At 40.7% G+C, this 57,671-nt stretch carries 51 protein-coding genes and 1 pseudogene (2 of these 52 only partly in view); 45 read left to right on the top strand and 7 right to left on the bottom strand.

The features are described from left to right. The 5 genes from MB09_RS06540 to MB09_RS06520 form a co-directional block, all read left to right on the top strand. Positions 1-1,777, top strand: the 3' portion of a protein-coding gene (locus MB09_RS06540; protein ID WP_045080077.1) for a cation-translocating P-type ATPase. Its footprint begins 746 nt before the window's first position; the window shows 1,777 of its 2,523 coding nt (coding positions 747-2,523); its start codon lies off the left edge, out of view; the stop codon is at positions 1,775-1,777. A 101-nt stretch (positions 1,778-1,878) separates the two neighbouring features. Beyond that, positions 1,879-2,457: an outer membrane beta-barrel protein gene (locus MB09_RS06535; RefSeq protein ID WP_045080076.1), complete on the top strand. Its 579-nt coding sequence runs from the start codon at positions 1,879-1,881 to the stop codon at positions 2,455-2,457. Positions 2,458-2,482: 25 nt separating this feature from the next. After that, on the top strand, positions 2,483-3,571 hold the full coding sequence (locus MB09_RS06530) for a DUF6544 family protein (protein WP_045080075.1): 1,089 nt from the start codon (positions 2,483-2,485) through the stop codon (positions 3,569-3,571). A 4-nt stretch (positions 3,572-3,575) separates the two neighbouring features. Beyond that, a complete protein-coding gene (locus MB09_RS06525) occupies positions 3,576-3,920 on the top strand; it encodes a hypothetical protein (protein WP_045080074.1) in 345 nt (114 codons plus the stop codon). A gap of 82 nt (positions 3,921-4,002) precedes the next feature. After that, positions 4,003-4,767, top strand: a complete 765-nt coding sequence (locus MB09_RS06520) for an exodeoxyribonuclease III (protein WP_045080073.1) — start codon at positions 4,003-4,005, stop codon at positions 4,765-4,767. Here the strand turns inward: MB09_RS06520 and MB09_RS06515 are convergent, their stop codons facing one another. Then, positions 4,768-5,538, bottom strand: coding sequence for a patatin-like phospholipase family protein (locus MB09_RS06515; protein ID WP_045080072.1), 771 nt, complete (start codon positions 5,536-5,538; stop codon positions 4,768-4,770). It lies immediately after the preceding gene. Between the two features lie 206 nt (positions 5,539-5,744). Between MB09_RS06515 and MB09_RS06510 the strand changes: the two genes are divergently transcribed. The 9 genes from MB09_RS06510 (at position 5,745) to MB09_RS06470 (ending at position 13,728) form a co-directional block, all read left to right on the top strand. After that, on the top strand, positions 5,745-6,527 hold the full coding sequence (locus MB09_RS06510) for an MlaE family ABC transporter permease (protein ID WP_045080071.1): 783 nt from the start codon (positions 5,745-5,747) through the stop codon (positions 6,525-6,527). Next, positions 6,528-7,277 carry an ABC transporter ATP-binding protein gene (locus tag MB09_RS06505; protein WP_045080070.1) on the top strand — a complete coding sequence of 250 codons (750 nt, stop codon included), beginning with the start codon at positions 6,528-6,530 and terminating at the stop codon, positions 7,275-7,277. Positions 7,278-7,282: 5 nt separating this feature from the next. Next, positions 7,283-8,269: an MlaD family protein gene (locus MB09_RS06500; RefSeq protein WP_045080069.1), complete on the top strand. Its 987-nt coding sequence runs from the start codon at positions 7,283-7,285 to the stop codon at positions 8,267-8,269. Between the two features lie 55 nt (positions 8,270-8,324). Continuing rightward, the gene (locus tag MB09_RS06495) at positions 8,325-8,957 is read left to right on the top strand and encodes a Crp/Fnr family transcriptional regulator (protein ID WP_045080190.1); all 633 of its coding nucleotides are present in this window, start codon (positions 8,325-8,327) and stop codon (positions 8,955-8,957) included. A gap of 116 nt (positions 8,958-9,073) precedes the next feature. After that, the gene (locus MB09_RS06490; protein ID WP_045080068.1) at positions 9,074-10,099 is read left to right on the top strand and encodes a c-type heme family protein; all 1,026 of its coding nucleotides are present in this window, start codon (positions 9,074-9,076) and stop codon (positions 10,097-10,099) included. Positions 10,100-10,102: 3 nt separating this feature from the next. Then, the gene (locus tag MB09_RS06485; RefSeq protein ID WP_045080067.1) at positions 10,103-10,684 is read left to right on the top strand and encodes a methyltransferase; all 582 of its coding nucleotides are present in this window, start codon (positions 10,103-10,105) and stop codon (positions 10,682-10,684) included. A 75-nt stretch (positions 10,685-10,759) separates the two neighbouring features. Further along, positions 10,760-11,572: a sulfite exporter TauE/SafE family protein gene (locus MB09_RS06480; RefSeq protein ID WP_045080066.1), complete on the top strand. Its 813-nt coding sequence runs from the start codon at positions 10,760-10,762 to the stop codon at positions 11,570-11,572. A gap of 81 nt (positions 11,573-11,653) precedes the next feature. Further along, the gene (locus MB09_RS06475; protein WP_045080065.1) at positions 11,654-12,316 is read left to right on the top strand and encodes a peroxiredoxin; all 663 of its coding nucleotides are present in this window, start codon (positions 11,654-11,656) and stop codon (positions 12,314-12,316) included. Between the two features lie 71 nt (positions 12,317-12,387). After that, complete coding sequence (locus MB09_RS06470) at positions 12,388-13,728, top strand: MBL fold metallo-hydrolase (protein WP_045080064.1); 1,341 nt, start codon at positions 12,388-12,390, stop codon at positions 13,726-13,728. On the opposite strand, the gene upp is transcribed toward MB09_RS06470, so the two are convergent. Beyond that, a complete protein-coding gene (upp, locus tag MB09_RS06465; protein ID WP_045080063.1) occupies positions 13,729-14,382 on the bottom strand; it encodes a uracil phosphoribosyltransferase in 654 nt (217 codons plus the stop codon). Between the two features lie 161 nt (positions 14,383-14,543). Between upp and MB09_RS06460 the strand changes: the two genes are divergently transcribed. The 30 genes from MB09_RS06460 to MB09_RS06315 all read left to right on the top strand — a co-directional run bounded on the left by MB09_RS06460 (position 14,544) and on the right by MB09_RS06315 (position 53,533). Further along, entirely contained in the window at positions 14,544-15,878 is a 1,335-nt protein-coding gene (locus tag MB09_RS06460) for a cytochrome ubiquinol oxidase subunit I (RefSeq protein WP_045080062.1), read from the top strand. Between the two features lie 2 nt (positions 15,879-15,880). Then, positions 15,881-16,957 (top strand): cytochrome d ubiquinol oxidase subunit II, encoded by a 1,077-nt coding sequence (cydB, locus tag MB09_RS06455; RefSeq protein ID WP_045080061.1) that lies wholly within the window; start codon positions 15,881-15,883, stop codon positions 16,955-16,957. Between the two features lie 23 nt (positions 16,958-16,980). Next, positions 16,981-17,283, top strand: coding sequence for a hypothetical protein (locus tag MB09_RS06450; protein ID WP_045080060.1), 303 nt, complete (start codon positions 16,981-16,983; stop codon positions 17,281-17,283). A 154-nt stretch (positions 17,284-17,437) separates the two neighbouring features. Beyond that, entirely contained in the window at positions 17,438-18,895 is a 1,458-nt protein-coding gene (locus tag MB09_RS06445) for an NAD(P)/FAD-dependent oxidoreductase (RefSeq protein ID WP_045080059.1), read from the top strand. Positions 18,896-18,983: 88 nt separating this feature from the next. Next, a complete protein-coding gene (locus MB09_RS16145; protein WP_165586682.1) occupies positions 18,984-19,124 on the top strand; it encodes a hypothetical protein in 141 nt (46 codons plus the stop codon). Between the two features lie 53 nt (positions 19,125-19,177). Further along, complete coding sequence (locus MB09_RS06440) at positions 19,178-19,576, top strand: hypothetical protein (RefSeq protein WP_045080058.1); 399 nt, start codon at positions 19,178-19,180, stop codon at positions 19,574-19,576. A gap of 142 nt (positions 19,577-19,718) precedes the next feature. Continuing rightward, positions 19,719-24,050: a CusA/CzcA family heavy metal efflux RND transporter gene (locus MB09_RS06435; RefSeq protein ID WP_045080057.1), complete on the top strand. Its 4,332-nt coding sequence runs from the start codon at positions 19,719-19,721 to the stop codon at positions 24,048-24,050. A gap of 10 nt (positions 24,051-24,060) precedes the next feature. After that, positions 24,061-25,221, top strand: coding sequence for an efflux RND transporter periplasmic adaptor subunit (locus MB09_RS06430; protein WP_045080056.1), 1,161 nt, complete (start codon positions 24,061-24,063; stop codon positions 25,219-25,221). A gap of 483 nt (positions 25,222-25,704) precedes the next feature. Beyond that, positions 25,705-26,271, top strand: a complete 567-nt coding sequence (locus tag MB09_RS06425) for a cupin domain-containing protein (protein WP_045080055.1) — start codon at positions 25,705-25,707, stop codon at positions 26,269-26,271. A gap of 177 nt (positions 26,272-26,448) precedes the next feature. Further along, the gene (locus MB09_RS06420; RefSeq protein ID WP_045080054.1) at positions 26,449-27,000 is read left to right on the top strand and encodes a dihydrofolate reductase family protein; all 552 of its coding nucleotides are present in this window, start codon (positions 26,449-26,451) and stop codon (positions 26,998-27,000) included. 402 nt (positions 27,001-27,402) lie between these two features. Next, positions 27,403-27,960: a DUF7010 family protein gene (locus MB09_RS06415; protein WP_045080053.1), complete on the top strand. Its 558-nt coding sequence runs from the start codon at positions 27,403-27,405 to the stop codon at positions 27,958-27,960. A 3-nt stretch (positions 27,961-27,963) separates the two neighbouring features. After that, positions 27,964-28,422 (top strand): SRPBCC domain-containing protein, encoded by a 459-nt coding sequence (locus MB09_RS06410; protein WP_045080052.1) that lies wholly within the window; start codon positions 27,964-27,966, stop codon positions 28,420-28,422. 495 nt (positions 28,423-28,917) lie between these two features. Next, entirely contained in the window at positions 28,918-29,316 is a 399-nt protein-coding gene (locus tag MB09_RS06400) for an HU family DNA-binding protein (RefSeq protein ID WP_045080050.1), read from the top strand. Between the two features lie 343 nt (positions 29,317-29,659). Next, on the top strand, positions 29,660-32,743 hold the full coding sequence (gene hsdR / locus MB09_RS06395; RefSeq protein WP_407637641.1) for a type I restriction-modification system endonuclease: 3,084 nt from the start codon (positions 29,660-29,662) through the stop codon (positions 32,741-32,743). A 233-nt stretch (positions 32,744-32,976) separates the two neighbouring features. Then, a complete protein-coding gene (locus tag MB09_RS06390) occupies positions 32,977-34,437 on the top strand; it encodes a class I SAM-dependent DNA methyltransferase (protein WP_045080048.1) in 1,461 nt (486 codons plus the stop codon). Then, on the top strand, positions 34,437-35,927 hold the full coding sequence (locus tag MB09_RS06385; RefSeq protein ID WP_052671309.1) for a restriction endonuclease subunit S: 1,491 nt from the start codon (positions 34,437-34,439) through the stop codon (positions 35,925-35,927). Before MB09_RS06390 ends, MB09_RS06385 begins: the two co-directional genes overlap by 1 nt. A gap of 6 nt (positions 35,928-35,933) precedes the next feature. Continuing rightward, entirely contained in the window at positions 35,934-37,481 is a 1,548-nt protein-coding gene (locus MB09_RS06380; protein WP_045080047.1) for an AAA family ATPase, read from the top strand. Between the two features lie 157 nt (positions 37,482-37,638). Then, positions 37,639-38,157, top strand: coding sequence for a hypothetical protein (locus MB09_RS15445; protein ID WP_052671308.1), 519 nt, complete (start codon positions 37,639-37,641; stop codon positions 38,155-38,157). Between the two features lie 103 nt (positions 38,158-38,260). After that, positions 38,261-40,960: an McrB family protein gene (locus MB09_RS16275; RefSeq protein ID WP_052671307.1), complete on the top strand. Its 2,700-nt coding sequence runs from the start codon at positions 38,261-38,263 to the stop codon at positions 40,958-40,960. Continuing rightward, positions 40,953-42,203 carry an McrC family protein gene (locus tag MB09_RS06365; protein ID WP_045080186.1) on the top strand — a complete coding sequence of 417 codons (1,251 nt, stop codon included), beginning with the start codon at positions 40,953-40,955 and terminating at the stop codon, positions 42,201-42,203. Before MB09_RS16275 ends, MB09_RS06365 begins: the two co-directional genes overlap by 8 nt. Before the next feature lie 2 nt (positions 42,204-42,205). Further along, positions 42,206-43,132: a competence protein CoiA gene (locus MB09_RS15435; RefSeq protein ID WP_052671305.1), complete on the top strand. Its 927-nt coding sequence runs from the start codon at positions 42,206-42,208 to the stop codon at positions 43,130-43,132. 747 nt (positions 43,133-43,879) lie between these two features. Further along, a complete protein-coding gene (locus tag MB09_RS06355) occupies positions 43,880-44,464 on the top strand; it encodes a hypothetical protein (RefSeq protein WP_045080046.1) in 585 nt (194 codons plus the stop codon). Between the two features lie 348 nt (positions 44,465-44,812). Next, positions 44,813-45,202, top strand: a complete 390-nt coding sequence (locus MB09_RS06350; protein WP_045080045.1) for a DUF302 domain-containing protein — start codon at positions 44,813-44,815, stop codon at positions 45,200-45,202. Positions 45,203-45,492: 290 nt separating this feature from the next. Further along, positions 45,493-46,797 carry a TolC family protein gene (locus MB09_RS06345; RefSeq protein WP_045080044.1) on the top strand — a complete coding sequence of 435 codons (1,305 nt, stop codon included), beginning with the start codon at positions 45,493-45,495 and terminating at the stop codon, positions 46,795-46,797. Between the two features lie 155 nt (positions 46,798-46,952). Then, a complete protein-coding gene (locus tag MB09_RS06340) occupies positions 46,953-48,032 on the top strand; it encodes an efflux RND transporter periplasmic adaptor subunit (RefSeq protein WP_045080043.1) in 1,080 nt (359 codons plus the stop codon). Between the two features lie 2 nt (positions 48,033-48,034). After that, positions 48,035-51,247, top strand: coding sequence for an efflux RND transporter permease subunit (locus MB09_RS06335; protein WP_045080042.1), 3,213 nt, complete (start codon positions 48,035-48,037; stop codon positions 51,245-51,247). Between the two features lie 294 nt (positions 51,248-51,541). Then, entirely contained in the window at positions 51,542-51,850 is a 309-nt protein-coding gene (locus tag MB09_RS06330) for a hypothetical protein (protein WP_045080041.1), read from the top strand. A gap of 160 nt (positions 51,851-52,010) precedes the next feature. Further along, the gene (locus MB09_RS06325) at positions 52,011-52,217 is read left to right on the top strand and encodes a YgaP family membrane protein (protein ID WP_045080040.1); all 207 of its coding nucleotides are present in this window, start codon (positions 52,011-52,013) and stop codon (positions 52,215-52,217) included. Positions 52,218-52,386: 169 nt separating this feature from the next. Then, positions 52,387-52,686, top strand: a complete 300-nt coding sequence (gene hpf, locus MB09_RS06320) for a ribosome hibernation-promoting factor, HPF/YfiA family (RefSeq protein WP_045080184.1) — start codon at positions 52,387-52,389, stop codon at positions 52,684-52,686. 10 nt (positions 52,687-52,696) lie between these two features. Next, the gene (locus tag MB09_RS06315; protein ID WP_045080039.1) at positions 52,697-53,533 is read left to right on the top strand and encodes a universal stress protein; all 837 of its coding nucleotides are present in this window, start codon (positions 52,697-52,699) and stop codon (positions 53,531-53,533) included. A gap of 79 nt (positions 53,534-53,612) precedes the next feature. On the opposite strand, the gene deoD is transcribed toward MB09_RS06315, so the two are convergent. The 5 genes from deoD to MB09_RS06290 all read right to left on the bottom strand — a co-directional run bounded on the left by deoD (position 53,613) and on the right by MB09_RS06290 (position 56,729). Continuing rightward, on the bottom strand, positions 53,613-54,314 hold the full coding sequence (deoD, locus tag MB09_RS06310) for a purine-nucleoside phosphorylase (protein WP_045080038.1): 702 nt from the start codon (positions 54,312-54,314) through the stop codon (positions 53,613-53,615). Next, positions 54,298-54,969 carry a deoxyribose-phosphate aldolase gene (gene deoC, locus MB09_RS06305; RefSeq protein WP_045080037.1) on the bottom strand — a complete coding sequence of 224 codons (672 nt, stop codon included), beginning with the start codon at positions 54,967-54,969 and terminating at the stop codon, positions 54,298-54,300. Before deoC ends, deoD begins: the two co-directional genes overlap by 17 nt. Next, a complete protein-coding gene (gene trxA, locus MB09_RS06300) occupies positions 54,969-55,271 on the bottom strand; it encodes a thioredoxin (RefSeq protein WP_045080036.1) in 303 nt (100 codons plus the stop codon). Before trxA ends, deoC begins: the two co-directional genes overlap by 1 nt. A 118-nt stretch (positions 55,272-55,389) precedes the next feature. Next, complete coding sequence (locus MB09_RS06295; protein WP_045080035.1) at positions 55,390-56,253, bottom strand: RsiV family protein; 864 nt, start codon at positions 56,251-56,253, stop codon at positions 55,390-55,392. 71 nt (positions 56,254-56,324) lie between these two features. Continuing rightward, the gene (locus MB09_RS06290) at positions 56,325-56,729 is read right to left on the bottom strand and encodes a hypothetical protein (RefSeq protein ID WP_045080034.1); all 405 of its coding nucleotides are present in this window, start codon (positions 56,727-56,729) and stop codon (positions 56,325-56,327) included. 113 nt (positions 56,730-56,842) lie between these two features. Here MB09_RS06290 and MB09_RS06285 point away from each other — a divergent pair. After that, positions 56,843-57,671, top strand: a pseudogene (locus tag MB09_RS06285) (ATP-binding protein); it runs 407 nt beyond the window's last position.

Here is a 57,671-nt window from a genome sequence, read left to right as displayed (position 1 = left end):
GTTAAAGGCGCTTACCCTTGCCATGAGCATCTTACCCGAGGAAATCCCGGTTGCCTTTACCACCTTTATGGCCATTGGCGCGTGGCGGCTGATGAATATGGGCGTAATCGTAAAACAGATGAAAACCGTGGAATCCCTGGGTAGTGCCACGATAATCTGTGTGGATAAGACGGGAACGATTACGGAGAACAAAATGCGGCTCGATAAAATTTTCACGCTGGAGACCGATAAGGTCACTTCGGTAAGAGAAGAGCTTTCCGCCAGTGAAAAGGAACTTATAATCACCGCCATGTGGGCCAGCGAGCCCATTCCTTTTGACACTATGGAGCAATCGCTTCACAGTTTTTATGAAAGGATTGCTGAAAACGATGAAAGACCCAATTTCAAAATGGTCCACGAATATCCTCTGGGAGGCAAACCCACGATGATGACCCATATTTTTGAAAATGACAGAGGCGATAGAATCATCGCTGCCAAAGGCGCGCCCGAAGCTTTGATGGCGGTGTCAAATTTAAGTGATAGTGAAAAGGAAATTTTAAAAAAGACAATAACGGATCTGGCAGCCCAGGGTTATCGGGTTTTGGGTGTGGGTATTTCAAAATTTGAAGGAACTGACTGGCCAAAAAAGCAACAGCATTTCAAGTTTGAATTTAAGGGGCTCGTCGCTTTTTACGATCCGCCGAAAGGGAATATTTCAAAAGTATTCCAGGATTTTTACAATGCGGGCATTGCGGTTAAAATTATCACTGGCGATATTGCCGAAACCACTGCGGCCATTGCCAAAAAGGTAAATTTCAGGGGCTTTGGGGAAGTTATTTCAGGCGATGACCTTGTAGACCTGAACGGTTCGGAACTGGCAAGAATCACTTCGGAAAAAAATATTTTCGCGCGGATGTTTCCCGAAGCGAAACTTAAAATAATCAACGCCCTGAAAGCACAGGGCCACATTGTGGCGATGACGGGCGATGGCGTAAACGACGGCCCGGCGCTAAAAGCCGCAAATATCGGGGTGGCAATGGGGAAGAAGGGCACCGAAATAGCCAAACAATCCGCCTCGCTTATCCTTGTGGACGACGACCTTTCCAAAATGGTGGAGGCCGTGGCGATGGGCAGAAAAATCTATTCCAACCTAAAAAAGGCCATTCAGTATATCATTTCCATCCACATTCCTATCATCCTTACCGTTTTTATCCCTTTGGTCTTGGGCTGGGTCTATCCCAATATCTTCACGCCCGTACACGTTATTTTGTTGGAATTGATAATGGGCCCAACCTGCTCGATAGTTTATGAAAACGAACCGCTGGAAAAGGATTCCATGCTCCAAAAACCACGGCCTTTTTCCAGCACCTTTTTTAATTGGAGCGAACTTTTCACCAGTATTATCCAAGGATTGGCGATTACGGCCGGCGTACTTGCGGTATATCAAATTGCTGTAGGCAATGGCGCAAATGAAGCGATAACCCGAACTATGGTATATACCGCGCTCATAACCGCAAACATTGTGCTGACCTTTGTAAACCGCTCTTTTATCTACTCCATCTTTACCACATTCAAATATAAAAACAACTTGGTGCCAATCATAGTGGGCATTACCGTGGGCATTACCCTGTTGCTCCTTTTTGTACCGCCCTTCACTAAGTTTTTTCAATTTGAAAGACTTGATATAAACCAGCTCGGCATCAGTGTTGGGATCGGGATGTTGAGTGTGTTGTGGTTTGAAATCGTGAAATGGTGGAAACGCAAACAAATTTCAAAAACAGCTATTTCCTCTTCTTAATCAGATTTAAGTTATTGATAAACAATAATTAACTGATTTTTGTCATAGTAAAAAACTGCTTTCCAATGTAAATTTGAGTGTTTCACGAAAACGTAAACATTATGAAAAAGTTCAATTTTTTGTTTGTTGCCACCATGCTGCTGTTTTCAATTGGCGCGGAAGCACAGGAAAAATGGTCGTTGGAATTCAGGCCTGGACTTAATTTTCCCACTGGTGACGTGGGCAATACCGACACTAAAATTGGCTTTGGTTTCGAACTTACGGGAGCCTATAAAATTATGCCCCATTTAGCAGCTTATGGGGGTTGGGGCTTAAACGAGTTTAAAGGTGAGGATAGTTTTTTATTGGAGGATATTACCTTAAAGGAAATGGGATACACATTCGGTTTTCAAATCATAAAACCTATCGGCACTTCCGCATTTTCTTACTTGGCAAGGGCTGGAGCGGTTTACAATCATATAGAAATTGAAAATAACAGTGGCAGTATTGCCGCCGACACTGGCCACGGATTTGGTTGGCAAATTGCTGCAGGAGTAGATTATGAGTTTGCCCCCAACCTCGCACTGCGCCCCATGCTTCGCTACCGTTCGCTTTCTAGGGATATAACGATTGAAAATACTTCAACTGAATTAAAACTGAATTATATCTCATTTGGAATTGGTTTGGCTTGGGATTTTTAAGACTGAACTCACAAAAGCATTTTAAATGAAAATTGCATTCTTCATTCTTCTTTTACTCCACGGCCTTATTCATTTAATGGGCTTTTTAAAGGCTTTTGACTTCGCCGAAATTCCACAATTGTCACAAAATTTCTCAAAACCGCAAGGTCTTTTATGGCTCGCGGTCGCTTTGACTTTTATAACGATAGGAATTCTATTTCTGTTGAAAAACAATCTTTGGTTTTGGATTGCTATAGCCGCTGTAGTAGTATCTCAGGTTTTGATTATTGTGAATTGGCAGGACGCCAAATTTGGTACTATCGCCAATTTGATCGTTCTTATTGTAGCCCTTCTGACAATGGCGAACTGGAATTTTGAATGGGAATTTAAAAAAGAAGTTTCCCAATCTTTTGAAAGCGTGAACATTTCCGAAGAAATAATCTCTGAAGCCGATATTGCCCAGCTTCCTATTCTGGTTCAGAACTACCTGAAATACGTCGGTGCAATCGGTAAACCTAAAATAAAAACTGCAAGAGCTATTTTTAAAGGGGAAATGCGGGAAAAGGGAAAGGATTGGTTCGCGTTCACTTCGGAACAGTATAATTTTTTTGAAGATCCCACGCGCTTGTTTTTTATGAAAGCCAATTTCAAAGGCTTGCCCACCCAGGGTTACCATCGGTATAAAGAGGGAAAGGCATCGATGCTCATAAAACTGCTGTCCGTTTTTCCTGTGGTAAATATCGCGGAACCCGAAATGTTCAAGACCGAGACCGTCACTTTTTTTAACGATATGTGCCTTTTTGCGCCAGCAGCCTTGATTGACAAACGTATCGAGTGGCACACCTTGGATAATAATTCGGTAAAGGCTGTTTTCCATAATGGAGAAGTTTCAGTATCGGCGATTTTGAAATTCGACGAGAGTGGGCGATTGATCAATTTTATTTCGGAAGACAGGGTGGATGTGAATTCCAACCAAAACGTCCCGTTTTCAACCCCGGTTACCGAATACGGTACGGTCAATGGCTATAAACTGCCCGTTGCTGCCGATGCCGTTTGGCACTTTCCCGATGGCGATTTTGTTTACGGAAAATTCTATTTACAGGATGTTCAGTATAATTTGAAAATTTCAGATTAGGAAAATGGCCTATTCAAAAAACAAGAAACTGCTGTTTATAAAAAGCCTCCACACGGTTGTTTGGCTGTTTTTTAATGTGGTGATTTTCTATCTTTTATACGCCGCCATCGCCAATAAAATTGACAAATGGGTCTGGATCTGCATAGCCATTGTTTTGTTGGAAGGCTTGGTTTTGCTGGCTTTTAGAATGTTTTGTCCGCTTACGATTATTGCCCGAAAGTACTCTGACTCCTCCAAGGCCAACTTCGATATTTTCCTTCCCAATTGGTTGGCGAAATACAATAAATTGATTTATACTACCATTTTTGGTATTGCGGTGATTATTGTAATTTATAGATGTGTCGCTTAAGTTGTGCAATTGCGAATATTTCACAGGTATATAATTGCAATTTCTCTCCACCTTTCAGATATTTACAAAAAGAACAGATGCTATGAAAATAATCTCGTGGAACATCAACGGCGTAAGGGCGATAACCAAAAAGGATTTCTTTGGGGATTTTTCAAAAATGGATCCAGATATTATCTGCTTTCAGGAAACCAAGGCCCAGGATGACGAGGTAAAAACGGCTTTGTCCAAAATCACCCACTATCACCAATATTACAATTCGGCAGAGCGGAAAGGCTATTCTGGTGTTGCGGTCTTGAGCAAAAAGGAACCCTTGGCAGTTACGTACGATATGGGCGTTGCGGAACACGACAACGAAGGCCGGGTAATCTGTTTGGAATTTGAGACCTTCTTTTTGGTCAATGTATATGTTCCCAATTCTGGGCAACAACTGGAAAGGCTGGATTATAGAAAGACTTGGGATGACGACTTCCGAAGCTATCTTATAAATTTGAAAAAATCAAAGCCTGTAATTCTTTGCGGCGATTTAAATGTTGCCCACCGCCCCATTGACCTTAAAAATGACAAGGCCAATTACAACAAAACGGCCGGTTATACCCAAATTGAAATTGACGGAATGGACAATTTGCTCAACGCAGGTTTTGTGGATACCTATCGGCATTTCCATCCGGATAGCGTAGCCTACACCTACTGGAGCTATCGGTTTAAGGCTCGGGAGCGCAATAGTGGGTGGCGCATAGATTATTTTTTGGTAAGTGAACCCTTGCTCGAAAAAATAAAAAATGTAGCAATATTATCGGAATATTATGGCTCCGACCACTGCCCAATCCAACTTGAAATTGAATTGTAGTCAATTCTTAAATAGGTTTTCGTTTTCCTTTAAAGCGGTCATCGCTTCAGAATACCCCATTTCAAAAATAGCATCCGTATTGCTCATACCGAATATGGCAAAGCCTCCCACATCTTTGGGCGCAATAACCAAATCGCATTCGGGGAATTTTCTTATAGAATCTGAAACCGCCCTGATTTTAAGTGCCCTATCGGCAACATTATAGGAATGATTCAAATCCTTGATGCTGATTTTCTGTAGGGAGTTGATATACACCCCAATAATTGTATCGCAGTGTTGCTTTAGCGGCTCCACGGGAAAGTTATTCAGTATTCCCCCATCTATATAGTACGAACCATTAATCTCGGTTGGGGTAAAAACACCCGGAAAGGAAGCGGAAGCTATAACCGGTTTTATAAGCTGCCCTTTGCTGAAAATTTTTAAATTTCCCGAAATCACATTGGTCGCGGTTATAAAGAGCGATTTTTCAAGGGCGTCAAAATTATCCCTCGGAAAAAACACCTTTAGGTCGTCATAAAACTTTTCGGTATCCAAAAACCCCGGTTTGGTGAAAGCAAATCTTTTGGTGGTAAAAATTGAAACGGTTTTAAAGAATTTTAATATTTCAGACCAATGGACCCCCGCCGAATACAGCGCTCCCACAATGGCGCCCACACTGGTGCCCGAAACGTGGGTGGGTGAAATGCCGTGCTCCTCCAATGCCTTTAATACCCCGATATGCGCGGCGCCCCTTGCTCCGCCACCGGAAAGGACTAAACCAAGATTCGTCATTGTTCTAAATTTTGATAACAAATTTGTAAAAATTAAAGCAAATAAACCCTGACCAAAGTCATAATCGAGCTCAAAATTGATAGTTAAATTTGGATGGTATCTGTTTGCTAAGAATAAGATTTTGAATCTGTTAATTAAATTTATTGCTGATGTTTGTCATAGTTATTCCCTATCCTTAGGATTATCTTTGGGTTTCCCTGTTGTATATGAAAAAAGAAAACTCCCTTATAACCCGCACAAAATCGTTTTTCGCCGAAATTGGCGATATGACCTTATTTGCCGGCCGTTTTTTTCGGGAATTGTTCAGTCCGCCATTTGAATTTAGGGAATTGATACGTCAATGCTACAATATGGGCATCCGCTCCCTGTTTTTGGTAATGGTGACGGGTTTTATTTTGGGCTTGGTCTTTACGCTTCAATCGCGGCCCACTTTGACCGATCTTGGCGCGGCCTCGTGGATGCCATCCATGATCAGTATTTCCATAGTGCGGGAAATCGGCCCGGTAATAATCGCCTTGATCTGCGCGGGAAGGATTGGCTCCGGAATAGGTGCGGAACTCGGCTCCATGCGTGTAACCGAGCAGATAGACGCTATGGAGGTCTCGGGCACCAATCCGTTCAAATATTTGGTGGTTACCAGAATATTGGCGGTTACCTTAATGTTGCCCTTGCTCGTAATTGCGGGAGATACCGTCGCATTATTCGGATCTGCGATAATTGAGAATTTAAAGGGAGATGTTTCCTATACGCTTTATTTTAATAAGGTTTTTGACGCCTTAAGCTTTAGCGATGTGCTTCCCGCAACCGTCAAGACCGTATTCTTTGGCTTTGCCATCGGCCTGATGGGTACCTACAAAGGCTACAATTGTTCCAAAGGTACCGTGGGGGTAGGGGAAGCCTCAAATTCAGCGGTAGTTTATTCCTCAATGTTATTATTTATAATAGATTTTATTGCCGTATTTGTTTCGGATATATTTTTTGAAGTTTAAATGAAAAAAGAAAACCAAACACCAGTCCTTGAGTTAAAAGATATCCATAAGAGCTTTGGCGAAAACCATGTGCTCAAAGGTTTCAATCTTCAACTTTTTAAAGGGGAAAACCTGGTGATTATGGGCAAGTCTGGATCGGGGAAATCGGTTATGGTCAAGTGTATTGTGGGCTTGATCCAGCCCGATAGTGGAAGCATTACCATTAACGGTCACGACATCATCACCATGGGCCAAAGGGAATTGGATTTTCTGCGGACTCAAATCGGTTTCCTCTTTCAGGGCAGTGCTTTGTACGACTCAATGACCGTTCGGGAAAACTTGGAGTTTCCGTTACGAAGACACAAAGATAAAATTGAGGATTTTAAAAGTACGGAACAATCCGTACAAGATGCGCTAAAAAGCGTGGGACTGCTGCACACCATCGATTTGATGCCTTCCGAACTTTCCGGCGGAATGCAACGTAGGGTAGCACTGGCACGGGCGCTAATTTTAAAACCCAAAATAATAATGTACGATGAGCCCACAACGGGCTTGGACCCCATTACGGCAAACGAGATTATCCAGCTTATGCGAAGCATCCAAAAAGAGTATAACACCTCCTCCCTCATTATCACCCACGATGTGGATTGCGCAAGGGTAATATCGAATAGAATAATATTATTGGTAGATGGAATCAACTATGCCGAGGGTACTTATGATGAACTGTCAAATTCCAGCGATCCCCAAACCCGGGCATTCTTTAAAAACTAAAAATTATGGCTAAATCAACTTCCCAAAAAATAAAAGTCGGTCTTTTCGTAGTGGTGGGCACCGCCATTCTTATTGCGGCGCTTTATTCCATCGGCAACCGACAGCATATTTTCAGCAAAAACATTGCGCTCTACGCTACCTTTGGGAACGTAAATGGTTTGATTATAGGCAACAACGTGCGTTACTCCGGTATAAACGTGGGCACCGTAAGCAAGATTGAAATGATCGAGGAGGGAAGCATCACCATCCAAATGATGATTGAGGAAAAAACGGCAAGATTCATTAAAACCGATGCTATTGCTTCCATCGGTTCCGATGGCTTGGTGGGAAGCATGGTCGTGAACATTATTCCAGGGAAAGTTGCCAGTGCCAAACCCGTAATTTCCGGCGATACCATCCAGTCTTACAGCAAGATTGGCGCCGACGATATGCTCTCCACCCTGAACACCACCAATGAAAACGCCGCCTTGCTCACCGCCGATCTGTTGAAGATTACCAATAAAATCCTTGAGGGCAAAGGCACTTTGGGCGCCTTGGTAACCGATACCTTGCTGGCCCAGGATTTAAGGCAGACGGTAATTGAACTCAAACAAACCGCTGCGGGTACTTCCACGGCGGTTGCGCGCATTAACGCCCTTATTTCAAAAGTCAATTATGATGAAAGTGCGGCGGCCGTGCTTTTGAGCGATACGGTTTCTGCCAACCAAATAAGGGGCGTATTCAGCAATCTTGAAAAATCGAGCGAGGACATTAATGAAATAACCCAAAATCTCGATGCCTATCTCTCCGAAATAAAATCGGGAAAAGGTGCTTTGAATTACATTACGCAAGATGAGGTTTTGGTCAAGAATATCGATTCCACGATGCTGGATATAAAAGAAGCTGCCGAGAAATTGAATGAAAATATGGAAGCGCTGCGGCACAATTTCCTTTTCCGCGGTTATTTCAGAAAACTGGAGCGACAGGAAAGGCGGGAAGCCAGGAAAAATTAATTTTAAATTCGGTATTTTCGTAAGTCAAAAAAAAAACCAACCAAACAAAGTGATAATGCTCGATAATTTAAAGGAAAACTTCTCCCATATTTTTGAGGACGCCCTAATTGATGAAATTGGCCAAGTAGGTGTTTTAAAGGAAGTAAAGGAAGGCGAAAAGGTAATTGAGATTGGCGATTACGTACGCTCCATACCCTTGCTCCTCAAGGGGGCCATAAAAATTTTAAGGGAAGACGACGACGGGGACGAACTGCTGCTCTATTTTTTGGAGCGCGGCGATACCTGTGCCATGACCCTAACCTGTTGTTTGGGGCAGACCAAAAGCGAGATCCGAGCCATCGCAGAGCTCGACACCACTTTGATTATGATACCCATCCAAAAAATGGAGGAGTGGACGGGCAAGTATAAAAGTTGGCGCAACTTCGTTTTTCAAAGTTACCACGCCCGCCTTACCGAAATGCTTGAAACCATTGACAGCATCGCATTTTACAATATGGACGAGCGCTTGGTGAAATACCTTCAAAACAAAAAAAAGGTAACCAATGATTCCCTGATCAATTCCACGCATCAGGAAATTGCGTATGAGCTTCACACCTCGCGCGTGGTGGTGTCGCGTTTGTTGAAGAAGCTGGAATCCATGGGGAAAATCGAACTTAACCGAAATAGCATTAAAATAGTTTCTCTTTAAATTTTTGAGTAATACCTAATCATTTCATTTTAAAAAGTTTGAAGTGTAACTTTTGTTACTGCCAAGCGTGAAGTTTCCCTTTATTTTTGAATTGTCCACAACTTTATACTCAAAATATGAAACTTTTAGCCACATTATTTTTGATCAGTTTATTCACAGCCTGCAATACCAATCCCCGCAGCGAATATTTAGCGATTGCCGAAAATGCAGAAAACTTAATACTTACAAGCCCTCAGGAACATCCCGGCAAGAAATTGATGGAAAACAACTGTTACGTTTGCCACAATCCAAAAATTTCGGAAGAAGCGATGATTGCCCCGCCTATGATAGCGGTAAAGATGCATTATATTTCGGAAAACACTTCAAAGGAAGCGTTTGTGGAAAATTTCGTCAATTTCTTAAAAAATCCTTCCGAGGAAAAATCAAAAATGCCCGGCGCGGTCAAGAAATTTGGCTTAATGCCCTATCAATTCTATCCAGAGGAGACTATCAAGCAAATTGCAGATTATATGTTTGATAATGATATAGAAGAGCCCGAATGGTTTGATGCCCACTACAAGCAAATGCACGGCGACCGACCGCAGATGAAGGGCCGAATGGGTCGCGGAATGGGAAATGGTAAAGGAATGGGTAAAAACCAAAATACAAATGCGCAACCTTCCGTGAAGGAACGCGGCATGCAAATGGCCCAGACCACCAAAGCCGAATTGGGAAAGAACCTGATGGGCCAAATCCAGAAAAACGGGGTTATTGCCGCCCTAGACTTTTGTAATGTTCAGGCTTTGCCCATAACAGACAGTATGGCTACCGTCCATAAAGCATATATTAAGCGCGTTACGGATAAACCGAGAAACCCAAAAAATAAAGCCAATGCCGCAGAGCTACAATATCTTGAAAACTTCAAAAAACAAGTGGCTGCCGGAGGCGAGGTAAACCCGATTGTGGTTGATTTGGGCAAGGAAACAGAATTTTATTACCCCATCGTTACCAATTCCATGTGCTTAAAATGTCACGGCACGCCCGGAAAGGAACTGGAAACCCTTACTTTGTCCAAGATACAGGAACTGTACCCAATGGATAAGGCTACTGGCTACGGCGAAAATGAAGTGCGCGGCATTTGGAGTATCCGTTTTGAAAATTAGCATATGAATTATTACGAAACCTTTTGGAACCACAAATACCTCAGTGGTGAAACGGGCTGGGATATTGGCTGCGTTTCTAAGCCAATAAAGGAATACATCGACCAACTTTCAGATAAAAATTTAAAGATTTTGATCCCTGGTGGCGGTAATTCCTATGAGGCGGAATACCTTTTTGAAAACGGTTTCAACAATGTTTTTGTGGTGGATATTTCATCAATTCCCTTAAAAAATCTTGTGGAACGCATCCCGTCATTTCCTAAGGAAAACCTTTTGCACGCCGACTTTTTTGAATTGGAGGACACCTTCGACCTGATTTTGGAACAGACTTTTTTTTGTGCGCTGGAACCATCACTTCGTGAAGAATATGTAAATAAAATGCACAAACTGCTCAAGCCAAATGGCAAGTTGGTAGGATTACTTTTCAATATTCCCTTAAATGATGACAAACCTCCTTTCGGGGGAAATAAAACAGAGTATCTCTCCCTTTTTAAAGAAAAATTTAAAATAGAGACAATGGAGGTCGCTTATAATTCAATTCCACAAAGAGCGGGAAATGAACTGTTTTTTATGCTTTCAAAAAAATAGGGCATAGCCACATTGTAACCGATGTTACTTGATACCTCAATTAAACCAGCTATTTTTGACCCTTAACCCGTAATTATGGCATTAATAGAAATCCTTGGATATATAAGCGCATTGTTTATAGGTTTATCCTTGGGCATTATTGGCGGCGGGGGTTCTATTTTGGCAGTACCGGTTTTGGCTTATTTATTTTCGGTAGATGAAAAATCTGCGACCGCTTACTCACTGTTCATTGTCGGAACCAGCGCATTGGTTGGTGGAATAAAGCAATATTTCAAAGGCTATGTAGATTTGCGGACTGCAATTGTATTTGGTTTTCCGGCAATTATCGGGGTTACATTGGTAAGGCATTATTTAGTGCCCGCTTTGCCGGATGTATTATTGACCATAGGCCAATTCCAACTCACCCGAAGAATGGGGATGTTTGGTCTTTTCGCACTTTTAATGATTCCCGCTGCCTTTTCCATGCTAAATGGAAAAAAAAATCTAACCAAAAAAACTACTGGAAAAGTAAAGTACAACTATCCTTTAATATTGATTGAGGGATTGATTTTAGGCGCCGTAACAGGTATCATTGGTGCGGGTGGTGGCTTTTTGATAATACCTGCCCTGGTTCTTTTGGCCAATGTAGAGATGAAGGTGGCCGTAGGGACTTCACTCATTATTATTGCGCTAAATTCATTGATTGGTTTTTTTCTGGGCGATGCCCTGGTACGACAGATAGATTGGAATTTTCTATTGACCATCACAACAATATCACTGATAGGTATTTTCATCGGTAGCTATCTCGGGAATTTTATCGATGGAAAAAAACTGAAAAAGGCTTTTGGCTATTTTATTTTTGTAATGGCCATCTTCATCTTCTATATGGAATTTATAGTCAAACAGTAGTGTAACTTATGTTACTGTACACAAATTCATTATAGCTTAATTTTATCTAAAATTTAAAAAGAATAGTTAAAATTAATTATTATGGAAACAACTTCAGAATTACAACAAGTAAACACAATGCCGAGAATAGGAGATAACGCACCAGATTTTGAGGCAGTTACAACAAAAGGAAAAATAAAGTTCTCAGACTTTGCCAAGGACAAATGGGTAGTGATGTTTTCGCATCCAGCCGATTTTACACCTGTCTGCACCACCGAAATGAGTGGTTTCGCACAGCGAAAGGGTGAGTTTGACGCACTCAACACAGAGCTTTTAGGTTTGAGTATAGATAGCATACACGCACATTTGGGCTGGGTTCAAAATGTAAGGGAAAATACAGGCGTATATTTTGATTTCCCAATCATTGCAGATTTGGATATGAAGGTTTCAAAACTATACGGGATGCTTCAACCCAATGAAAGTGAAACAGCTGCCGTACGCGCGGTATTTTTTATCGATCCCAATAAGAAAATACGCTTAATAATGTACTATCCATTAAATGTGGGTAGAAATATGGATGAAATTTTACGTGCGCTGAATGCCCTTCAAACATCAGATAAATATGGCGTGGCAATGCCCTTGGATTGGAAAAAAGGGGATAAGGTAATTGTAGGGCCCCCAAAAACATTGGATGAGCTTAATGAAAGATTGGCAGACGATTCGTTGGAAAAAGTAGATTGGTATTTGGCGAAGAAAAGTATTTAAGCACTTAAAAAAATCAGCCTTGGGGTTTTGTCCCCAAGGCTGATTTTTATTATATTTAAATAAAAAGGATTATGAAAATTAAACAATTTGAATACGAACCTCTTTCACATTTTTCATACGCCATTATCAGCGATGGCAAAATGGCTTTGGTAGATCCCGAAAGAAACCCAATCCAGTATTACAAATACGCCGAAGAAAACAATGCCAAGATAGTTGCGGTATTTGAAACCCACCCTCACGCCGATTTTGTGAGTTCACACCTTCAAATTCACAATGAAACTGGTGCAAAACTATATTGCAGTGAGAAAACGGGCGCTGATTACCCACACGTCTCTTTTGACGATGGCGATGAGGTTAAAATGGGCAATACCACTTTTAGGGCTATAAATACCCCGGGCCATTCGCCCGATAGCGTTACCATTGTTGCCACGGAAGAAAACAAGACCGCCCTTTTTACGGGAGATACCCTTTTTGTGGGCGATGTGGGCCGCCCAGACCTGCGCGAAAAGGCCGGCCATATGAAGGCCAAACGCGAGGAACTTGCAAAAATGATGTATGATACCATTCAAAACAAATTCACCGACCTGCCGGACATCGCCTATGTTTATCCAGCCCATGGCGCAGGCTCGCTCTGCGGAAAAGGGATGAGCGAGGACGCCTCCTCAAGTACGCTGGGCAACGAACGCATTGGCAATTGGGCATTCAAAAAACAGACAGAGGAGCAGTTTGTAAACCATTTGCTGGATTCCCAACCTTTTATCCCGCATTATTTTGGGTATAATGTGGACGTAAACAAAAACGGCGCAAAAAACCTGCGGACTGCATTGGGCGGTATTTCATTTAAGGTGAATGTTGAAAAGGTCGAAAATGGTGCCCTGATTATTGATATTCGCGATGAGGAAGATTTTAAGAAAAACCATTTGCCGGGCAGTATAAATATTATGGCTACTTCCGACACATCAAAGTTTGAAACCTGGTTGGGGTCTATTGTACGGCCCGTTGAGAAATTCCATTTGGTTGTCGATTCCATTGAAAATGCTGAAAAAATTCTTCACCGTACGGCTAAGATTGGTTATGAAGCCAATGTGAAAACAGTATTTACCCTCGGGAGTGCCAGTTTTGAAAAATCGGCTGCTTTCAATTTGGAGGATTTCAAAAAGAATACAGAAAAGTACACCATTGTTGATATCCGTAATGAAAGTGAGGTATCCGAAGAGAAATTCTTTGACAAAGCCATTGCTATTCCACTACATCAATTGCGCGAGAAAGCAGATGAAATTCCTACCGACAAACCCATAGTGGTACATTGTGCAGGAGGATACCGCAGCGCTGCCGGCAGCAGTATTCTGGAGAAAGAGTTAAAGATTGAAAAAGTTTATGATCTAAGCGACGATGTTGAGGATTTTAAATAATCACAGTTTCACACCAAACGCCAAATCGCCAGCATCGCCCAAGCCAGGCAGAATATAGCCTCGGCTGTTTAGTTTTTCATCTACGGCTGCTATCCAAAGATGTGTATTTTCGGGAAATTTATCCTGGATATAAGCTATTCCCGGTTTGGCGCCGATGATGGATAGAATATGGATTTGCTTTGGCGTTCCGTGACTTTTAAAGGCTTTAAGTACGTTTTCCAACGTTTTTCCCGTTGCCAGCATCGGGTCGGTCAATATCAAGGTTTTTCCCTCAATGGAGGGCGATGCCAGATAATTTACTACCACTTCAAAGGCATCATCGCCATCCGCGTGGTGCCGGAATGCAGAGATGTAGGCGTTTTCGGCCTTGTCAAAAAAACTTATAACCCCCGTATGGAGGGGCAGGGCCGCCCGTAAAATGGAACAAACTACTATATCTGTTTCGGGTACTTTCATTTCCTTTTCCCCCAACGGCGTTTTTACCACTTCCGTTTTATAGTGCAGTGTTTTGCTCATTTCATAACTGAGAATTTCCCCAATACGCTCAATATTTTTCCGAAAGCGCATGGAATCCTTTTGAATGGAAACATCGCGCATTTCCAGAACAAATTGGTTGAGAACAGAATTTTCGTTGCTGAAGTCGTGGACTATCATGGTTTTAAATAGATTGGTATTTTCTGAGGTTCAAAATATGGATAATTTAGATAAAGGTAGAAAAAGGAGCAGCATATTTTACAAACTGTAACAAAAGTTGCATTATAAAGAAGCTGCATCTTTTATCTTTGTTTAGATTTTCACCATCAATTTTCTGAAGTATGGAAGATATGCTCTTTTATGATAGAATGCAATTTGCATTTACTATCACTTTCCACTATTTATTTCCACAATTGACCATGGGATTGTCTTTAATGATTGTCTATTTTAAATGGAAATTCCTAAGAACCAAAATTGATAAATACAACGATGCCGCGAAATTTTGGATGAAGATTTTCGCACTTAATTTTGCAATGGGTGTTGTTACCGGAATTCCAATGGAATTTCAATTTGGAACCAATTGGGCAAAGTTTTCAGAGCTTACAGGGGGTATTATAGGGCAGACCCTTGCAATGGAGGGGATGTTTTCCTTTTTCCTTGAATCTTCGTTTTTGGGATTGTTCCTTTTTGGAGAAAAATTAATGGGTCAAAAGCTCCATTTCCTAACGGGATTTCTAGTGTTTTTAGGGTCTTGGGCTAGTGGTTATTTAATTATAGCTACCCATTCTTGGATGCAACATCCGGTAGGTTATGAAATTTTAGAGAATGGAAAATTTGTGCTTAACAATTTTGGGGCTCTGTTTTCCAACCCTTGGTTGCTGCCTTCTTATTTGCACAATCAATTGGCTTCAGTTATTACAGCATCTTTTGTAGTGGCAGCCATAGGCGCATTCTATCTGTTAAGCAATAAACATAGTGAATTCGGAAAACTTTTCGTAAAAACTGGAGTGATTTTTGGTTTGATTTCTAGTGTTTTGGTGGCTTTTCCCACAGGAGATTGGACCGCTAAGAATGTTGTAAAACATCAACCTGTAACTTTCGCGGCTATGGAAGGAATTTTTGAAACAGAAGATAAAGGTTCTGAAATTATTTTAATTGGTCAGCCAGATACGGAAAATAAAAAACTCGACAACAAAATTGCCGTTCCAAATGTGTTGAGCTTTTTAACTTATCAGCGATGGGATGCTAAAATAAAAGGCTTGAATGAATTTGATGAAAGTATATACCCCACTAACATTCCTGGATTGTATTATTCATATCATATTATGGTTGGCTTGGGTACAATTTTTATTGCTTTAATGCTTCTTGCAAGCATTCAATTGCTCCGAAAGAAACTCTATAAAACCAAATGGATTTTATGGTCTCTGATGTTTATGTTGCCATTTCCATATATAGCGAACACTACAGGGTGGTACACCGCAGAATTGGGTAGGCAACCTTGGTTGGTTTATAATCTCTTGCGAACTGCTGATGGCATTTCGCCAACCGTCTCATCGGGAAACACATTATTCACCTTGCTTGGTTTTATTGGTCTTTATTTGTTATTGGGATTGCTATTTTTAATGCTAGCAGGAAAAATCATCAATAAAGGGCCTGAAACCACAAAACAAATCTAACTATGGAATTATTTTGGTATATCGTTTTAATGACAATGTTGACCATCTATGTTATTTTGGATGGTTATGATTTTGGTGCAGGCATCATCCATTTGTTTTTTGCCAAAACCGAAAAGGATAAAAAAGCTATTACAAGCGCAATTGGCCCATTCTGGGATGCCAACGAAGTTTGGCTTATTGCTGCTGGAGGTGTGTTGTTTTTTGCTTTTCCCACTTTATACGCATCATCATTTAGTGGCTTTTACTTACCGTTGGTTATGATTTTATGGCTCCTCATTTTTAGGGCAATTGGTCTGGAACTACGTGGGCAGATCCATAACAAAATGTGGGAAACTATATGGGATAAAGCTTTTGGAATTGCAAGTTTGCTATTGGCTCTTTTTTTTGGAATTGCTTTGGGAAATGTAGTTAGGGGCGTGAATTTAGGAATGGTAACCGATGGTGTTTCTGAACACGAACCCCATTATTTCTTTTTACCACTTTGGAATTCATCCTTTAGCCCCCATGCAGAACATTTAGGTATCATTGATTGGTTTACGCTGCTATTGGGGGTGGTAGGGGTAGTGGCATTAACCATTCACGGAGCAAATTGGATTATCTTCAAAACCAATTCCGATTTAAATCAAAAGCTAAAAAAAGTAATCTTTAATTTAAATTTTGTGATGTTGGCTTTGGTAGTAATTTCTTTATTTAGCTGGCATATCATTGAACCAAAACCTTTTCATAACTTTATAGAACGCCCATGGCTTTGGATTTTCCCACTCATTGCTTTCACGGGACTTTTCGGTTTGTTTAAAGTGAAATCCTTCAAGAAGGATGGCGTGGGTTTTTTGTTTTCTTCCTTGTTTCTATTTGGCGGATTAACCACTACCGTGGCCTCAATATTCCCAAAAGTATTGCCTTCAACCAATGATGTAAATCCTTCCTTAACGCTTTATAATGTTGCTGCGCATGAATATGGATTGTCAGTTGGTGTATATTGGTTTGTAATTGCTGCCATTTTAGTGGCTGTTTATATGTTTGTTCAGTACCGTATTTTTAAAGGGAAGATGGGCGATGTGGGCTATGGGGAACATTAACAGTGTTCTGAAATACATTTATTATGACAGATACACTCATTGCAATTATCAGCATTTTTGTTGGCATTATTGGAGCTAATGTATATGGCACCATTAAGAAAAAATATACAATGGGATTTACAGCAAATACCATCGCAGGAATTTTCGGCAGTATTTTCTTTATTAAAATATTTGGAAAACTTGGTTTTGATCCTATTTCAATAATGGAATCTGGAGGCGTAAATGTTGTTTTGTTTGCAATTAATATGGCGGTATCACTATTAGGCGCTGTTATCGGTTTGATTGCTGTCAAGATTATAAGAAACGGACTTGATAAAAAGCTTTAATGGAGAAGTTTTTTCTGCTGTGTAACAAAAGTTACTGTTTTTTCAAATAAATAAAATCAATTTTGAAGAGTCTAATTGTCTCAATTTTATATGATTAAAATCATTTTAGGGTTTTATTCATTGATGTAAATTAGACATTTAAAATCTTCGAAAAATGTCAAAAATCGTAATATTGGGTGCAGGAATCTCGGGTCACGTAGCTGCCTCACACCTTCGCAGAAAACTGGACAAGACCCACGAAGTAATCGTGGTTTCGCCCAATAGCAATTATCAGTGGATTCCCTCAAACATCTGGGTGGGCATTGGCCGAATGAAATCAAAGGAAATACTTTTTCCGCTTGCACCTTTATATAAAAAGAAAGGAATTGGTTTTAAGCAGGCGAAAGTTACCTCCTTTTATCCCGAAGGCGATAGCGAAACTGAAAATCCGTTTGTGGTGGCTGAATATGTTTCTGAAGAAAAAAGAGGCCAAACCGAAAGAATAACTTACGATTACCTGATAAACGCCACAGGTCCCAAACTCAATTTTGAGGCTACTGAAGGATTGAATCCCGGAACAAACAAAACGTATTCGGTTTGTACCTATACCCATGCAGACCACGCCAACGAAGGTTTACAGGCCCTAATTGCTGAAATGAAAAAGGGTAAAGAGACAAAAATTGTTATCGGCACAGGCCACGCAAAGGCTACCTGCCAAGGTGCTGCCTTTGAATATATATTGAATGTGGAACAGGAGCTTCGCCGTCAAAAGGTTCGCGACAAAGCTAAAATCACTTGGATTTCCAACGAATATGAATTGGGAGACTTTGGAATGGACGGTATGTTGCTAAGCTACGGCAGCAACATTATGAAATCGCACGAAATGGTCGAGATGGTTTTTGAAGATCGCAATATCGATTGGATTCTGGGCGCTGGCGTAAATAAAATTGAAGACGGACTTGCACATTATGAAACTTTGACCGGGGAATATAAAACCATTGAATACGATTTTGCGATGCTGATTCCATCCTTTTCGGGCCACGGATTCAAGGCTTTCGATAAAGACAATAACGACATTACGGAGAAACTTTTTAAAGGGTTTATGATAGTGGATGCAGACTACGCGCCAAAACCTTATGAGGATTGGACCGTACAGGATTGGCCCGAAACTTATCAAAACCCAAGCTATAAAAATATTTTTGCTCCGGGCATTGCTTTTGCGCCACCGCATAGCATTTCCAAGCCCCGCAAAAGTCCAAATGGCACCGAAATCTTTCCAGCGCCACCAAGAACGGGGATGCCCTCTGGAATTACGGCCAAATTGGTTGCAGACAATATTATAGACAGTATAAAAAACAATACGGAATCCTTGCACCACAAAGGCTCTATGGGCAATATGGGCGCGGCCTGTATCGCCTCAGCGGGCTTTGGGATCACAAAGGGCAGTGGGGTTAGTATCACTACCTTTCCAATTGTGCCAGATTACAAAAAATATCCAGATACCATGGGCAGAAAACTGGGAAAAACCTTTGGAGAAATCGGGTTGGCAGGCCATTGGCTGAAACTGATGCTGCACTATGCCTTTATTTACAAGGCCAAAATGAAACCTTTTTGGTATTTAATTCCTGAATAATTAGGCATTAGGCAGTAGTTAGTAAAGTGAGAATCATAGGTAGTATTCAAGAACCAATAATAATAGTAATAAAAATAAATAATAAGAAATGACACAGAGAATATCAAAATTCAAACGTTTTGTGATGATGAACCCCATCATCCAATTTTTTAAGTTTATTTTTTTAAGCATTAAAGTATTGCTCATTGTGGCCGGAGGTCATGGGGGTACGCGTGAAGTTCACAAGTAATCTTATTTCTATGCGCCTACTTTTCATAATTATTGACTAATTTTACCTTTTGAATGAAATCACTGTTTGCCATATCATTTTCCTTGCTTGTCGTTTTTCAAAGCGTAGGTTTTGGCATGCAAGATATTTTTCTGCTTGGGCGCTTGGTTCAGCACGCTGAATACCACTCTAAAAATTACGGCGACGATTTCTTCAATTTCGTTGAAAAACACTACGGCTCCTTAAAAATGGAGCACCAGAAAAATCACAATGAGGAAGACGAGGAGCATGAAGAATTACCTTTTCAGCATATTTCCTGCCACCATCTTTCAACAGATGTGGTGCTGGTTCCTTTTGAAATTTCTATTGTAAAGGTGGAAATACATGCACGGCAATCGCACACCTTCCACTATCAAAATCTATACTCCTCACTTGAAAAATTCTCAATTTTTCAGCCACCTAAGTTTGCATAACTAAATAGGCCTTTCTTGGAAATAATTATTTCCAATTTCTTCTAGAGGCCACCATTTATCGCTTTAAAAGCGGTCAGTATCAATTTTTATTATTTCGATTTTCAACAGTTTTATGTTGAAGATGATAAACCCATAATTTGTTATGTTAACAAAAATCATTCAATTCAGTATAAAGAACAAACTCATCATCGGTTTGTTTACGCTGCTGCTGATAGGCTTTGGGGTGTTTTCGCTCACGCAGCTTTCCATAGGTGCCGTGCCCGATGTCACCAACAACCAGGTGCAGGTAATTACCACTTCCCGCAATCTTTCCACCCAGGATATGGAGCAGTTTATCACCTATCCCGTGGAACTGGAAATGGCAAATTTGCCGGGGGTGCTCGAGATCCGTTCCGTTTCCAAATTTGGGCTTTCGGTGGTTACCATCGTCTTTGAGGAACGTATGGGCACCTATCTGCCTCGCCAACTCATAGCCGAAAAGATAAAATCGGCCTCCGAAAACATTCCCGAAGGTTTCGGCACGCCGCAAATGGGCCCGATAACCACGGGGCTGGGCGAGATATACCAATACATTCTCGACGTGAGACCGGGCTATGAGGACGCCTATACCGACACCGAACTGCGCACTATCCAGGACTGGATCGTTAAACGCCAACTCTCCGGCATTCCCGGGGTGGTGGAGGTAAACACTTGGGGCGGCCATTTAAAACAGTACGAGGTGGCCATCAACACCCATAAGCTGAACGCCATGAACATCACGGCCGCGGAAGTCTTTACCGCCTTGGAAAAGAACAACAGCGTTTCTGGCGGAAGTTATATTGAAAAGGAAAACCAGGCCTATTTTATTCGGGGCGAAGGCTTGATTACCTCTTTGGAGGACATCCGAAATATAGTGGTAAAAAACGAGAACGGCTTTCCTATTTATGTGAAGGATATCGCCAAAGTGCAATTTGGAAGCGCCCCCCGTTTTGGCGCCATTACCGGCAACGGCCAAGGCGAAAAAATCCTCGGCCAGGTAATGATGCTAAAGGACGCCAACTCCAATCAGGTTATCAAGGATGTGCAGGACCGGGTGGCCGAAATATCCGAATCCCTGCCCGAAGGCGTGTACATCAATCCGTTTCTCGATAGGAGCGTGCTCATCGGGAAAACCACCTTCACCATTGCCGAAAACCTCATTTTGGGCGTGCTTATCGTGATTTTCGTGGTAGTGCTATTGTTGGGAAATTTCCGCTCGGGGCTCGTGGTGGCCTCCGTTATTCCGCTATCGCTACTCTTTACTCTTTCTATGATGTACCTCTTTGGCGTAGATGCCAACTTGATGAGCATGGGCGCCATCGACTTTGGAATTATCATCGACGGGGCGGTAATCATCGTAGAGTTTGTCGCCTTTAAAATCAGCAAGCACGCGCCTAAGCTAAATGCACTTCCTTCTTCGGAAAGACAAAGTGAAAAGGACGAGCTTACCGTGAAGAGCTCCTCAAAAATGATGAATTCCGCCATTTTCGGGCAGTTGATTATTTTGATTGTTTTTATCCCAATTCTCTCCCTCAGTGGGGTAGAGGGCAAAATGTTTATCCCGATGGCGCAGACCTTCAGCTTTGCGCTTATTGGAGCCATGGTGCTTTGTTTTACATACGTTCCCGTGGCCGCCTCATTGTTTTTAAAACCCACTAAAACTTCAAAAAGAAATATTTCAGTCAGACTAATGGCTTTTTTGAATCGTTTTTACGAACCGGCAATTCGTTGGGCATTAGGTGCTAAAAAGTTGGTATTGGGAGTTGCAATACTGATTCTAGCTTCAACAATTTATCTTTTTTCAACTATGGGTGGCGAATTTGTACCAACGCTGGACGAAGGCGATTTTGTTATCCAGCCCGTGCTGAAAACGGGAACTTCCCTTAGCAATACCATTGCCATCACCACCCAGATTGAAAAAATTCTTATAGAAAAATTCCCCGAAGTGGACCAAGTGGTCAGCCGTATCGGTGCCGCCGAAGTGCCCACCGACCCCATGTCTATGGAGGAAAGCGACGTAATCATCACCCTAAAGCCCAAAAAGGAATGGGTCTCTGCCAAGAGTAAAAATGAGCTGGCGGAAAAATTTAAGGAAGCCCTCACGATAATCCCCGGGATGGAAGTGGAATTCACCCAGCCTATTGAGATGCGCTTTAACGAACTTATCACAGGGGTTCGCGCCGATATCGCCATCAAGATTTTTGGGGAAGACCTCGACCTGCTCAGCAGCCTTGGCAACGAAATAAAAAACCTTGTGGAAAACGTGGAAGGCGCAGATGATATTATTGTGGAAAAAGTAGCCGGCCTGCCCGAGATGAACGTAACTTTCAACCGTGCCAAAATTGCCCGCTATGGCCTGAACATTGAAGATTTAAACGAAATGATTGCCATGGGCTTTGCAGGGAAATCCATGGGCAGCATTTTTGAGGGCGAAAAACGCTTCGACCTCGTGGTACGGCTGGATGAAAACAACCGTCGCGACCTTTCAAACCTGCAAAACCTCTATGTAGATACTCCTTCCGGGGAAAAAGTGCCCTTGCGCGAACTCGCGGAAATTAAATACGCAAAAGGCGCGGCAAAAATCTCACGCGACGACACCAAGCGCCGGATAGTAGTGGGCATCAACGTGCGGAGCCGCGATCTGCAGAGCGTAGTGGACGACGTACAAGAATTGATTGACGCCAACATCAAGCTGCCCGTGGGCTACACTATCGATTACGGCGGGCAATTTGAAAACCTACAAAGCGCCAAGGACCGCCTGCTGATAGCGGTACCCGTGGCCTTGCTGCTGATATTCGTGATGCTGTATTTCGCCTTTAATTCGGTCAAGGAGGCTTTGATGATTTATTCCGCCATACCCTTGGCGGCAGTGGGCGGCGTGTTGCTGCTCTGGCTTCGCGATATGCCCTTTAGCATCTCGGCAGGGGTTGGTTTTATTGCCCTTTTCGGGATTGCCGTCCTCAACGGGATAGTGTTGATAGAACATTTTAAGGAACTCAAAAAAGAAGGTATGACAGATAAAAAGGAACTGATAGTACAGGGAACAAAAGACCGACTGCGGGCCGTGCTCTTGACCGCTTCGGCTGCCGCCCTTGGGTTTTTGCCGATGGCCATTTCCACCAACGCCGGAGCTGAGGTGCAAAGACCCTTGGCAACCGTGGTTATTGGCGGCTTAATAACCGCTACCATTTTAACCTTGGTTGTGTTGCCGGTGCTCTATTCAATTTTTGATTCAGATAAAAAAACAATCAGTTTAAAAAGAAAAACTAAAAAGTTGCCTGTGGCCATACTTATTTTCTTGCTTGGCTTTTCGGGAATGGCGCAGGAGTCGCCCAAAACATTGGAAGACTTACAGCAAATAGCTTTGGAAAACAATGCTGGCCTAAAAGCCGCTTCGCTTCAGAAAGAGGAAGCAAACGCCTTGATAGGGAGTGCTTTCAGTTTTGATAAAACTACGGTCTTTTATGAATTCAATGAAAATGATTTAGGACCAAACAACGAGCCGCTCGAAGTTTTTGGCGTGCAACAGGATTTTCTTTTCCCCACGGTTTATTTCGCCGAAAGGAACGTCAACAAGCTGCAGTTCGAGATGCAAAGCAGCCAATACAACCTGCAAAAGCGAACCACCGAAGGCATGGTGGCGGCGGCCTATTACCAATATCAATTTGAAAAAAACAGGGAGCGTGTATATCAAAGTCTGGACAGCCTCTATCAGAATTTTGCCCACGCCGCCCAACGCCGTTTTGAGCTGGGGGAAACCAATTATCTTGAAAAAATAACCGCCCGCGCCAAACAGCGACAGTTGGAAACCGATTATAGGCAGAGTAGGGAAGATGTGCGGATTGCAATGGAACGTTTGAAGGCAGTTGTTCAATCCCAGGATAGCTTGCAGGTTTCAACCCAAACTTTGGAAAAACTGAAACTTTCACTTTCAAGTATGGAAGCGCACCCAGCAATAGATTATTATGAAAATAGAACAGATTTTTTTAATGCAAAGCGCAGTCTTGAAAAACAGCATTTGTTACCAGATATCAGTCTTTCCTATTCCTTGGGAAGCAATTCGGGCTTGAGCCAAAATCTATATGCCTATCAAATTGGCCTTAAGATTCCCTTGCTCTTTAGCGGGAATGCCTCAAAAATAAAAGCTTCCAAAATTGCGGCGGACGTGAGCCAGCAGCAGGCTGAGGATTATAAAATCCACCTCAATTCACGAAAACTTCAATTGCTCAACGAGGTTTCAAAATATGAAGAAGCACTGAGTTATTATGAAACCGAGGGAAAATCCCTTTCCGAGGAAATTTTAAAAACGGCAAATATCGGTTTTAAAAATGGGGAGATTGACTTCTTTCAATACATCCAAAGCCTTGAAAACGCCTATGAAATTGAACTGCAATACCTCCAAAATCTGAACAATTACAACCAGGCGGTCATCGCCCTCAATTATTTAATACTATAAAACCTTTGTTATGAACTATATAAAATCAATTTTGTTGCTTTTGGCTTTAGTTTTGGCGGCTTGCAACAATTCCGAAAAAGAAAGTCCCCTCCTAACCTCCCCAGAGGGGAGGGATGACATCGTACATCTTTCAAAAGCGCAGTTTGAAAATGCAAAAATGGAGGTAGGCCAACTCACCGAAAAGCCCTTTGCCACTGCGGTACAGACCAGTGGGATTATTGACGTGCCGCCACAGAGCCGGGCCGTGATAAGTGCCTTCGCGGGCGGATATATTAAAAACACCCCATTGTTGGTGGGTAATAAAGTTTCCAAAGGGCAGCGTTTGGTAACACTGGAAAATCCAGAGTTTATAACGATGCAGCAGAACTATTTGGAAACCGCCGAGCAGCTTTCCTATTTAAAATCGGAGTACGATCGGCAGCGGATTATGTTTGATGAAAAAATCACTTCCCAAAAAAGTTTTCTAAAAGCCGAAAGCGAATACAAATCCAATTTGGCGCGCTACAACAGCCTCAAGAAAAACCTTGAAATGTTGAATATAAATCCAGCATCGGTCCAAGCGGGAAATATCGTTTCAGCTGTAAATATTTACAGTCCCATAGACGGCAACGTGACCCAGGTTTTTGTAAACACGGGTACCTACGTTTCCCCGGCCGATAAGATTATGGAAATTATGAATACAGACCATATCCACTTGGAATTAAAGGTTTTTGAAAAAGATCTCCTACAGCTTAAAAAGAAACAGGACATTTTATTCACGGTGCCTGAGGCCTCAAAAGAAGTTTTTAAGGGCGAGGTACATTTAGTGGGAACTTCCATTGACCCGAACAACAGAACTTCTTTGGTCCACGGGCATATAGATGAAAAGGATGAGCAAAACTTCACTGCCGGAATGTTTGTGGAGGCGCAGATTGTTACGGGCACTTCAGACCAGTGGGCGCTTCCGGAAAACGCCGTGGTGGAAATGGAAGGGAAACACTACGTGTTAAAAATTGAAAATGAAACTGCCGACGAATTTGAAATCCTTCCCGTAGCGGTAAAGATAGGCCCCACTTATAAAGGGTTCACCGCCATTGAAAACGCCGAAGCATTTAAACCAGATACGAAATTTTTGACCAAGGGCGGGTTTGTGCTGTTGCAGGAAGAAGGGGGTGGGGGGCATAGTCATTGACCCAAAAAGCTCCTTCCCCTAAGTAAAAAACTTCAATAAAACCCCTAAACTCAAAAAAAGGGGAAGGTGGCCGCCGGAATTTATCCGATCAAAAAACGGATTGTGATCGGCGGCCGGAAGGGGTTTTGTCTCTCTGTTTTAATTGATCTACCCACCCCGTCAACTAAAGTTGACACCCCTCCCTTTCAGGGCGGGGAGCTTTTGTTGTTATCCTATAATTATATATTAAAGCTCCTTCCCCTAAGCAACCTCTTCAATAAAAACGCTCCAATTGCCTACAGGGGAAGTCCTTTGCCCATTGTCTATTTAGGGTTTATGTTAAACCGAACGGTTCGTGCTAATTTACACGCAACTTTCCAAGTACAGACACCTTGCCCATTATGCAAAAAACCCATTCATTTCAGTATTTTCTGAATTTTAAATTCGTTATTTTTATAAGAAAATCCGAAAGTCCAACACTTTAAGTAACAAATATGATAGAAAATGAAAAGAAGGCACTTATTAGTCACCCTACTTGCCGCCCTGCCACTTTCCCTTATCGCCAAACCTGTAACTTGGAAATTTGATATGCGTACCAATAAAGGCTTTAAGGTAAATTCAGGGGAAGCGAGATTTGGCAAGCATTACAAGATGAAAGGCGTAACCCTGAATATTTTGGGTATAAAGATATCGGGAAGCGATACCGACAACGATCTGGCCGTTTTTGAACAGACCGGACTTACCCCCAAAGGTGGCCCGCCCCTGCATATCCATCCTTTTCAGGATGAATGGTTTTACGTTGTGGAGGGCGAATACCTGTTTCAAGTGGGCGATGATAAATTTGAAATGAAAGCGGGCGACACCATTTTTCTGCCCCGAAAGGTGCAGCACGCCTTTATCCAATTATCGGAAAAAGGAAAAATGATTGTTTCCTACCTGCCCGCGGGAAAAATGGAGGCCTTTTTTAAGGTAACAGACCAATGGACTTCGCCCCCTTCAAAAGAGGAAGTCGTAAAAGTTTTTAAGGACCACGATATGCTGGTAGTAGGCGCGCCATTAAAACCGGATTGATAACTAAGCACAAACGCTCAACAGGTATAAAAATAGGCCAATTAGCCCTTAGCTTAAGTCCTTTAGCACATACCATACTTTGTGCTTCTCAGGAAGTTTAATGCTTTATAATCGCCCGCTTTTTTATAAACGAATCTTTGCGGTCATCCAAGAATATCTACAAAAAACTATAAGTCGATGGGAAAAATAATTGCAGCATTAAATATGACAATTGATGGATTTTGCGACCATACTGCCGGTATTCCTGATGAGGCAATACATCAACATTATACCCAACTTCTAGCGCAGGGAGATGCAATCCTGTACGGCAGGATTACGTATGGACTTATGGAATTCTGGCGGACGGTTCTGGATAATCCTTCCGAGAACAAATCGATGCATGATTTTGCCGTAGTTATTGACAGAATTCCAAAAATAGTTTTCTCCCGTACGCTTAAAAATGTAACTTGGAAAAGTGCCACAATAGCCAAACGCAGCCTAAAAGAGGAGGTTTTGGAACTCAAGCAACAACCGGGAAAGGATATCTTTGTGGGCAGCCGCAGTTTGATTATCCAATTGCTGCACCTTCAATTGATTGATGAATTCCAACTTTGCATTCATCCCCTGGTCGAAGGAAAGGGTTTGCGGTTGTTTGAAAACATAAACAACAGGATTATTTTTAAACTCGTTAAGAACAAAACTTTTAAGAATGGAGCTATAATTCTGTATTATCAACCGAAAAACAAATAACAGGGCAAAATCAAATCTTTATATATGCGCAATGGTCGCGCTTTAAACCCATTGTACAAGCCTCGAGAATATACCGTAGGCCCCTGAAAAATTTACAAATAGCAATAAAGCCTCTCATAAAAGACCCTTGTAAAGACTAAAGTTTCAGAAAACCCACAATCCTTCGATACTTTCATAAGTGTGTCCGTCGACGGCAGTTGAGTTTTAATGAATTGCGTATCTTAAACTTCCCAACTTCATTTTATCTACATCAAAATCACAAGATCCAGAATTTCATAGGTATAAATTAGTGAGCCTGTTTCCTCTACCTTAAACTTAATAAGTGCGGTTCCTATTGGATAATTATTATATTTAATAAATTTAAATCTTCAAATAAGTACTAAAATAGACGGAATTGCACCCATGGACTATAGAACCTTAGAACAACAGCGCCTTGAATTTATCAACCAAAAATTTTTAGCTACTCCCTTGGCCGGTCTTATTATTTGGGCCTTGATTGGCACAACCGGCATTTTCTTTTCCGATTTTATTGCCGTTTGGGCTGTATTTATTGGAACGGGAAGTATAGTATATCTCGGCCTGTTTCTTTCAAAATTCACAGGCGAAAACTTTCTCGACAAGAGCAGGCCAAAAAACGAATTCGATACCCTTTTTCTTTATACTGCTGGGCAGGCCATCCTTGTTTACTCCATTGCCATCCCCTTCTTTTTGATAGACTATACCTCTCTTCCCCTTACCGTCGGCATACTCACTGGACTTATGTGGTTGCCGTTTTCCTGGATCGTAAAGCATTGGGTCGGCATTTTTCACGCCCTCATCCGAACTATTTTGGTACTCGCCCTTTGGTACTTACTGCCCGAATATAGGTTTATAGCAATTCCCTTTGGCATCGTTTTGATTTATATCCTCACCTTATTAATTTTAAACCACAGAAAGACTGTTTACAAAACAAAATCTTAGACAATGGAAAAAATAAGCAGGGAATTCAATCTTAGAATAGCAAGGGATAAGGCCTTCCAAAAATTTTTAAACGAACTCAACGCCTGGTGGCCAAAGGAATACACTTGGTCGCAGGACAAACTCAAGGAAATTCGGATTGACCGGCAAAAGGGCGGGCTCTGTACCGAAATAGGGCCTTACGGCTTTCGTTGTGATTGGGGGCGCGTAACTGAGTTAGAAGAAAACGAAAAAATAAAATTAAAATGGCAGATAAGCCCCACCCGCGAACCCGTTCCCGATCCGGAAAAGGCAAGTGATATTGAAATTGTATTTTCGGAAAATGGCGAAGGAGCAAAAGTATATTTTGAACACCGAAATTTTGAAAACCACGGCAAGGGAGCAGCTGAATATCGCGAAATGATGGCCAGCGCACAGGGTTGGGACTATATTTTAGGGGCTTATAAAAAATACTGCGAAAAGTGAGTTTTTAACAAATGGATAAAAGCCCCCGTTGGTGCGCGATTGCCCCGCGTTTCTTCCCTCGTCTTTCCCGATAGACTCATTATTTTCATCTCAGTCATTTCATTAAAATTCAAATTCAAATTCAATATCGTTTTCGTTTTCGTTTTCGATTTCGATTTCGATTTCGATTTCATTTTCGTTTTGACTCCAAAATGATGGCTCAAAAAATTAGGTCAATAAATAATAAGAAACCAACATCCATTTCAATTTTATACGTATCTTGCTACTACCGCACGCTTGGGCTGCTATTCTCCTCCAAAAACAGCCTCGTGAAAAATTATATAATTTCCTATCAAGAATTATAGTATTCCACCACAACAATTTTATAATTTTATTCCAATAATTATATTACTTTTAGCTACAAGAAACGGGCGATGCAAACGCAACTAACTGTGTTTTGCATTGCAATTACCTGAGCTTTATTAGAAATTAACCATTCACTCAATAGCAATCTTCATGGCACTCAAATACCGCATCACCAAACGCAAGGACAACATTGGCCCCGAGGGCCAGGAATACTACATCATGCAGGCCATTGGCACGGGCGAGATAGATATTAAACGGCTCAGTTACCTGATAAGCAATGAGTGCACCGTAAAGCGGCCCGACGTGGTAGCGGTGCTCACCGCCCTTGGCGATAAGATGAAGGAGCTGCTGGCAGACGGCCACGTGATCAATCTCGAAAACATTGGCCGCTTTAAGATGGGCTTTAAAAGCACCCCCCAGCCCAGTCCTGAATTGTTGCGGCCGCACGAGATAAAAAAGTTCCACATCAACTACCAGCCCACCCCGGAAATGAAAAATTGGCTAAAAGGCAAATCCATAGATGTGGTAAAGGAGCCACGGAAGCGGTAAAAATGCAATCTGTTGGCTTTCAGTCTTCCCGCAATTACAGAGGCATATTTCATCGATTATCTACATCTTAAATTTTTCTTAAAGGGAAAATATTTTATCTTTCGAGTTCTCCCCAGAAAATTTGTCGCCAATGCGGATTTCCGTAGTGGGATGGATTTTTATTGTTTTATATTTGAGGAATTAACTAACCAATTTTACAAGATTAATGAGTTCCAGTTTTTCGTTTCTCCAAAAAGACTACCCGGAATTATTCACTATCTGTGAGATTGCTGAGGAATTGATTCATATTGATCCAAGTTCCACACTTTCTAAGACTCGTCTATTTTCCGAAAAAATTAGCATATTGATCTGGGACTTTGAGCAAATGGGAGATTTGCATGGAACTCAGGTTGACAGAATCAATCAACTTTATTACAAAAACATTCTTCCAGAAATTGTAAAAGGGATTCTCCATACAATTCGTACATCTGGGAACAGGGCAAGTCATGATGGAACAGGTTCAAAAGAAGAAGCACTTTTTATTCTTAAAAAAAGCTTCCAGTTAGCAAAATGGTTTTATGAAACCTACAATAACGATTACGTTGAACAAAAGAAATATCATCTTCCTGAAAGAACCCAAAATAACGTAGAAGAGCTAACCGCGCAGTTGGAAGTAATTTCAAAACAAGTTGTAGATTATAAAAACAAAATTGAAACTCTAAACCAGAGCAAAGAAGTTGCTGAAGCCCGTAAACGAAGAGGGGAGAACATCGCTAAGAATCTCGATTTAAACGAGAAAGACACACGCCTAATTCTGATTGATCCGCAACTGCGTGCATCTGGATGGGAATGTAATACGGAGACTTTAAATTATAAATCAAATAAAACCCTTCCGGAAAAAGGCAGAATGATGGCAATTGCCGAATGGCCTTGTGATGGTAAATGGGCAGATTATGCTTTGTTTATTGGAAAAACACTCTATGGAATTGTAGAAGCCAAAAAATATGCAAGCGACATATCCACAGATTTAAGACAATCTAAAATCTATGCGGAACGACTTCAACAAAAAGAGGATATGCTATTTCTTAGCGAATGGAATAACTATAAAGCGCCCTTTCTATTTTCAACGAATGGGCGTGAATACCTAGAGCAGATAAAGACTAAGAGTGGGATTTGGTTTTTAGATGTCCGCAATGAGCGTAACAGCGCAATAGCATTAAAAGGATGGTTTTCACCACAAGGTCTTATTGACTTGTTTGAAAAAGATTTAGATAAGGTTAACAATCGACTTGAAAAGAGTGATTATGACTATCTTCAAGATAGAAATGGTCTTGGTCTACGAGACTATCAAATAGAAGCCATTCAAGAAATTGAAAAGAAACTAATCAATGAACCTACGGATAAGCGTTCATTGTTGGTGATGGCAACTGGAACAGGTAAGACCAGAACCGTTATTGGTCTAACCTATCGTCTTATTAAAGCAAACCGTTTTAAACGAATACTTTTCCTTACCGATAGAAGACTCTTGGCGACACAGGCCCTAGGGAATTATAAAGACAACAAGATTGAAAGACTAAACACCTTTGGGGAAGTTTATCACATAGACGAATTAAAAACAAGAAATCCAGATTCAGAAGCACGATTGCACTTTGCTACCGTGCAGAGTATGGTAAAACGATTGTTTTATTCAGAAGACAATACCTTGCCCATTGATACGTATGATTGTATCATTATTGACGAAGCGCACCGAGGATATAATTTAGATAGAGAAATGGAGGATGAAGACCTTCAATTTAAAGATCAGGACGACTATGTAAGCCAATACAAACGGGTGATTGAATATTTCAATGCTTATATAATTGGTCTAACCGCAACCCCCGCCTTGCATACCACTCAGATTTTCGGAAAACCTGTATTCAGTTATTCTTATAGGCAAGCAGTATTAGAGGGTTATCTGGCAGACCATGAGCCACCCTATCGAATTAAAACCCGTTTGAGTGAAGAAGGAATTCTTTGGAAGAAGGGCGAACGGCCTAAAGTTTTTAATCCTGAAACCAATAAAATTGAAGAGCTCGCTGAATTGGAAGATGACCTTTTAATTGAAATTGAACAATTCAATAAGCTAGTGCTCACCGAATCGTTCAACAGAACTGTATGCAAAGAGTTGGTGCAGCACTTAGACCCTGAAAGTGATGAGAAAACCCTCATTTTTGCGGTAAGGGATTCCCATGCGGATACGATTGTAAAAATACTGAAAGAAGAATTTGCAGCAATTGGTATGGATGTACACCAAAATGCTATCCAAAAAATAACAGGCAATGTTTACGACCCGGAACAACTCACAAAGGAATTTAAAAACGAAAAATATCCCAACATAGCCGTTACGGTAGATTTATTGACAACTGGAATAGACGTGCCGAAAATATGCAATTTAGTTTTCCTTCGCAGAGTAGGCTCTCGTATTTTGTATGAACAAATGATAGGCCGTGCCACCAGAAAATGTGATGAAATAGGGAAGGAGTACTTTAATATTTATGATGCCGTGCGGGTACACGAAGCTTTGGGCGATTATACACAAATGACTTCCGTAGAAAAACCTTCCACTTCTTTTGTGCAATTGGCTGAAGAGCTTGACCATATTGAAAGCGATGAGCGCATAAAAACGCAGATAGAACAAATTATTGCAAAACTACAGCGGAAGAGAAGAAAGATTGAAGAAAACGATATAGAGCGTTTTATGTATGCCGCAGATGGTCTTGAACCAAAAGAGTTCATTGAAAAATTAAAGGAAATAAAAGCTAGCGAAGCAAAGCAAATAATACAAAGTTATGGTTCCCTTTGGAACTATTTAGATACTAAAGTATATCGTCCAAAACATCAATTGGTTTCAGAACACGAAGATGAATTTTACGGTATTGAACGCGATTATGGAAACGCCAAAAAACCAGAAGACTATATAGAAAATTTCAAAAAATTCATAGAAGAAAACCGCAATAAAATAGCCGCTATTCAAATAATATGCAATAGACCTACTTCTTTGGACAGACAATCTCTTAAAGAATTAAAACTTCTTTTGGACCAAGAAGGCTTTAATGCCAGAACATTACATACCGCTTGGAAAAATGCCAAAAATGAAGACATAGCTGCGGACATCATTTCCTATATTCGCACTTTGGCTTTAGATGTGCATTTGGTCGCACACAAAGACAGAATTGACAACGCTTTTCAAAAAGTGTATGCAATGAGAACTTGGAACAAAATCCAACAAAAATGGCTGGAACGCTTCCACGCCCAACTAATTGCAGAAACTGTCCTTACCAAAGAAGACCTAGACAAAAATCCTTTTAAAGAAGAAGGAGGCTTTAAGCGTATTGACAAAATATTTGAAAACAACCTAGAAGAAATATTAAAAACAATAAATAAAAACCTATACGCCGAAGGTGCGTAAAACAATATAAATAACTAAATGGTTCCTTCCCCTTTTTCAGGGGAAGGTGGCTTTTCAAAACTGCCAAATGCAGTTTTGAAAAGACGGAAGGGGTAAATCTACAAATCATAATAATTAGATATTGAGTGCACCCTCTCCGACCTTTCCTTTTCTAGCGAAAAAGAAAGCCCACCTCTCCCTGAAAAAGGGAGAGGAACTAGAAAAATAAAAACCTGAAAATCAGTATCAATTCTATGAGCGCCGACCAAATTGCCCAAAAACTATGGAATCTATGTAACGTATTGCGGGACGATGGCGTAACCTATCACCAATACCTTAACGAACTTACCTTTATACTATTCTTAAAGCTAAGCGAAGTAAAGGACTTTGAAAACCACATCCCTGAACGCTACCGCTGGCAAAGTTTTGTTAACGAACACGACAATAACGAAGCCTTTTTGCGCTACCGCAAATTCCTTGCAGAAATTAGTGCCGAAACCACCAGTGAAAGCATCAAGGAAATATATGCAGATGCTTCCACGAGCTTACGCAAACCCGTAAACTTCAATACGCTGGTTCAGGCTATAGACCAATTGGACTGGTATGAAGAAAGCGACAGAGACGTAATGGGCGATATTTACGAAAGCCTATTGGAAAAAAACGCAGGTGAAAAAAAGAGCGGGGCAGGGCAGTATTTTACACCACGACCCCTTATTAATATTATGGTGAGCTTGATGGTGCCAAAATTAAAAGAACGCTGGAACGATCCCGCAGCAGGCACTTTTGGGTTTATGATTGCCGCCTATGCTTATTTAGATAGAAAGTATGATATAAATTTTAATCTAGACGAAAATGCTCGCAAGTTTCAAAAAGAAGAAGCCTTTAGCGGCGTAGAACTTGTTGGCGATGCCCACCGTTTGGCACTGATGAACGCTCGTTTGCACGGAATGGAAAGCCGTATCTATTTAGCAGATACCTTAACCGAATTCGGAAAAAAGTTAAAAGATTTTGACGGCGTACTCGCCAATCCGCCTTTTGGAACAAAAAAAGGAGGCGAACGTCCTACCCGTGACGATTTTACCTTTCCCACCAGCAACAAACAACTCAACTTTTTACAGCATATATACCGAAGCCTAAAAAAAGATGGCAAGGCAAGAGCGGCAGTAGTCTTGCCAGATAATGTTTTGTTTGAGGACGGTGATGGCCAAAAAATACGCCGTGACCTTATGGATAAATGCAACCTGCACACCGTGTTGCGTTTGCCTACGGGTATTTTTTATGCAGCAGGTGTAAAGACCAACGTACTCTTCTTTACCAGAGGAGCCACCGAAACCGGCAACACCAAAAATGTATGGTTTTACGATATGCGTACCAACACTCCCAACTATGGCAAGCGCACCCCTTTTATAGAAAATGCTTTTGAAGGTTTTGTAAAAGCCTATACTGGCGGTATAACAGTAGATAGATTAGAAAAAGAATACAATGGCGAAATAAGCGACGAAAAACGTAAGGCTATAAAAGATGAACGTTGGCAATGCATACCTAGAGAAACCATAGCTAAAAAGAATGACAGTTTAGATTTAGGTCTCATTGCGGATGAGAGCATTAGCAACTCTGAAGATCTAGGCGAACCTATAGACATTGCCAAAGAGGCTTTAAAGGAAATTAATAGCATTACGGAACAATTGAATGCGATGATAAAGGAGTTGGGATAATGGAGAAGGAATTACCAAAGAATTGGGTCTTTTGCCCGTTGGATGATTTAGCGAAGATTCAAAGTGGCGGTACACCAGCTCGAAGCAATTCGTCATATTGGAATGGAGATATTCCTTGGGTTAAAATTTCTGACATAAAAGGCCTATCTGTAGATCGAGCAACGGAGTATATAACGGAAAAGGGTTTAAAAAATTCATCAGCTACTATATTTCCAAAAGGGACAATATTATTTACAATTTTTGCCACAATTGGAAGAATTGGAGTTTTGGAAATTGAAGCGACTACAAATCAGGCTATTGCAGGTATTACGCCTTCTGAGCTCATCAATAAAAAATATATAACCTACTCTTTATTGGAATTATCCTCTTCGATACTGAGTGAAGGTAAAGGTGTTGCTCAAAAGAATATAAACCAAACAATATTAAAAAATACATTAATTCCTCTCCCCCCATTACCTGAACAAACCCGCATTGTTGCCAAACTAGATCGATTATTTGGGCAGTTGGAACAGATAAAAGAAAGCTTAGATAAAATCCCCCAATTTTTAAAAGATTTTAGGCAGCAGGTGTTGACGCAGGCGGTTACGGGGAAATTGACGGCGGAGTGGAGAGAACTTAATAAGGAATATACAACTTCATTAAAAGTAGAAAAAAATACCAATTTTTATTTACATCCTATTCCAAATGGCTGGATTCATACAACTATTGATAACATAGGTAAAGTTAAAGGCGGAAAAAGACTTCCGAAAGGTCATGATTTAGTTGATGAAGATACAGGTTTACCTTACATCCGTGCTAGAGATTTAAAACAAGGATCAGTGTTGACTGAAAATTTAAGGTATTTGTTGCCTGAGACTCAAGAAAAAATTAAGAGATATACTGTAAAGGAAAACGATTTGTATATAACGATAGTAGGTGCGAAAATCGGAGATGCGGGTATTATTCCTTTTGAGATGGATGGGGCCAATTTAACTGAAAATGCTGCGAAAATTACTGATTTGGAAAAGGGAGTTGATCACGATTATTTAGCACTTTGGTTACAATCATCAATTTGTTTTGAAAATATGATGCAATCAATAAAATCAGCTGCGCAAGGTAAATTGGCATTAACAAGAATTAAGGAACTTCCAGTTTATATTGGAAGTATAGAAGAGCAACAGGAAATAGTAGCCCGAATAAAAAACCTCTTTGCCAAAGCAGATGCCATCGAGCAACAATACCAAGCCCTAAAACAAAAAATAGATACATTACCGCAAGCCATTCTGCACAAAGCCTTTAAAGGCGAGCTTGTGCCACAGATGGAGAGTGATGGGGATGCGCGGGAGTTGTTGGAGGAGATAAAGGCTTTGAAAAAACAAACTGTCAAGCCCATAGGCAAAAAGAAAAATTTTAGGGTGAGCGCAGTCAAACCTCTTAAAAAGCCTAAAACTTATAAGGTTGAAGAAGTTGAGTTGGGTAGGGTTGCGGAGGAAATTAAAAAATATAAATAGGAGCTTATGTATAAAATTATTTCTATTCAATTTTATAATCATCCGGTATTAGGAAATCATAATATATCATTAGCAGATCCTGGTGAAGAAAGCAGATCTGCTTATATCTCATTAATTATTGGGGGTAATGGTACAGGGAAAACTAAAACACTAATTGCTATAAGTGAAATTTTGAACTATATTGATGATTTTGATCCTTTTAGTAAATCCCAATTAGACTTCACTTTTAAAATTGACATTTTAAATAATAAAACACGCTCAATATTTGATAATATTAACTCTCGTTTATCTTTAAATGATGATGCCGTACTATTTGGATTTGAAAAACAACAATTTTTACCAAAAAGATTAATCGCAAATGCGTATACATTTAATGACGATTTTCCTTTTTCAAAAAAAACAGACTTTTATGTGTATGGGGGTTTAAGAACGGCTTCAAATAATATTTTTATTAATAAGCCAATTGAAACTATTTTTAAAAACCTTTCTAAAATAATTAATAAAGAAAATCAGGTTATTCTATTAGATCGAGTTTTTGATGAATTATTTTTAAAAAAAAGAATCACAGTTTTCTACGCAAAACGACCCAATTATAATAAACTTTTTAAGAATAAAGAGATTTTACCCCTTCTTGTTGAAATTACTTCCAACCAAAATAGTAATCCAAATGAATTACAGATTGAAAAATTTCGAATGTTACTAGAGAAATTTATTAGTCAAAATAATAAAACAAAGAAATTTGGCGATGAGTCAATCTTAAGATTTATCAATGACAACAATTCAGTTCGTGATTTATTAAACTTATTAATAAACCTTTTCGATAAAGAGACTATTGATGGTAGATCATTAACACTTGATTTTAAATTTGAATATAATTGGACGGAAACTAAAGATGATGAACAGAACGCTAAGTTTAAAGAGCATTTTAAACATTTTAAATTTTTATCTGATTTGGATGTTGCTTCTTTTGATTCATTTGAAGTTTATAGGGATGTATTTTATGACTTTCAAAAAGCTAGTTCTGGAGAGATACATATGTTACATATTGTTTCTTCAATCATTGCTAATATAGAGCCTAATTCAGTTGTAATTATTGATGAACCAGAAATAAGCTTGCACCCTAATTGGCAGAACAAATTAATTCACACATTAAAACCAATTATAGAAGTATTTAAAGACAGCCATTTTATTATTGCTTCACATTCACATTTTATTGTTTCAGATTTGGACCATAAAAACTCCTCTATTACCTCTTTAAAACGAGATGTCAATAATGGCGACTTAATTGTTAAAAATCTAGAGATGATTGATACAGAAGGTTGGTCAGCTGAACAAATTCTTTTTGAAATTTTCGAGATGCCCACGGATCGAAATTATTATTTGTCCTTAAAGGTTCAGGAAATTTTAGATGAAATGTCTAAAACAAATCCAGATCATAAAAAAATATCGGATGCTCAAGAAGAATTAAGAAAATACAATTTCGATAATTTACATAGGCAAGATCCATTTTACAAAGTTTTAAAAACTGTTATAGCTAATGACTTGGAAGCGTAATCAAAAATTAAAATATAATTATGGGTTGGTTTATGATAAGCCAATACCCAAACCAAGAAAATCTACATCGTGGACGAGCCCTTCGTACAAGAGTATCAAAGTATTTATAAAAAAGCATTATTCAATCTTTCAAGATAATAAATGTGCTTACTGTAGAATGCCTATAAATTTTGGGGGTTATGGCGATCCAATAGAACATATTGTGCCTAAATCGCACAAAACTTTTTGGATGTTTCATCCCAAAAACCTCTGTCTCAGCTGCTATGGGTGTAATACAAAAAAAAGAGATAAAAATACTCTTCTGAATGATCACGTTACTTATTCTAATGCTTACAAAAATTATCCAACAAATAGCGCAGATTTCAAAATAGTTCATCCCACTTTTGATAATTATTCAAAACATATAAAAATAAATGGAATTTTTTGCACCCCTAAAGATGGTAGTATTAAAGGAGCCAATACAATTGAAATATGCCAATTAAATAGATTGGATTTAATACATAAACGGGTGCTTTACAATAGAATTTCTAGAAAGAAAATTAATGAGATATATATGGAAAAATTGAGAGATACATCAACTCCCAAATATGAAATGGATGCTATAACCAACTATGCAAAAAAGCTAGCAGAAAATTATAATTATAAAAAAAAGGTCTTAGCGTCAAAAAATAAATAAGCATTATTACAGTAGTAATAAAAAAAAATATCGAAAAATTCAATGTATTGTTTTAATAAAAAAGTGTTGAAAAAATTATAAAATAAATTTAAATACATTAGGAATGAAATTCAATCCAAATTCAATAACTAAAGAACACGTTCATAAAGGAGTTAAAGCAATTGAAAAAGAAAACCAAGATTTAATACCTTCAACAAGATGGAATGTTATAGTCGATGGAAAACCATATCCGCCAAAGGAAGTAATGCGTTATGCTCGGTATGAATTTGACGGCTCCTATGATTGGCCCAGAGGTGGTGGCTGGCCCACTAATGATTTTTTAGAGAAGATGGGCTTTCAGCTTATAGATAAATCTTCACCATACGACCCTCTTACAGAATTAATAAAAACCTACAAAAAACACATAAAGGAAAATGGTATAAATGACGAAATATACAAATGGAGACTTTTGGGTAAATATGGTGGTCGTCCTAATACCGAAGTGAAGGATTTTAAACACGAAATATACTCAATTGAATTTGCCAACTTAATATATTACAAAGGGATTGATGTAATGCGACACATAGTAAATGAACGGGAGGAAAGATATAGAGAACAATTTAAAATTCTTTTTGATGAAGATTTAGCATTGCAGGAACGTTTGGAGACTTTTACAAACAATACCCTTAAAATATACAGAGAACTAATTACAGAAGAAAGATTTTCACATCATCATGATGAGCGAACAATGTCAACACTATTGACATTTCATAATCCCACAAAATATACCTTTTATAAAAATTCATTTTATCAAAAACTGTGTAAACTTTTAAAAGTTAAGGCACGTCCTAAATTAAAGAAATACACACATTATCTTGAATTGGTTGATGGTTTTATTGAAGATTATGTCCGTCCAGATAATGAACTTATAGCACTGATAGAACAGTTGCTTCCAGAAGACGGTTTTAAGGATGAAAATCATCTAATCTTAGCCCAAGACATTCTTTATACTACTTTAGATAAAGAACTTGGTATTACTAGAGCGTATTGGCGCATTGGCACCAAAGATGACACCACGAGTTATTGGTCTCAAATGCACAAACAGAACCAAGTATCTATTGGGTGGGCAGAGATAGGTGATCTTGATGAAAAAGATATAAAATCAAAGAAGGATATTTTACAACTTCTAAATGATGAAGGGTTTTATAACGAAAATAAAAAAAACGTGGCTTCAAGGAAAGCTGGAGAAATATATAATTTTTATGAAAATATAAATATTGGAGATGTAGTTTTAGCTCAAGATGGTTTTGATATTTTAGGTATTGGCTTAGTTGACGATGACTACAATTATAATGGTGGAGAAGACTTTCCACATACAAGATCCGTAAGATGGAAAACAACCAATGTGAACTTTAAAAATGAACAGGGAAATTTAACTACAGTTTATAAAATCACAGATTTAAATACAATTCATAACGTGGAAAGAATATTAGCAAATCCAACAAATGAAACCGATAACTCGAAAAGCCATGAAAGTGAAAGCGCCTTAAATACAATTATGTACGGGCCTCCAGGTACTGGAAAAACATACAATACCATTAATAATGCTTTAGAAATATGTGGAGTAAAAACAGAGGGTCTTCCTAGAAAAGAAGTAAAAAAACTGTATAAAGAATTGGTTGAAACAGGGCAAATTGTATTTACCACGTTTCACCAGAGCACAGCTTACGAAGATTTTATTGAAGGCATAAAACCATTAGAACCAGAGAAGGAAGGAGATCACATTATCTATAAAGTTGTTGATGGTACTTTTAAAACACTGGCGGTTAAGGCAAACACACCGAGTCAGAGAAGTTTTGATGATTCCTATAATAAATTTATAGAATCGTTGTCATCCGATCCAGAAGCCATTCTAGAGTTAAAAACTCCCACGGGGAAAACATTCGGAATTTCATTAAACAAAAATGAAAACTTAAATCTTCATACAGGAAAGACCCAAATTAAACAAGGTACCCTTACCAAGGAAAATCTCTTGAAAGAATTGAATGGAGAAAAAAAGTTCATAGGATGGGAAGGTTACTTTAAGGGTGTTCTAGGCCATTTAGAATCAAAATATGGATATAAAAGAAATATAAGTATTGATAGAAAAAACTATGTTCTTATTATCGATGAAATAAACAGAGGAAATATTTCTGCCATATTCGGTGAATTAATCACGTTGATTGAAGAAGATAAACGTCTTGGAAAGGACGAAGCCTTAACCGCAACATTGCCTTATAGCAAAGACTCTTTTGGTGTTCCACCCAATCTTTACATAATCGGCACAATGAACACCGCCGACCGTTCTGTGGAAGCTTTGGACACAGCCTTAAGGCGTAGGTTCAGTTTTGTGGAAATGCCACCCGAGCCTGAAAAAATAAAAGAAGGAAAAGGATTGGAAGTTATCGACGGAGTTAATCTTCCCAATTTACTATCCACCATCAATAATAGAATTGAAAAATTATTAGACAAAGACCATATGATTGGCCACAGCTATTTTATGGGCTTAAATAAAGCTGCAGATTTAAAGCAGGTTTTCCACAATAAAGTATTGCCACTGCTTCAGGAATACTTTTTTGGCGATTATGGGAAGTTAGGTTTGGTTCTGGGTGATGGATTTTTTGAGTTAACAGAAGGCAACGACAAAGATATATTTGCTCCTTTTAATGATTATGACAGCAGCGGTTTAATGCATCGTAATGTTTACCATCTAAAAAACGTGAGCAAAATGGATGATCTGGACTTTATTAAAGCAGTGAAAAATGTCTTTAAACAAAATGGCTAATTCCAAAAATCCAATACGAGTTTTTGAACATGAATGCTTATGGGTTCATAAAGGAGAGGATAAACTTTTACCAGAACAATTGAAATCCTTCCAAATTTTTTATGGAGAAAAAGGAGTTCCATACTATAAACTGATTCATAACGGCATTCAATTCAACGAATATGTAGGTGTAATAAAAGTTGGCGACCTTACCGTTGAGGTTTTGCCGAAAGCGGATAAAAGTGAGGACAAAGCACTTTGGCAAAAAACACTTATTAACATACTTAAGACGGTTGGTGTTTTTAATATTCACGCACCTAGTTCTTCTACATTACAATTAAGAAGCAATTCTATTTTAGATCTTTATTTTGAACTTTTTATAAATGAAATAGAATACCTGCTCCACAGCGGACTTATAAAAAAATATAGAAAAGTAGAACGAAATGCACTTGCTTTAAAAGGAGCAATTAATTTCGGTAAACACATCCAGAAGAATTTGGTCCATCAGGAGCGGTTTTATGTCCGCCAGACCGTTTACGATTTAGATCATAAAATACATCAGCTCCTTTATAAAACTATTCGATTAATACGCACTATAAATACAAACTCCATGCTCACCAGTAGGTTAGGAGCACTGGAGCTAAATTTTCCCGAAGTATCAGATTGTACTGTTTCTGAATCTTTTTTCAATAATTTTCAATATACAAGGAAAACCGAGCCTTACAAAAATGCTCTTGAGATAGCACATCTATTACTGTTCAATTACCATCCGGATGTTTCTTCTGGCAACACTAATTTGTTGGCGTTGATGTTTGATATGAATTTACTTTGGGAGCAGTATGTTTATGTAAGTCTCAGAACAGAATTGCGTAATGATTATACCATAAGCCCACAATCAAGTAAAAAATTCTGGAAACCCAACAATGGTTATAATTCCACGATGATTCCAGATATTGTTATCAATAAAGACCAAGATAATTGTATTGTGCTAGATACTAAATGGAAAAACTTAAACGGTAAAAATCCAAGTCCAGAGGATTTACGACAACTCTATGTATATAAAAAATATTTTAAAGCCAAAAAGGTTGCATTAGTCTATCCAGGTGAACAATTTTCAATAAATGGAGGGAAATACTATAAAAGTTCAAATAGCGAACTCAGTATGAATGAATGTTCCGCAGTAACCTTAGCTATTGATAAACATGGAAAGAGTTCAAAGATTGTGTTGGATAAATTTATTCAATATTATTTACAGAAAACCTAAAAATGAAATTTGCCCTAATAAATGGTATAAAAAAAACAGCAAAACCATCAGAAGTAGGAATATGTATTTGTTGCAGCAGCCCTGTGAGAGCCTATTGTGGATCAGAACGAGTCCATCACTGGAAACATATAAATGCTGTTGAATGCGATTCTTGGAGTGAAGGCGAAACCGAATGGCATAGAGAGTGGAAAAATAAATTTGATGCCAACCACCAAGAAATCATCCTACACGATCCAAAAAGCGGGGAAAAACATATAGCCGATGTTTATTTAAAACCCATTGATGTAGTCTTGGAATTTCAGCATTCCCCAATTCATATTGATGAAATAAAAGCCCGCGAATCCTTTTACAAAAAAATGATATGGATTGTTGATGTTCACCCTTATAAAGACAATATTAGTTTTCACAACGATATAGGAAATGCAGTTTACGATTGCGAGCACGCTTATATGGAAACAAGATTTAAGCAAATTAGCAAATTGTCTAAACAAGGAAAGCAAAAAAAAGTTGAAGAATTAATGGATGATGACGATGTGTATACTTACTTTGAAAATATAGAAAAAAGATATTTTCCTGATTATTTCAAAAAAAAATATAGTTCGGATACAGCCAATAATCTACTTAATATTTTGGAAAAAGAAAGAGAAAAAGTAAAGCATTCAAGTAAAAGTTTAATGGGCTATTCGCTCTCTGAAGAATATAAATCCCGCTTGCAATCAACACTTTATAAACACTTAAACCAACCCTATCTCTTAATGGTTTGGAAGCATAAACATAAAAGGTGGCAACACGCGAATTCTCCTTTATTTTTTGATATTGGTGATAATTATGTTTACCGTAATATTGAAAATTTAAGGTATGGAAATGGACTTATAGTTAAAAAATATAGCAAAGCAAGTTTTGTTTCCCATTACAAAGACCGAAAATAACATTCTCCAACTGGCACATGGCTCCAATAGCTATCGGGAGCAATATGCGACCAAATCCATCCCCGCCTTTGCGCGTTTGCAATGCGTGGCCAAATCTCAAATCTCAAATCTCAAATCTCAAGTCTCAAATCTCAAGTCTCAAATCTCAAGTCTCACGTCTCACGTCTCACCTCTCACCTCTCAAATCTCACGCCCAAAACCATAAAAATATGTTGTTTAGTCCTTTCAGGATTTATTCTTTAACCTGTATAGTTATTTTAGGACGGGTCATAGTTATTTTAGGACGGGTCAAGGTTGGATCACCTTCACGGATACTCCATAGCAAAGCCATAGCAAAGTCATTAGATTGTAAGAAAACAGGTGCTTTTTCCTACAAAATTTAAAATAGTGTATTTCCTACTTCCCCCAACCTATAAAAAGACCTGTAATTGCCTGTGTTCATACACGTTTTAGTAGCCGTTGGGGACTAGGCTCTGGCTGGTGCGTTTACCATGCGTGTCTCTATTTAGAAATTTATCAAACCCCAACCTCCTAAAAACCAAATAATTCGTGCATTCGTGGTGCCCAAATCTCCATATCCCACTAAACAATCCCCAAAAACCCCGGGCTGGCACCCCTAATTGGCGCGCATTTGCAAAGCGTGCCCAAATCCATTGCCCCTAAAACATATCAGTCTCCGCAACAACCCACTCCCATAATCCCCCAAAAATCCGTATCTTAAGCTTTCATTTTTAAAATCTACGGACTATGAAAAAACTAATGACTCTTTTCGTTTTGGCAGTGGCGTTCTCCACCTTCGCCCAAAACAAGATCCTTCCAAAAGACATACAAATTAAGACCGCCGTCTTGGCCGCCCCCGAAATGTATCGAGAAGATGCCACGGTTCTGGGCTATAACCAAGAAGGAAGGCTCGTCACCCTGCGCGAGGGCAACAACGGAATAGTATGCCTGGCAGACGACCCTAACAAGGCGGGCATTAGCGTAGCCTGTTACGGCGCCGAACTGGAACCCTTTATGGCCCGTGGCCGTGAGTTGGTGGCCGAAGGAAAATCAAACGAGGAAAAGCAGCAGGTCAGAAAGGCCGAAATAGAGGCGGGCATGCTTAAAATGCCCGAGGAACCCGCAATGGTCTATGTGCTGGCCGGCGAGGAAAATGACTATAGCGCCGAAACGGGCGAACTTCTTAAAAGCAAAATACGCTACGTAATCTACAAACCCTATATGACGGGTGAAAGCACCGGGCTGCCCACAAAACCCCAAGCCCCCGGCATGCCCTGGCTGATGGATGCGGGCACCCACCGTTCACATATTATGATTACCCCGGCGAATTGAGGTTAGATGTTAGATTTGAGAGGTGAGACGTGAGACGTGAGACTTGAGACGTGAGATGTTAAATTTGAAACGTGAGTGTCTTGAAACAACACAAGAGGTCTTAAGACTTAGGACTCGCTTTACCTATGAGAAATATAGAACGAATCCATTTCGGCCTAAGTCCTACGTCATATGTCCTAAAGTCCTACGTCAAGGAAAATTTACGTTGAACTATCAAGACATCCTTAATAGGATTTATTCAACAAACAATTAAAAATCTTCGGTTGTGTAATCTTTGTTACAGAACTTCCCAAACATCAATCTTACATTTGTATCAGATTGTTCAAATAAATTAAATAATCTAAAGCTATGAGTTATTACATCAGTACAACATTAAAAAACACAAGTTTTGAAGATGCCATTGAAAGGACAACGGCAGCTTTAAAGGAAGAAGGTTTCGGCGTGTTGACCGAAATAGATATAAAGGCTACCCTAAAAAAGAAGTTGGATGCCGATTTTTACAATTACACCATTCTAGGCGCCTGCAACCCACAAATGGCACATCAGGCATTACAGGCTGAGAACAAGATTGGCACTATGCTGCCCTGCAACGTGATAGTGCAGGAACGCGAGCCCGGCACCGTTGAGGTTTCGGCGGTAGATCCCGCGGCATCCATGATGGCGGTGGAAAATGACTCCTTGGCGGAAATAGCCAAGGACGTGCAAAAAAAATTGACCAAGGTTATTAAAAGTATTTAGGGACGTTTCGTGGTTGGTTCGTTCCTGATAAGTGCAGATTTTATTGGTTAGGGAAGAGGCTGTCTTAATAGGCAGTCTCTTTTTGATATAATAGGGTGGTGTTGAGGGATTAATATTCAATATACAATACTCAATTTTCAACATTCACTACCGACTACCGACTACCGACTACCGACTACCCACTACCCACAACCTACTACCCACAACCCACAATCAATACGTCTTCGGTAACATTAGTTACTGACCAGTCCTTATTTCTGAAGTATGTTTGCACCAAATTAATTATTAAAATGAAGATTAAAAATATAGTTATACTAATTGGGGTGCTGCCAGCGATGGTTTTTGCGCAGCAAACCGTTCCCATTTCCAAGGCCGAAGTGCTGGAAAAGGTGATCCAACAAAACAACAAGCTGAAGATTGGCGAACAGCAGGTGCTTGCCGCCAAAGGCGATTTCAACCAGACGAACGCCGTGTTCCTTCCCAATATCACAGCCTCGCACAGCGGAATGGCAACCACCAATCCGTTGATGGCCTTTGGGTTTAAACTGAACCAGGAAATAGTGACCCAAGCCGATTTTGATCCTAACAAACTGAACGATCCCTCCCAGATCAATATGTTTACCACAAAGCTTGAGGTGCAGCAGCCGCTGATAAATGTGGATGGTATCTTCCAGCGAAAAGCCGCAAAGGCAAAATGGGAAGCCACCCAAATGCAGTTGGTGCGCACAGGCGATTACCTTGCCCTCGAAACCGAAAAAGCCTATATGCAGTTGCAGTTGGCGTATAAGAGCGTTGATGTTTTAGAAAAAGCATTGAGTGCGGCCAACGAAAACCTGCGATTGGCTAACAATAGTTTTAAGCAGGGATATTTGCAACAGAGCGATGTTTTGGCAGTGCAGGTGCGCGTTACTGAGGTAGAGAACCAATTGCAATACGCCAAGAGCAACGTGATAAACGCTTCGGAATATCTTGCCGTATTGATGAACGAGGAAGTTGCCGGAGTTTTAAAACCAACGGATTCCTTAATGGTTGCTTCGGAATTGAATTCCGCTGAAACCCTTTCCAATTCAAGAGCCGATATTCAGGCGATGGAGTTTGCTGCCGAAGCCTATAAACAAAATTACAAGGCCGATAAAATGACTTTTCTGCCAAGACTGAATGCTTTTGGAAGCTATGAGCTTTACGACGACCAGATTTTTCAGGCAGATGCCAATGGTTATTTGTTTGGCGCAGCTTTAACCTGGAATCTCTTTGAGGGTTCAAAACGCTTCGGAAAGACCCAAAAAAGCAAAGCCGAATTCAACAAGGCAAATCTGGAATTGGAGCAATACAAAGCCGAAAGCAAATTGGAGCTGAACAAAGCAAAACGTATGTTCCAAGATGCGCAGAACAATTTAAAATTGACCGAACTGGCATTGGAGCAATCAAAGGAAGCCTTGCGCATCCGCACCAACAGATTTAAGGAAGGCCTGGAAAAAACCACAGATCTTTTAATGGCGGAAACACAGTATTCCCAAAAGCAGTTGGAATATTTTAATACCGTTTTTCAACATAATTACGCCTTGGCATACCTTCAATTTTTAACGAAAAACTAATGAAATTGATCCCGATAGCAATCGGAAGGAAATTAAAAATAATTTAAATATGTACCCGAGTAAAATTCCCCCTTTGGGGGCCAGGGGGACAGACGAAATCGAAATCCAAAAATCGAAATTAAATACAGTATCAAAAAGATTTAAAAAATATTTATATGAAGTCACTATACACAAGTTTGTTTTTCCTCGGAGTTTTAAGCCTAGCCAGCTGCGGCAATGCTTCCGAAGAAAAAAATATAGATAATACTTCTGCAGTGCCAGTAACCGTGAGTTCAGTAGCTGCGGAAAACAATTCCCCGTTTTTAACCGCCAGCGGCAAGATAGAGGCCGCCAACAGCGCCACCCTCAGCACCCGGATGATGGGCTTTGTGGATAAGGTACACGTAAATGTGGGCGACAAGGTGGCAAAAGGACAATTGTTGGTGAGTATCAACAATTCAGACCTATCCGCAAAACAAGCCCAGACCAGTGCCGGGATTACCGAAGCGCAAGCGGCTTTTAACAATGCCGAAAAGGACTATCAGCGGTTCCAAAATCTTTTCGCCGAAAACAGCGCGAGTCAAAAGGAACTCGACGACCAACGCGCCCGATACGAAATGGCCAAGGCCAGATTGGAAGGGGCAAAGCAGATGAAAAACGAAGTGCAATCGCAGTTTGCCTATGTAAATCTTCGCGCGCCATTTAGCGGGGTAGTTACCAATAAATTCATTGAGGCAGGCGATATGGCAAATCCCGGGGTGCCATTGATTTCAGTGGAAGGACCAGGGAATTTTGAAGTAACGGCTTCGGTGCCAGAGAGTGAGATTTCAAAAATAAAATCTGGAAGTGATGTGCAAGTAATTGTAAAATCTTCGGATAAAATATTACCAGGAACGGTTACCGAAGTGAGTACTTCGGCCAAAAACACGGGCGGACAATATTTGGTAAAAGTAGTTTTGGATAAAACCGATGCCGATATTCTTTCGGGCATGTACGCCACGGTTCAGTTTCCCATAGAAAAGAAAACAGATGTTACCACAGTAATGGTGCCAAAGGAGGCCTTGGTAAAGCGCGGACAATTGACGGGCATTTACACCGTGAGCCAAAGCAATACCGCCTTACTGCGCTGGTTGCGCCTTGGTCGCACGTTTGGCGATAATGTGGAAGTGCTTTCGGGCCTTGCCGCTGATGAAAACTATATTATTTCTTCCGAAGGAAAACTTTTTAACGGAGCGAAAGTAACCATTAAACAATAACGATGAAGGACGGATTAGCAGGCAAAATTGCCAAATTATTTATAGGCTCCAAGCTCACGGTACTGCTGATGATCGTGTTTATGGTCATTGGCGTTTACAGTTCGTTTTTGATACCGCGCGAGGAAGAACCGCAGATTGATGTGGCCATGGCCGACATCTTCGTGGGCTATCCCGGCGCCTCCCCGACCGAAGTGGAATCGAGGGTGGTAAAACCTTTGGAGAAACTGGTTTCCAACATTCCCGGGGTGGAGTATGTGTATTCCACTTCTTCCAAGGAAGGGGCGATGGTAATTGTACAGTTTTATGTGGGCGAGGATATTGAGCGTTCCTTCGTAAAACTTTACAACGAAATGAACAAGCATATGGACCTAATGCCTCCAGGCGTTACCATGCCGCTTGTAAAACCGCGTGCCATAGACGATGTGCCTATGCTCGGGATAACGCTGTGGAGCGAGAATTACGACGATTTCCAGCTAAAGCAGCTTGCCGATGAACTTACCCAAGAAATTGAAAAGGTAAATGAAGTTTCCCTCACCGATAAAATTGGCGGAAGGAACAGACAGTTGCGCATAGTGTTGGATAAGGACAAACTGGCTGCCAGCGGTCTCGACTTTTTGGGCGTTGCCGAAATGATAAAGGCAAACAACCAGCAACTGGGCTCGGGCAGTTTTGATAAGAACGATACGGAGTTTTTGGTTACCACCGGGAATTTCCTAAAATCCGCAACCGATGTTGAAAACTTGGTAGTGGGCGTACAGCAGAACCAACCCATTTATCTAAAACAAGTCGCGGCTATTTTTGATGGCCCCGAAATCCCAAGACAATATGTTTCCTTTGGGTTTGGGGGCGCTGGTGAAAATGCTTCAAAGTATCCTTCCGAATATCCCGCCGTAACCATTTCGGTAGCAAAGCGGAAAGGTGCCGATGCGATGAAAATTGCCGATGTGATTATCGACAAGGTTGACCATTTGCGAAGCAACCTAATCCCCGACGACGTTCACGTAGAAATTACGAGAAATTACGGGGAAACCGCTTCCCAAAAAGTTTCGGAATTGTTGATGCACCTGATAGGCGCAATCCTTGCCGTTACCTTGATTGTAATGCTCGCAATGGGCTGGCGCGGTGGTTTGGTGGTATTTCTTTCAGTACCAATTACGTTTGCCTTGACACTTTTGAGTTATTATTTGCTTGATTATACGCTGAACCGGATCACACTTTTCGCTTTGGTGTTTGTAACGGGAATCGTGGTAGACGACTCCATCATCATAGCCGAAAATATGCACCGGCATTTTAAGATGAAACGCCTGCCGTTTAAGCAAGCGGCTATTTATGCAATAAACGAGGTGGGGAACCCAACCATTTTGGCAACCTTTACCGTAATCGCTTCCGTATTGCCTATGGCTTTCGTCTCGGGCTTGATGGGGCCGTATATGTCGCCAATGCCTATAGGAGCTTCCATCGCGATGATACTTTCATTGTTTGTGGCTTTAACGATAACACCTTATTTGGGCTACATTTTCCTAAGAGAAAAAGAAAAGCCTGCCCGCCGTGGTGGGAAAGGAAAAGCGCCAAAAGAAGAAAAACCTTTGGAAAGCACGCTTATCTATCGCATCTATTCAAAACTTGAAACCCCTTTGATTGAAAACAAAAAGACGCGCTGGCTGTTTTTGGGAGTTACCGTGCTGTTGCTGTTTGGGTCTGTGGCAATGTTTTTTACCAAATCGGTAGCCGTAAAAATGCTGCCTTTCGACAATAAAAACGAAATGCAGGTAGTGATCGATATGCCGGAGGGAACTACTTTGGAAAGGACAGCAGTAGTTGCGCGCGAAATTGGACAATACCTTTCCACACAGCCCTTGGTTGTAAATTATCAAAACTACGTGGGCACTTCGGCCCCGATAACCTTCAACGGTTTGGTACGCCATTACGACCTTCGCGGGGGTAGCAATATGGCCGATATCCAAGTGAATTTGGTAGGCAAGGAAGACCGTAGCCTGCAAAGCCACGACATCGCGAAACAACTGCGACCCGGGATCCAAGAGATAGGGAAAAAGTTTGGCGCCAATGTTAAAATAGTGGAAGTGCCGCCGGGACCACCCGTGTTATCAACTATCGTAGCAGAAATTTATGGTCCTGACTACGACCAGCAGATTGCCGTGGCCAAAAAGGTAGAAAACATCTTGAACGAAACCCAGGATGTGGTTGATGTGGACTGGATGGTAGAAGCCGACCAAAAGGAGTACGAATTTATCATTGACAAGGAAAAAGCCATGCGCTACGACGTGGCACCACAGCAGATTGTCCATACGATGAATATGGCGCTTTCGGATAGGCCAGTAACCCATCTATACGATGAAAACGCCACCAATCAGGTGGGAATATTGCTTGCTTTGGATGAAAAGGAAAAATCCACCATCCAGGATATTTCGCAGTTGAAGATTGCTTCCAAACAGGGCAATATGCTTTCTGTGGGCGATTTGGTTTCTGTTCAAGAAAGCACACGCGCCAAGAGTATTTATCGCAAAAACCAAAAACGGGTGGTTTATGTGTTGGCGGATATGGCGGGAGAACTCGAGAGTCCTGTTTACGCTATTTTGGGGATGACCGATAAACTTAATGAAATTGAGTTGCCCACGGGTTACAAGATGAACGAGTTGTATTTGGAACAGCCCAAATATGAAGACGATTTCACCGTAAAATGGGATGGCGAATGGCAGATTACACTGGAAGTATTCCGCGATTTGGGGATTGCCTTTTTGGGCGTAATTATCATCATTTACATCTTGATCGTGGGTTGGTTTCAAAACTTTAAGGCACCTGTGGTAATGATGGTTGCCATTCCCCTGTCGTTGATAGGAATTGTGCTAGGCCACTGGATTATGGGCGCGTTTTTCACCGCAACCTCATTCATCGGGATGATTGCCCTAGCGGGAATTATGGTGCGAAACTCGGTGTTGTTGATTGACTTTGTAAACTTGCGAACTGCCGAAGGAATTCCATTGAAGCAAGCCGTGATAGAAGCGGGAGCCGTAAGGACAACCCCAATTTTATTGACTGCGGGAACGGTGGTGATTGGTGCTTTTGTAATCCTGTTTGACCCAATTTTCCAAGGACTTGCCATTTCGCTGATGGGCGGAACTATTGTTTCTACAGTACTGACTTTGCTTGTAGTGCCGTTGGTTTATTATATGATTGAAAATAGACGGGAGAGGTGAGATTTGAGACTTGAGATTTGAGAGGTGAGATTTGAGAGGTGAGATTTGAGACGTGAGATTTTAGACATGAGATTTGAGACGTGAGATTTTAGACGTGAGATTTTAGACGTGAGATTTTAGACGTGAGATTTGAGATTTAAATGAGAAACAAAGAAAGTAGACTTAAGACATAAGACATAAGACATAAGACATAAGACGTAGGACGTAGGACAGTCAGGTTTGTATGACTTTGAATAAATAATAACAATAAACAATAACAATAAACAATAACAATAAAAAATAGAAAATAACCCAATGAAACTACTAATAGTAACCGTTGTGGACGAATTTCAGAAAGACGTGCTGCGACTTTTTAAACAAGCGAATATTGAGAGCTTTAGTGGTTCCGATATTGAGGGCTATAAAAATGGGACCTCTTCGTTTATGATGAACGCCAGCTGGTTTCCCTCCCAAAAAAGTGGGGCGGACAGCAGCATGTTTTTCTCATTTACCGAAGATAAAAAAATCGATTTGTTTTTCGAATTGGTAAAGAAATTCAACGAAAACCTGGAGACCAACAACCCCATGCACGCAGTGGTGGTGCCTATTGAACGGAGTATCTAGGTTTTTTAGTTATGGATTATGAGTTATGAGTTATGCGTTATGAGTTGCTCCTAAAATTTTAAAACTCCTTAACCCGAAAACTAAAAACTAAAGACCGCAACCTGCAACCTGCAACAATAAACAATAAACAATAAACAATAAACAATAAACAATAAACAATATGATAAACAGATATATCAGAGCAATTGCCGGAACTTTTATTTTAATCAGCCTTTTGTTGGCCGTGTACGTGAATATCAATTGGTTGTGGTTCACAGCCTTTGTGGGAGCTAACCTACTGCAATCATCATTTACCCGCTGGTGTTTGATGGAAAAAATCCTCAAAAAACTTGGCGTAAAAGAGGAAGGCGATAGTTGCTGCGCATAGATTACTTTCCTTCATTTTTAACCTTCAATCCCTGCAACTAAAAAGTTGGGGGGATTTTATTTTTGGATTTCGAGACCCTTTGGTATTAAACCCTTCCATATATGATATTGGTCATTTCAAAATCGGTAAATAAGAAATATATTTGGAATATAAACCAATTCAAATTACCATGACTATAAACATTCAATACGTGAAAATGCCCACCAGTGAGGCGATGAGTGAATATGTAGAGAACAAACTTCAAAAACTTGCTGAAAAGTATGATTGGCTTATTCGTGCCGATGTAAGCTTTAAAATGGAGAACAACGTGTACGGCAAAGGCAATATATGCGAAATGGAGCTGAGCCTACCGGGCCCAAAAATCTTTGCCACTTCCAAGGAAACAACTTTTGAGGCGGCCGCCAAGGAAACCATTTCCGATTTGGAAAAGCAGCTTAAAAAAAGAAAAGCAAAATTCACAACCCATTAAATTTCAGATCATGAAAAAAATATTAGTTCCCGTTGATTTTTCCCCGCATTCCGAATACGCAATGGAGGTGGCTGCCAAGATAGCCAAAAGAAAGAATGCGGAAATCGTTGCGGTCCACATGATGGGCTTGAGCGACGCCGTGGTAACCCGTGATGAAAGTAGGGAAGTTTTTGAGGCGATGTATTATATGAAGTTGGCTGAAAAACGCTTTGCCGAATTTCTGGATAAAGACTATTTAAAAGACGTAACCGTAACCGATGCGGTACACAATTATAAAATTTTCAGTGAATTGAACGATGTGGCCCGCGAGTTTGGAGCAGATTTAATTATCATGGGCTCGCACGGCAGTTCTGGCCTTAAGGAGGTTTTTGTGGGAAGCAATACCGAAAAAGTAGTGCGCACTTCCGAAATCCCCGTTTTGGTGATAAAGCACCGTCATGAATATTTCAACCCGGAAGTTGGGGTTTTTGCCTGCGACTTTTTGGAAAACTCAATCGGTCCCTACCAGCGCGCCCAAAAAATGTTTGAAGATTTGGGAATTGAAATGCAAATGCTCTATGTGAACCTGGCGGGTGATTTCCGCAGTACCCGCGAAATAGAAAAACGCATCCTCAACTTTTTAAAGAGCGCGGGCGAAGAGAACCCACTGGAAACATTAAACAAGGTGGTACAGTATAACGAATATTCTGTGGAAGCGGGAATTTTCGGCTACAGTCAAGTGAGCAATGCCGATATTATCGCCCTGCCCACACAGGGCCGCCAAGGGCTGGCGCACTTCTTCTCAGGAAGCATAGGTGAGGATGTGGTAAACCATTCCGACTTGCCGGTAATGACCTTTAAAGTATAGTTAATTTAGTTAATTGCTATCGACAACAATTAACGATTTAAAACAGGAACTCTAATTTTGGGTTCCTGTTTTTTATTTTTTAAAGAACGGTATTCAAGGCAATTTCAATCATTTTTGAAAAACTGCCCTCGCGTTCCTCGGCTGTGGTGCTTTCCCCCGTTACCAGACTATCTGAAATGGTCAAAATGGCCAAGGCCTTCACATTGAATTTTGCCGCTATGGTGTAAAGTCCGGCAGCTTCCATTTCTACGCAAAGCACGCCAAACTCGGCCCATTTCTTATAATTGTTGAAGTCATCCTCATAAAACTGGTCGCTGGAAAGTATGTTTCCGGCCTTAATGGGAATGTTGTTTTCCCTTGCGTAAAGCGCAGCTTTCATAAACAGGTCAAAATCGGCGGTGGGCGAGTAGTCGCAGTTTACAAAGCGGGTGTTGTTGATGCCCGAAGTGGAGGATGCCGCCATCGCAATCACAATGTCGCGAATGTTGATGTCCTTTTGATAGCTACCTGCAGACCCTACGCGGATCAGGTTTTTCACACCGTAATCGTTGATTAGTTCGTGACAGTAAATCAAGGCCGAAGGAATGCCCATGCCGGTGCCCTGTACTGAAATTGGCTTGCCCCTAAAAGTGCCCGTGTAGCCCAACATGCCGCGCACGTCGTTGTAACATTTGGGGTTTTCGAGAAAGGTTTCCGCAATCCATTTGGCGCGCAACGGGTCGCCGGGCAGCAGAACGGATTCTGCAATTTCTCCGGGCTTGGCTTCAATATGTGTGCTCATCTGTGTCTTTTTTAGTGGCCGTTACAATCTCGATTCCCGAGGAAGTGCCGATTCTGCTCACGCCCATTTCTATATATTTCTTGGCGGTGGCAGCATCTTTTATTCCGCCGGAGGCTTTTATTTTTAAACTATCGCCTACTTCGGCAACCATTATTTTCACGGTCTCTTCCGTGGCACCGCCTGTTCCGAAGCCGGTGGAGGTTTTTACAAAATCGGCATTTGCCTTTTTTGAAATATGGCAGGCTGTCCGTATTTCGGCATCGGTTAAATAGCAGGTTTCCAGAATTACCTTTAAGGTTCGGTCGCCAATGGCTTTTTTTACAGCGGCGATTTCATTCTGCACCTCGCTGTACTTCTCGGCTTTTAAAAAGCCGATGTTCAGCACCATATCAATTTCATCGGCACCGTCCTTTATGGCTTGTTCGGCCTCGCAAACCTTGGCGTGAAGGCTTCTTGCACCCAAAGGAAAACCCACGACCGAAGCTACTTTTACGTCGCTATTTTTTAATTTTTCTGCAGCTAAGGATACGTAACAACTGTTTACGCAAACCGCATAAAAGTTGTGTTCTTTTGCTTCATTGCAAAGGTTTATAATGTCTTCGGGCGTAGCAGTGGCTTTTAGTAGGGTGTGGTCTATATATTGGCTCAGTTCCATCAATTTTTATGTTGATTGATGATGGAGACCAGTTCGTGTTTCTGCAGGACGCCGCTCTGTCGCCAAAGTTGCTTGCCGTTTTTGAAGAGAATCATCGTGGGCACCCCACGCACCTGAAATTGTGCAGCCAGGGGTTGGTTTTTGTCAACGTCTATTTTTACGATTTTTACGTCGTCGCCCAATTCATCCTTCACCTGTTTCAGAATGGGCGCCAGCATTTTGCAGGGACCGCACCAATCGGCAAAAAAATCGACAAGCACGGGCGTTTCCGAATTTATGATGTCTTTAAAATTGCTTTTCATATCATTTGTTTTTGTCCCCAGTCCCTAAAGGGGAGCATAGCCGGCTCTATTTTATGGAGCTTAGAGAGCTCCCTTTAGGGCTGGGGTATCTTTCCTCTTTTTTCTTTCTTCTTATAAATCAACCAATCAAAGGATTCTTTTTATACTTCCGCAAAACGGGCATCAGCATTTCCATCGGAATCTGGATGGAATAGGTTCCCGTATAGGAGGGGCAGATTACGCAGTCGTCAAAATAGAACTCTACTACATCGTCGTTGATTACAAAATTGTTTTTTGCATCGAAGAAATCATCTGCGGAAATGGCCCAGCAATCGTAGTACATTTCGCCGGAATTGATTTTTTCCTTTAAAAGCGTATTTAAAATCTCGCGCAATTCTTCCTCGGAACCATTGTTGAAAAAATCCTCATAATTCATAAATACCGCCCTTTCCAGATCAAAATTCATGGTCTCAAACGTATAGGCCGCGTGGGCGGCACCTGTGTAGTGGTTTTCTTTGTAAAAAAGCACGCTGATGAGCCGGTCGTTGAGGTTGTATATTTTGTAGTCAACCTTCCGCAATTCGTTCTGTTTGGGAATTCCCAAGGAATCGCAGAGCCGCTTTTCCTCTAAAATCTGTTTCTCGACACCTTTGGCATCCAGATAATATTTGCTGATGTATTCGTTGAAATTTTCAAACTGCGGTTTGATTTTCTCGTTGAGGTAGGGGTACTTAAAATCCAAAAGATAATGGTCGCCCTGCTTTTTGAACGATTTGGAAATCAAAAGATTTTCCATTTCGGCGCGCGAATCTGTTTTTTCCAAAAGTTCCCTGCGCTTTAGAATAAGGGTCTGTTGCTGATTTTCCAGGTTTTTGTCGGAAACTTTTAGGGAATCCGTTATTTCCTCAATTGAGTCGGTATCATTGTGCGGTTCCTCTTTTTTGGGATCGTTTTTACACCCAAAAAAAAGGATGAGCAAGAGATAGGGCAGTAGGTTTTTCATTTTAATTCGATTTATCGTTTAAAAATACGCAAACCTTTTTTATACCGAAAACAGGCAGGAAATTTTTAGGATTACTGGCTCAGCAAGTTTTTCAATTTGGCGAGCATGATCAATTCGCTTTTGTTCTTCCCAGCGAACGAGCCCGCAATGGCGTTGGCCGTTTTCCAGATCAGTTTTTTCCGCTCGTCGGTAAAGAGTTGTGGATTGTCCTTTTTATAATCGGCAAAGCTGTCAAAGCAGTCGTTGGCGTCCAATTGTTCATAATCGAACCAGTCAAAGACCACTTCTATTTGGTAGGCGGCATCGGTATGGAAGGGGTCTTCATAATCGTCGAGGTCTTTCCATTGCTCGGAAACGATTTTCTTCAACATATCGTATTCAGTCTTCCGTACCACTTTGTCGGCGGCGGCTATGGCATAAAACAGCTCGCCCATTTTTTGGTAAAAAAGCAGTTGTGGCTTCTCCATGGTTCCCATAGGATTAAATTTTTCAAGGTTGTTTTAGAGGGTAAAAATAGAAGACCAAGCTGTATTAATCTATGATATAAATCAGTTATTCCAAAACTGTTTAATTTGCGTATTTTAGCGTCGTGAAAGTATTTGAGGAAAAAAAGGGAAATATTTTTAGGATTCTTTCCGAAGCCATTTCCGAAGGCATAGTCATCGTTAACGAAAAGCAGGAAATAGTAACCTCCAATGAGGCTGCCGACCGCATGTTTGGCTATGGCCCCAAAGAGCTTTTGGGCGAGAATATCAATCTGTTGATTCCGCGGGAATACAGGCACAGCCATACCCAACAAGTGGAAGAATACCTGGAAAAAAGCGACCCGCGCCAAATGGGCCACGGGCGCGACCTGTACGGACGGCGCAAAGATGGCAGCGTTTTTCCCGTGGAGGCAGGGCTTAACCCGTTTGAGATTTACGGGAGCAAATACGTGATGGCGCTGGTAACCGATATTTCCGTGCGGAAAGGCCAGGAGCGGGAAATTATTGAGCTCAACATGCAATTGGAGCAAAAAGTTGAGGCCCGCACAAAGGAACTGAAACAGACCATCAAAGAACTAAAGGAAGAAGTGGCCAAACGCAAGGAGGCGGAATACAAAATTCTGGAATCACTGCGCAAGGAGCGGTAGCTGAACGAATTGAAAACCAAATTCCTGTCATTGGTTTCCCACGAATTTAAAACCCCATTGAGCGGCATTCTCACCTCGGCTACCCTTGCGGGAAAATACACCGAAACCGATCAACAGGACAAGCGTGAAAAGCACTTAAAAACCATCCAGAGTAAGGTTAAATACTTGAATAATATTTTGAACGACTTCCTTTCCATTGAACGTCTGGAATCAGGGAAGGCCACTTATAAATTTGATACTTTCCCGCTGAGCAAAGTGGTGAACGAGGTAATCTACAACGCAAACA

The sequence above is a fragment of the Aequorivita vladivostokensis genome (assembly GCF_000952855.1).
Lineage (GTDB): Bacteria > Bacteroidota > Bacteroidia > Flavobacteriales > Flavobacteriaceae > Aequorivita > Aequorivita vladivostokensis.
The sequence above is the reverse complement of the archived record's forward strand: the minus strand, read 5'-3'. Positions and strand labels throughout refer to the sequence as shown.

Excerpts from the sequence above, each read along its gene's own strand:
- MB09_RS06380 (WP_045080047.1), top strand. The coding sequence starts at position 35,934 with ATGTATAAAATTATTTCTATTCAATTTTATAATCATCCGGTATTAGGA.
- MB09_RS16145 (WP_165586682.1), top strand. The coding sequence starts at position 18,984 with ATGACACAGAGAATATCAAAATTCAAACGTTTTGTGATGATGAACCCC.
- MB09_RS06460 (WP_045080062.1), top strand. The coding sequence starts at position 14,544 with ATGGAAGATATGCTCTTTTATGATAGAATGCAATTTGCATTTACTATC.
- MB09_RS15445 (WP_052671308.1), top strand. The coding sequence starts at position 37,639 with ATGCCTATAAATTTTGGGGGTTATGGCGATCCAATAGAACATATTGTG.
- MB09_RS06355 (WP_045080046.1), top strand. The coding sequence starts at position 43,880 with ATGAAAAAACTAATGACTCTTTTCGTTTTGGCAGTGGCGTTCTCCACC.
- MB09_RS06445 (WP_045080059.1), top strand. The coding sequence starts at position 17,438 with ATGTCAAAAATCGTAATATTGGGTGCAGGAATCTCGGGTCACGTAGCT.
- MB09_RS06325 (WP_045080040.1), top strand. The coding sequence starts at position 52,011 with ATGATAAACAGATATATCAGAGCAATTGCCGGAACTTTTATTTTAATC.
- MB09_RS06525 (WP_045080074.1), top strand. The coding sequence starts at position 3,576 with ATGGCCTATTCAAAAAACAAGAAACTGCTGTTTATAAAAAGCCTCCAC.
- MB09_RS15435 (WP_052671305.1), top strand. The coding sequence starts at position 42,206 with ATGAAATTTGCCCTAATAAATGGTATAAAAAAAACAGCAAAACCATCA.
- MB09_RS06450 (WP_045080060.1), top strand. The coding sequence starts at position 16,981 with ATGACAGATACACTCATTGCAATTATCAGCATTTTTGTTGGCATTATT.
- MB09_RS06495 (WP_045080190.1), top strand. The coding sequence starts at position 8,325 with ATGCTCGATAATTTAAAGGAAAACTTCTCCCATATTTTTGAGGACGCC.
- MB09_RS06335 (WP_045080042.1), top strand. The coding sequence starts at position 48,035 with ATGAAGGACGGATTAGCAGGCAAAATTGCCAAATTATTTATAGGCTCC.
- upp (WP_045080063.1), bottom strand. The coding sequence starts at position 14,382 with ATGATAGTCCACGACTTCAGCAACGAAAATTCTGTTCTCAACCAATTT.
- MB09_RS06420 (WP_045080054.1), top strand. The coding sequence starts at position 26,449 with ATGGGAAAAATAATTGCAGCATTAAATATGACAATTGATGGATTTTGC.
- MB09_RS06435 (WP_045080057.1), top strand. The coding sequence starts at position 19,719 with ATGTTAACAAAAATCATTCAATTCAGTATAAAGAACAAACTCATCATC.
- MB09_RS06530 (WP_045080075.1), top strand. The coding sequence starts at position 2,483 with ATGAAAATTGCATTCTTCATTCTTCTTTTACTCCACGGCCTTATTCAT.
- hpf (WP_045080184.1), top strand. The coding sequence starts at position 52,387 with ATGACTATAAACATTCAATACGTGAAAATGCCCACCAGTGAGGCGATG.
- MB09_RS06510 (WP_045080071.1), top strand. The coding sequence starts at position 5,745 with ATGAAAAAAGAAAACTCCCTTATAACCCGCACAAAATCGTTTTTCGCC.
- MB09_RS06365 (WP_045080186.1), top strand. The coding sequence starts at position 40,953 with ATGGCTAATTCCAAAAATCCAATACGAGTTTTTGAACATGAATGCTTA.
- deoC (WP_045080037.1), bottom strand. The coding sequence starts at position 54,969 with ATGGAACTGAGCCAATATATAGACCACACCCTACTAAAAGCCACTGCT.
- MB09_RS06430 (WP_045080056.1), top strand. The coding sequence starts at position 24,061 with ATGAACTATATAAAATCAATTTTGTTGCTTTTGGCTTTAGTTTTGGCG.
- MB09_RS06350 (WP_045080045.1), top strand. The coding sequence starts at position 44,813 with ATGAGTTATTACATCAGTACAACATTAAAAAACACAAGTTTTGAAGAT.
- MB09_RS06490 (WP_045080068.1), top strand. The coding sequence starts at position 9,074 with ATGAAACTTTTAGCCACATTATTTTTGATCAGTTTATTCACAGCCTGC.
- MB09_RS06410 (WP_045080052.1), top strand. The coding sequence starts at position 27,964 with ATGGAAAAAATAAGCAGGGAATTCAATCTTAGAATAGCAAGGGATAAG.
- MB09_RS06340 (WP_045080043.1), top strand. The coding sequence starts at position 46,953 with ATGAAGTCACTATACACAAGTTTGTTTTTCCTCGGAGTTTTAAGCCTA.
- MB09_RS06480 (WP_045080066.1), top strand. The coding sequence starts at position 10,760 with ATGGCATTAATAGAAATCCTTGGATATATAAGCGCATTGTTTATAGGT.
- MB09_RS06315 (WP_045080039.1), top strand. The coding sequence starts at position 52,697 with ATGAAAAAAATATTAGTTCCCGTTGATTTTTCCCCGCATTCCGAATAC.
- MB09_RS06520 (WP_045080073.1), top strand. The coding sequence starts at position 4,003 with ATGAAAATAATCTCGTGGAACATCAACGGCGTAAGGGCGATAACCAAA.
- MB09_RS06385 (WP_052671309.1), top strand. The coding sequence starts at position 34,437 with ATGGAGAAGGAATTACCAAAGAATTGGGTCTTTTGCCCGTTGGATGAT.
- MB09_RS06475 (WP_045080065.1), top strand. The coding sequence starts at position 11,654 with ATGGAAACAACTTCAGAATTACAACAAGTAAACACAATGCCGAGAATA.
- MB09_RS06535 (WP_045080076.1), top strand. The coding sequence starts at position 1,879 with ATGAAAAAGTTCAATTTTTTGTTTGTTGCCACCATGCTGCTGTTTTCA.
- MB09_RS06500 (WP_045080069.1), top strand. The coding sequence starts at position 7,283 with ATGGCTAAATCAACTTCCCAAAAAATAAAAGTCGGTCTTTTCGTAGTG.
- trxA (WP_045080036.1), bottom strand. The coding sequence starts at position 55,271 with ATGAAAAGCAATTTTAAAGACATCATAAATTCGGAAACGCCCGTGCTT.
- deoD (WP_045080038.1), bottom strand. The coding sequence starts at position 54,314 with ATGAGCACACATATTGAAGCCAAGCCCGGAGAAATTGCAGAATCCGTT.
- MB09_RS06440 (WP_045080058.1), top strand. The coding sequence starts at position 19,178 with ATGAAATCACTGTTTGCCATATCATTTTCCTTGCTTGTCGTTTTTCAA.
- MB09_RS06345 (WP_045080044.1), top strand. The coding sequence starts at position 45,493 with ATGAAGATTAAAAATATAGTTATACTAATTGGGGTGCTGCCAGCGATG.
- MB09_RS06415 (WP_045080053.1), top strand. The coding sequence starts at position 27,403 with ATGGACTATAGAACCTTAGAACAACAGCGCCTTGAATTTATCAACCAA.
- MB09_RS06515 (WP_045080072.1), bottom strand. The coding sequence starts at position 5,538 with ATGACGAATCTTGGTTTAGTCCTTTCCGGTGGCGGAGCAAGGGGCGCC.
- MB09_RS06425 (WP_045080055.1), top strand. The coding sequence starts at position 25,705 with ATGAAAAGAAGGCACTTATTAGTCACCCTACTTGCCGCCCTGCCACTT.
- MB09_RS06290 (WP_045080034.1), bottom strand. The coding sequence starts at position 56,729 with ATGGGAACCATGGAGAAGCCACAACTGCTTTTTTACCAAAAAATGGGC.
- MB09_RS06400 (WP_045080050.1), top strand. The coding sequence starts at position 28,918 with ATGGCACTCAAATACCGCATCACCAAACGCAAGGACAACATTGGCCCC.
- MB09_RS06485 (WP_045080067.1), top strand. The coding sequence starts at position 10,103 with ATGAATTATTACGAAACCTTTTGGAACCACAAATACCTCAGTGGTGAA.
- cydB (WP_045080061.1), top strand. The coding sequence starts at position 15,881 with ATGGAATTATTTTGGTATATCGTTTTAATGACAATGTTGACCATCTAT.
- MB09_RS06295 (WP_045080035.1), bottom strand. The coding sequence starts at position 56,253 with ATGAAAAACCTACTGCCCTATCTCTTGCTCATCCTTTTTTTTGGGTGT.
- MB09_RS06470 (WP_045080064.1), top strand. The coding sequence starts at position 12,388 with ATGAAAATTAAACAATTTGAATACGAACCTCTTTCACATTTTTCATAC.
- MB09_RS16275 (WP_052671307.1), top strand. The coding sequence starts at position 38,261 with ATGAAATTCAATCCAAATTCAATAACTAAAGAACACGTTCATAAAGGA.
- MB09_RS06390 (WP_045080048.1), top strand. The coding sequence starts at position 32,977 with ATGAGCGCCGACCAAATTGCCCAAAAACTATGGAATCTATGTAACGTA.
- MB09_RS06330 (WP_045080041.1), top strand. The coding sequence starts at position 51,542 with ATGAAACTACTAATAGTAACCGTTGTGGACGAATTTCAGAAAGACGTG.
- MB09_RS06505 (WP_045080070.1), top strand. The coding sequence starts at position 6,528 with ATGAAAAAAGAAAACCAAACACCAGTCCTTGAGTTAAAAGATATCCAT.